Raw genomic sequence first — 52,639 nt, forward strand, 5'->3', positions numbered from 1 at the left:
CTCGTTCACCCAGCTCCTGTCCCGACCGCTGACCTGGCCGCGCGCCCTCTGGGACGCGATCGGCCAGCGCGCGTCGTCGAGCCTGACGCGCCGCATCGTCGTGCTCAACCTCGTCGGGTTGATCGCGCTGCTCGTCGGGTTCCTCTACCTCAACCAGTTCCGGCAGGGCCTGATCCAGGCCCGGATCCAGAGCCTGGTGATCCAGGGCGAGATCATCGCCGGCGCCATAGCGGCCTCCGCCTCGGTCGACACCGACACCATCCAGATCGACCCCGACAAGCTGCTCCAGCAACAGGCGGGGGAGCCAACCGAGGAGGAATCCCAGCCTCTCGCCTTCTCGCTCAACCCCGAGAAAGTGGCGCCATTGCTGTCGCGCCTGGTCACCCCCACGGGTAACCGCGCCCGGGTCTACGACCAGGAAGGCGGCCTGCTGTTCGACACCCGGACCCTGTTCAAGCGCGGTGACGCCGGCCGCAACGACACGATCGCGGCGAAGCCCCACAAGGCGGGCATGCTCGAATCCGCTTTTCAAGCGGTCCAGGCGAAGCTCAGCGGCCTGTTCGGCGGCCGGGGCGCTCGACCCGAGGAGACGGGGCCGGTCAACGGCCATTCGCTCCGCGAGGTCCAGGCGGCGCTCACCGGCAATCGCGGTAGCCTGGTCCGCCGCAACGCGCTGGGCGAGACCACCGTCTCGGTGGCCGTACCGATCCATCGCGCCGGCTCGGTACGCGGCGCGCTTCTGATCTCTACGCAGGGGGACGCCATCGATAGGGTGATTGCCTCGGAGCGCTTCGGTTTGCTGCAGGTGTTCCTGGTCGCCTCGGCCGTGATGGTGGTGCTCTCGGCGCTGCTGGCCGGTGCCATCGCGGGTCCGGTGCGGCGGCTGGCGGAAGCTGCGGAGAAGGTCCGCATGGGGATCAAGACCCGCGAGGAGATCCCCGACTTCACCCAGCGCACCGATGAGATCGGCCACCTTTCCGGGGCCCTGCGGGACATGACACAAGCGCTCTACCGGCGCATCGACGCCATCGAGAGCTTCGCCGCAGATGTCAGCCACGAGTTGAAGAACCCGCTGACCTCCCTGCGCAGCGCCGTCGAGACGCTGCCGCTGGCGAAATCCGATGATTCGCGCGGCCGCCTGATGGCGATCATCCAGCACGATGTGAAGCGCCTGGACCGGTTGATCAGCGACATCGCCGACGCTTCGCGGCTCGACGCCGAGCTTGCCCGGGCTGAGGCACGCCGGGTCGACCTCAAGAAGCTGCTGTCCACGGTCGTCTCGGTGGCGAACGAGCGGAGGCGCCCGAAGGATTGCCTGATCCAGCTCGACGTCGAGCCGATCGCCGATCAGGATGCGCCTTTCACGGTGATCGGCCACGACAGCCGACTGGGCCAAGTCGTCAACAACCTCCTCGACAATGCCCGCTCGTTCTCGCCCACCGAAGCGAAGGTACGGGTGGCGCTGCGACGAGTCCGCGGCGAGGTCGAGCTGGTTTGCGAGGACGAGGGCCCCGGCATTCCGGAGCACGCTCTGGAACGCATCTTCGAGCGCTTCTACACCGATCGGCCCGAGCAGGGGTTCGGGCAGAATTCGGGGCTCGGGCTGTCGATCTCGCGCCAGATCGTCCAGGCCCACCGCGGTACGATTCGTGCCGAGAACCGTCCCGGGGCACCGGACGAGGACGGCGAGCCCACGGTGCGCGGTGCCCGCTTCACCGTTCGCCTGCCGGCCGCACCGCGGCAACTCCACGCCTGATGACGACCCTGCACGCAGCCTGCGTGACCTTGGGCGAGGCCGGCATCCTGATCCGCGGCCCGTCCGGCTCGGGTAAGTCGAGCCTGGCGGTTCTCATCGCCGCGGAGGCGGATGGGGCCTTCGTGGCAGACGACCGGGTGGTCTGCGACCGACGGGCCAATACGCTCGTCGCCCGGCCCCATGAGGTGCTGGCGGGGCAGGTGGAGATCCGTGGACAGGGCATTCTATCGGCAACCGACCTGGGATTGCCGCTGCGCTGTGAGGCGCATCTGCGCCTCACGGTCGATCTCGTCGACGAACAGCCGAGGTTGCCCGATCCACCAAACGACACCCGCATTCTCGATGTGCGATTACCCCGCTTGGTTCTCGACGCCGCAGTGCGGCGGGCGGGATTATCGATGTTGCTGATTCGTGCCGCGCTGCGAAAGTCCAGTCCGTGACTTCGCAGCCGCACAGGTCATCGATTCGCGTCATGGTGGTGAGACCCCATGGCGCCGAAGGAGCGCGCATGGCATGATCGCTCTAATGTCCGAGCAAAAACGTCGCGATCGCCTTGTTGGGACCTGTGCATTGCACAACATGGCGGCAGACAGAGGACGTTGGAACACGTGTCGATGATTGGCATGGTGCTCGTCACTCACGGGCTGCTGGCGACCGAATTCAAGGCCGCTCTGGAGCACGTGGTCGGCCCGCAGGATCAGATCGAGACGATCACGATCGGGCCGGAAGACGATATGGAATTGCGACGCCGGGACATCATGTCGGCGGTCTGTCGCGTGAACACCGGCGACGGTGTGGTGGTGCTCACCGACATGTTCGGTGGCACGCCCTCGAACCTTGCGCTGTCGTGTATGAACGGCGGCTCGGTCGAGGTGGTGGCGGGAATCAACTTGCCGATGCTGATCAAGTTGGCGAGCGTTCGTGACGAGGAGAACCTCAGCGACGCCGTCCTTCACGCCCAGGAAGCCGGGCGCAAGTACATCAACGTCGCCTCCCGAGTCCTTGCCGGCAAATAAAGCTCGTTAGCCCTCTGGGGCCACGGCCATGGTGGCAGGCTGACGGCTCGTCGCGGTGATGCCCGCCGAGGCCAGAATCACTAACCCGATGGCCAGCCACTGGATGGTGCCGAGACGCTCGCCCAGCAGAGCGAAGCCGGCGCAGGCGGCCACGGCAGGTTCCAGGCTCATCAGGACGCCGAAGCGTTTGCGATCCAGGCGGCGCAGCGCGAACATTTCCAGCGAGTAGGGCAGGGCACTCGACAAGAGCGCCACCGTGAGGCCGGCCACCAGGATACCGGGGGCGAACAGGTCCAGACCGGCTTCCGCAAGGCCGAACGGCCCGGCGACCACCGCCGCGACCAGCATGCCCAGCGAGACTGCCTGACCGCCATCGATCCGTCCGGCACGTTGGCCGAACAGGATGTAGAGTGCCCAGGCAAGAGCCGCCCCGAGCGCCAGGACCACGCCGAGCGGGTCCAGTGAACTCGTCGATGCGACCGGCAGGAGCAGGCCGAGTCCCAGTACCGCGACCCCGATCCACAGGAAATCTGACATGCGACGGGAGGCGATCAACGCAATTGCGAGCGGCCCGGCGAACTCGATCGCCACCGCCGGTCCGAGCGGCAGGCGCGCGATGGCCAGGTAGAACAGGACGTTCATCAGCCCCAGGCTGATGCCGTAGAGCGCGATCCACCCGGCATCCCGCGCCGACAGGCTGCGCCGCCACGGGCGCCAGACCGCGATCAGCATCACGGCCGAGAAGCCGACCCGCAGAGACGCTGTCCCGGCGGCTCCGACGACGGGGAACAGGCTCTTGGCGACCGTGGCTCCGAATTGGAGCGAGATCATCCCGGTCACCAGTGCGATGACGGGGAGGAGAGCCGCATCCGGCCGCCACCCCGAGCGAGTGGTCACAGGATGAACCGACTCAGATCCGCGTTGGCGGCCAGATCCTCGACCCGGGCCCGGACGTAGGCGGCGTCGATCGGCACGGTCTCCCCGGACCGGTCGGTGGCGGTGAACGAGATCTCATCGATCACCCGCTCCAGCACGGTCTGCAGGCGGCGGGCACCGATGTTCTCGACGGAGGAGTTCACCTCGACGGCGACGCGGGCCAGCGCGTCCACGGCGTCGTCGGTAAAGGTGAGGGTCACGCCCTCCGTCTGCATCAGCGCCACCGTCTGCTTGAGCAGGCTGGCCTCCGTGGAGGTCAGGATCTGGCGGAAGTCGTCCACCGTCAGAGGCTGCAACTCGACCCGGATGGGCAGACGGCCCTGGAGTTCCGGCAGGAGGTCGGAGGGCTTCGAGACATGGAAGGCGCCCGAGGCGATGAACAGCACGTGGTCGGTCTTCACCGGGCCGTGCTTGGTCGCGACCGTCGTGCCCTCGATCAGCGGTAGCAGGTCACGCTGCACGCCCTCGCGGGAGACGTCCCCGGAGGAGCGGCCCTCACGGGTGCAGATCTTGTCGATCTCATCGAGGAAGACGATGCCGTTGTTCTCGACCTCGCGGATCGCGTCGCGGATCAGTGCGTCGTCGTCGACCAGCTTGTCGGATTCCTCGGCCAGCAGCGGCGCGTAGGCATCTCGAACCAGGATGCGGCGCGGCTTGCCGCGCTGCCCGCCCAGCGCCTTGCCGAGCACGTCCCCGATGTTGATCGCCCCCATGGAGGCCCCCGGCATGCCGGGGATCTCGAACATCGGCAGACCCGACGGGGCACCCGAGGCCAGTTCCAGCTCGACTTCCTTGTCGTCGAGTTCGCTGTCACGCAGCTTGCGCCGGAAGCTGTCGCGGGTCGCCTGGCTGGCGGTGGGCCCGACCAGGGCGTCGAGGATTCGATTCTCGGCCGCCGCCTCGGCCTTGGCTTTGACGGTCTCGCGCTTCGCCTGTCGGGTCAGGCCGATCGCCACCTCCACGAGATCGCGGATGATCTGCTCGACGTCACGGCCGACATAGCCGACCTCGGTGAACTTGGTGGCCTCGATCTTCAGAAACGGGGCATTGGCCAGCCTGGCGAGGCGGCGGGCGATCTCGGTCTTGCCGCAGCCGGTCGGCCCGATCATCAGGATGTTCTTGGGCGCAACCTCCTCGCGAAGCGGCCCCGTGAGCTGCTGGCGACGCCAGCGATTGCGGAGCGCGATCGCGACGGCGCGCTTGGCGTCGTGCTGCCCGACGATGAAGCGATCGAGTTCGGACACGATCTCGCGGGGAGAGAACGTCGTCAACGCTGTGCCATCCTTGTTGTCCCGGCCTGGCCGACGCAACCGCAGGCCTGGGCCGGGAATGGGGTCGCGGCGCGCGCGACGCAAGAGGCCGGGCGCGGCCTGGGGCGTGCGTCGCCCCGTCTCAGTGACCCGCCAGCGACGGTGCGGCGTCGGGCTTGTCGTGCTTGCCGAACCGTTCGACCAGCGTCGCACTGGCGGCGTTCAAGCCGATCACGTCGACGATCCGCCCGCGGGTGCGGGCTTTCAGGACGACGCGGTCGAGCGCGGCGACCGCCGAAATGTCCCAGAAATGCGCGTCTTGCAGGTCGATGACGAGGCGGTCCACCGGCTCCAGCACGTCGATCGCCTCCGAGAAGGTGCCGGCCGAGGCGAAGAAGACCTGCCCGGCCACCCGATAGGTCCGGGTCCGGCCGTCTTCCGAGAGCGTGGAGGAGACCTGGCTCAACCGCGAGACCTTGCCGGCGAAGAACACGCCGGACAGGAGCACCCCGGCCAGCACGCCCTGTGCCAGATCCTTGGTGGCGACCACCACCAGGACGGTCGCCAGCATCACAGCCGAGGAAGGAAGCGGGTTCGTACGCAGCCGCGCCAGCGACCGCCAGGAGAAGGTGTTCAGCGAGACCATGATCATCACCGCCGTCAGCGCCGCGACCGGCACGACGGCCAGCAGGTCCTGAAGGGCCACCAGGAGCAGCAGCAGGAAGGCGCCTGCCACCAGCGTGGACAGGCGGCCCCGAGCCCCCGAGGAGACGTTGATCACCGACTGCCCGATCATCGCGCAGCCGCCCATGCCGCCGAACACGGCCGACGCCATGTTGGCCACGCCCTGGCCCATGCATTCCCGGTTCTTGTCGCTGGCGGTGTCGGTCATGTCGTCGACGATCTGCGCCGTGAGCAGGCTTTCCAGGAGGCCGACGGCGGCGAGCGTCGCCGCGTAGGGCAGCAGGATGCGCAGGGTCTCGAAGGTCAGCGGCACGTCCGGCAGCGCGAAGCTCGGCAGCGTCGAGGGCAGGGCGCCCAGATGCGAGACGGTGCGCACGTCGAGGTGGAAGATCGCCGTCACCGCGGTCAGCACCGCGATCGCCACGAGGGGCGAGGGGACGGCCCGGGTGATCCGCGGGAAACCGTAGATGATCGCGAGGCCCAGGGCGATCAAGCCGTAGGTCGCCGGCGTGACGCCCGTAAGCTCGGGCATCTGCGCCAGGAAGATCAGGATCGCCAGCGCGTTGACGAAGCCGGTCATCACCGATTGCGAGACGAACCGCATCAGCCGGCCGAGTTTGAGCAGGCCGGCGAGGATCTGGATCACGCCCATCAGGACGGTGGCGGCGAACAGGTATTGAACCCCGTGCTCGCGCACGAGATCGACCATCACCACCGCGGTCGCGGCGGTGGCGGCCGAGATCATGGCCGGCCGCCCCCCCGCGAAGGCGATCGTGCAGGCGATGACCACCGAGGCGTAGAGGCCGACCTTGGGATCGACCCCGGCGATGACCGAGAAGCCGATCGCCTCCGGGATCAGCGCCAGGGCGACGACGATGCCCGACAGGGTATCGCCGCGGATATTGGACACCCACGACCCGAGAGGGCCGCCGGTTCCGGATGAACTGCGTTGCATGATGATGAGGATCCGCACGAGACGCGCGTCCGCTCGAACGGCGGATCAAGTGGCGTCTCGGATGCGTGGTCCGGCGGATCGGCGGCCGGAAGAGCCACCCGGGCTTTCACCGGGTCCTTGCGAATGGTGCGACCCTACGAGGCATCGCACTGCGATGCAACATCGAGGCGGGATCAGGCCGCCCGCACCTGCGCTACGAAACCCGCGACTTCGTTCCCCAGGCCATCCGAACGGCGGGCGATGTCGGCCGCCGCATCGAGCACCTGTCCGGCGCTGGCGCCGGTCTCGTGGGCGGCGCCCAGCACCAGCGACATGGTCTCGGTCACGGCGCGGGTGCCGCTGGCAGCCTCGGCGATGCTGCGGGCGATCTCCTGGGTGGCGACCTGCTGCTGCTCCACGGCCGCCGCCACGCCGAGCGCGATACCGTGGACCTGCTCGATCGTGCCGCCGATCTCCTCGATGGCCGCGACGGCCGCATGGGTGGCCGCACGCATCGCCTCGATTTGGCCGGCGATCTCGTCCGTGGCCCGGGCGGTCTGGGTCGCCAGGGCCTTCACCTCGGTGGCGACCACGGCGAAACCACGCCCCGACTCGCCAGCCCGGGCCGCCTCGATCGTGGCGTTGAGGGCGAGCAGATTGGTCTGTCCCGCGATGGTCGAGATGAGCGACACAACCTGCCCGATGCCGTCGGCGCTACGGGCGAGCGCCTGGACGCTGGCGCGGGTCCGCTTGGCCGCCTCGACGGCGCCAGCGGCAGCGTCGGACGTCTGTGATACCTGGACACCGATCTCGCTCGCGGTGGCGGCGAGTTCCTCCGTGGCGGCGGCGACCGCCTCGACATTGTGTGCGGTGGTCTCGGCGGCGCGGGTCACGACGCGCGACTGCTCATCGGTGCGCTCGGCATTGCCCGCCATGGCGGCGGCAGCGCGTTCCATGCCGGTGGCGGCGCCGGCGAGGTGATGAACCAAGCCGCCGATGCTGCCCTCGAACTGGTCTGCAAGCCCGACCATCTCGGCGCGCTTGCGGGTCACCGCCTCAGCCCCCAAGCGCTCGCGCTCCTGACGCAGCCCGTCGGCTTCCCGCATGGTACCGGCGAAGACCTGCATACTTGCCCAGATCGCCCCGATCTCGTCGCGACGGGGGTGCACATCCGGAAGCGTGTGGTCGCCCCGCGAAAGGCGCTGGATCGCCTCGGACACGGCGCGCAGCGGCCGGGCGATCTGGCGTTGGCCCACCAGGATGCCGAGCCCGCAGCATGCCACTGTGCCGAGCAGCGCCAGCGCGAATACCAGCAACGTGCGCGCCTGGAAGAGATCGCGGGTCTCGGCCTTGACCGCAGCCATCTCGGCCCGGCCGCCCGTGACCAGGGCATCGATGCTCGCCTGGAAGGCCCTGCGGTTGGACTGGTTGGCCTCGTTGAAGCCCAAATCGGCGGCGGCGCGCGGACCGGCCTCCACGCCGGCGGTGGCCAGCGCAGTCCGCAAGGTCCGGAAGGCGTCGGCGTTCCGCGCCATCGCGTCGAAGAGCGGGCGTTCCTGCTCGGTCACCCGGGGCGCCCAGTCCGCCCGCAGGACATCCATCGCGGCCAGGCCCTTACGGATGCCGGCCGCGTATTTCGTAGCCTCGCTCCGGTCGGCCGAGGCGTAGACGCCGCGGGAATCCATTGTCACCTCGGCGACGAGGCGGTTGAAGTTTGCGGCGTTCAGCGCGCGAACCGAGGCATCCTCGACCTGCGTCAGGGAGTGCTCGAAGCGCTGCAGGGTCGCGACGCTGATTCCTGCGACGACGAGCGTCGTCAGGCTGCAAGCCGCAACGAAGCCCAGGATCTTGCCACCGATCTTCATGCCGTTTCCACCCAGGGCTTTGCGGAACGATTGTGCCGGTGACGGATCAAAGCTCCGTTAAGGTGAAGTCTGTTGCCAAGCTGATGCGATTCGAATCGCCAGTCGGCGTGGTCATTCGACCGGCAGAGCGGCATCTCATCCTGTTCGATAAACGCCGAAAGTCGCCTCGCCCTTCGTCGCACCAGCCCACTTCACCGCGGCGAAGCGATCATACCGCGGCCGCATGAACCTTCTGCATCACGCCTGATCGAGGGCCTCGATCACCAGGTTGCCGTTGGTGTAGACGCAAATCTCAGCGGCGATCGTCATGGCTTTACGCACGATCGCTTCCGCGTCGAGTTCGCTATCCTCAAGGGCGCGGGCGGCTGCGAGGGCGTAGTTTCCGCCTGAACCGATTGCCATGACGCCGGTTTCCGGCTCCAGCACGTCTCCGGAACCGGAGAGCAACAGGCTGACGTCGCGGTCGGCCACCACCATCATGGCTTCGAGGCGGCGCAGGTAGCGGTCCGTGCGCCAATCCTTGGTGAGTTCGACGCAGGCGCGCGTCAACTGGCCGGGATACTGCTCCAGCTTGCCTTCGAGGCGCTCGAACAGCGTGAAGGCGTCGGCAGTCGCCCCGGCGAAGCCCCCGATCACCGCGCCCTTCGCGAGGCGCCGCACTTTGCGGGCGTTGCCCTTGACGATGGTCTGGCCAAGGCTGACCTGCCCGTCGCCGCCGACCACGACGCGTCCGCCCTTGCGGACCATCAGGATCGTGGTGGCGTGCATCTGGGGCACAGAGCCCCGGTCGTCGTACCTGAATGCGTCCTGGCTCAAAGTTCGGCTCCGATCTCGGTCCGCGCCGAGATGGGGAGCTTTGGCGGCCGCGTCCAGCCAACGGACGTCAGTCCCGACGACAGGACGCTCGCTTCCGTCGTGCCGGGCGTCGTTGCGGTGGCGCGGGGCTTTATTCGGCGACCGCCTCGGCCGCCTGCACCGGGCCGGCGTCGTGCAGGATCGATTCGGCCGCCGCCTGAGCCAGCAGGGCGTAGCCGCCGTCAGCCATGTGCAGGCCGTCCGAGGCGAAGAGCTGCTTGGCGGTGAGCTTCCCCTCGCGGACCCAGCCGTGCATCAGGTCGGCCCGACGGATGACCGGCACGTCGAGTTCAGTCCCGATCGCCCGCACCGCATCGCGGAACCGCGAAGAGCCGGGTGTCGAATCGAGTTTCGGACACCATTGCGGTTCCATCAGCACCACGTCGATGCCGGCTTCCTGGATCCGCCGGATCGCGACGGCGGTCGCCTCGTGAAAATGCTCGATGGAGACGCCGCGCAGCGGATCGTTGCTGCCGGTCTGCCAGATGACGAGCTGCGGTTCGGCCGCGATCACGTCGCGATCCAGGCGCTTCAGCATGTCGTCGACATGCTCGCCGCCGATGCCGCGGTTGATCACGGCGACATCCATGCCGCGGAGCTTCTTGCGCAGGTTGACCTGCAGGCGCGCAGGATAAGCATTGGCCGGGCTCGAAGCACCGATGCCCTCGGTCGAGGACGACCCGAACGCGACGATCTTGAGTGGCGCGCCGATGGCGATCTGCCGGGCGACGTGTGGGAGGTCCGGGCTGTCGCTCAGGTCGATGCCGAGCATGTCCAGCGAATCGGGGAGGAGGTCCGCGTAGGCGAGAACCGCGGTCGGGACCATCAGCAGGCCGCACAGAACCAATACGTCCCGCCAGCGCTTGCGGCGCGGCTTGGCGGGCGTGACGGATGTCAGGTTCTGGGACACGGGACCGATCGCTCCGCCGCTCGTTCACGACAGATACAATCTGACACAGGTCCTTGAAAAGACCGGTTCCGTTCGCGCCTTTAAGATGAAGTGAATTCGTAACGCAAAATTAAGTCCGAGACGCCGCCGAGCCCGATTGGGACGGCGTCTCGGCCCCGCCCAGGACGCGTCAGCCGGCCGGCGGCGACAGCACGAGCTTGCCCACGAAGGGTGCGTTGCGCTTGTTGTTTGCGGTGCAGGCGTAGCTGTGCTCTCCCGCATCGAGAGTGCGCAGCTTCAAGGTGCCGTGGCCGTTGGCTTTGACCGTGTAGCCCTTCTCGCTCATCACGTGGACGAGGTCGCCGTCAGCGTGCAGCAGGTGTCCCTGCTCGAACTGTCCGGGCGCCGTGAGCGTCACCGGGACATTCGCCTGGCTCACCACCTTCAGCACGACGTCGGTGTTGGCCGGCAGGCGTAGGTCGGCCGGCGCGCAGACCGGTTTGTCATCCTGAAGCGTGATGGTCAGCTCGACGGGCGGTATCACCGCGCTTGCGGGCTTGCCGAGCTGCGGGTTGTCTTCAGCGTAGGCCGCACCCGCGAGAACGGTGGCCAGGACGGCAGCGATCAGGGTCTTCTGCAAGGTCTCGGTTCTCCGGCACGACCCGCAGCCGGAGCATCGCCCCGAGAGCCGGCCGCCGGCTCTCGTAGGAAGACGACGCTCAGTTCCTCCCAGTGATCCTCGCGCTGTATTAAATATTCACCGCGAGGATCAAAGCGCGCGGGTCTCTCGCCGGCAATGAGGTGATGGAGCCAGGGTTCCGGTGCGCGACGCCGTGGCTCAAGTTGGGCCGATGGAATGCGCCGATGACGTCCTGTGCCCAGCAAAGATGGCAGGGTCTGACGTTTTATTATCGCGGGTGCAGATTTCGGCACGATCGATGCGACCGGACTTAACGGGTCTCCGGATGGGTGGCGGGATCCTGGTGCTGGGCTTCGAGGGTGGAGTCCGGACCGGCCGCGAGCCTCGTCTGCCGTCCCATGGTCGATCGCTTGCGCATCGCGATTCTCACGCATTCGACCCATCCCCGCGGTGGCGTGGTCCACGCTCTGGCGCTCGGTGAGGCACTGTGTGACCTCGGGCATGAGGCGGTGGTCCACGCCCCAGACCCGACCGGACGCGGCTTCTTCCGGGATGCACGCTGTCCCGTGGTCTCGGTCGCGGCCAAGCCCGTTGCTGAACCGACGTCAGCGCTGGTCCAGTCACGGATCGCTGATTACCTGTCCCACTTCTCGACGCCGGCTGCCTGTGACTTCGACATCTTCCATGCGCATTGCGGCATCAGCGGTAATGCCCTGGCGACCCTGACTCGCCGCCGTCTGATCCCCGGCTTCGTCCGCACGGTCCACCACATCGATACGCTGACAGACCCGCAGATGAGCCAGTTGCAGGAACGGGCGATCGTCGATGCAGGGCGGCTGCTCTGCCTGAGCGCGACCTGGGCTGCGGCTCTCGCGGCCGAATATGGCGCACGGGCCGACGTGGTCGGCAGCGGCGTGGATGGTGCCGTCTACACCCCCGAGCCTTCGGCCGGCGATCCGGCGTTGCGCGAGCGCCTCGGGTTCGGGGCAGGGCCGGTCTTCCTCAGCGTCGGCGGGTTCGAGGCGCGCAAGAACACGCTGGCGATCATCGCGGCCTTCGCGCGCCTGCGCCGTCGTATCCCGGCCGCACAACTCGTGATCGCGGGCGGTGTCTCGCTCCTCGACCATGCCGGCTACGAAGCCCGGTGCTGCGCAGCCCTGGAGCGCGAAGGGCTGGAGGTCGGTCCCGGAAAGCCGGTGATCAGGACCGGGCCGATCGCCCAGGCGGATATGCCGGGGCTCTACCGCATCGCGGATACGCTGGTGTTTCCGTCACCACAGGGAGGCTACGGCCTATGCGTTCTGGAGGCGATGGCCTGCGGCACGCCCGTCATCGTCTCGGCACCGTCGCCCTTCACGAAACAGCCGAACGCCGCAGCGGCACTTGCAGCTCAGCCCGACGATCCCGATGCGATCGCCGCCGCCATGCAGGCGAGCCTAGAGCCATCGCGACGCGTCCGCCTGCGCGCCACCGGTCTGGAGGTCGCCCGGGCCCAGACCTGGGACGCCTGCGCCACACGTCACCTGCCGACCTACGCGTCGTTCGCCCCCGGTCCGGCCCCGCTTTCGGCGATCGCCACGGGATCCGCCGCCTGGAACACCACCCGGATCCCCGGCGATGCCTGAGATGCGTTTCCATATCCGATGGCCGGACGGCAGCCGCGAGGCCTGCTATTCACCGTCGCTGATCATCAAGGACCATTTGTCGGTCGGCCAGGATTACACCCTCGACGAGTTCCTGGCGCTGATCCGCCTCGCTCTCGGCGGCGCGAGTGACAAGGTCCGTGAGCGGTACGGCTTCCCCTGCGGGCGGGCGGAGTCGCAGCTTGCCCGGATCGAGGACGCCGCACGTCGTCAGGTGCCGGGCACGGTGCATATCGAGGCGTTCGAGGAATGATCGTTTCGAGATCGCCCATGGCGCACGCGGGGCGACCCGATCGAAGCTGGCTGCTCATATGATTGCTTGACACCCCGCCAGCCCGTGTCGAACCGACACAGCGCAGATCTCGGTTGAGGCGGCGTTCTCCGATAACCCGATCTGCCTGGACGAGGCGCAACCGATGATCATCCGGATCGCCACGGCTCTCTTCGTGCTGGCCATCCCCACGGTGGCCCAGGCGCGTCCGTCCAGCACGACCATGACCTGCCAGCAGACCGTCCGGCTGGTCCAGACCCGTGGTGCCCTGGTCCTCGGGACCGGCGGCCAGACCTACGACCGGTTCGTCCGGGACCGGTCGTTCTGCGAGCCGACCGAGGTCGCGCGGCGCGCCTTCCGGCCGACCCGCGACAACCCGACCTGCCTGATCGGCTACACCTGCTACGAACCCGGCGCGGACGATTGGCCCGGCGAGGGTTTCTAGAGCGTCATCCCGAAATCTGGCCGCCCGCTTTCAGAAAGACGGTGATGCGCTGGCTCGCGCGGTTACGGCCTGCCGACCTCAGCGACCGCCGGCCGCTTCCTCCAGGGTCACGATCACGCGCCTATCCCCCGCCCTGCGGCTGAAGCCCGCGGCATCGAGGTGCTCGAGGAGCGGGATCGAGTACTTTCGCGAGATCCCGAGGGCCGCCCCGGCCTCCCGGGCCAAAAACCCGGTTTCCGGCGTCGTCGCGTTCGGGAATGCCTCGGCCAGCCGCGTGCGGGCGACCGAGACCGCGTCGCGGTGGAACAGCACCGCCCGGCGCTGCACCCGGTCGATGGCGCGGATCACCGTGCCGGCGCCGACCAGATAGGTCAGCGCCTCCCGGCGCCGGACATCGCGGCCGACCGCCTCGGTCTCATCGGGCGGATTGAGGCCGGCGCGGCGGAACAACTGCTCGAGTTTGCGCGCGGTCTCGCTCTCGTTGCGGGCCGGATCGAAATCGGACCTGCGCCAGAGTGCGCCGGCCTGAACCGTGCCTCCCGTGCCGGCGAGGTCACGCAGGACCAGGCTAGCCAGGACCTCGGGAATCGACAGCTGTCGGGCGAGGCGCTCCAGCGCGATGCCGTGCTCCATCGGGTTGTCCCGGTGATGCTCGCTGAGCGCTGCCAACGCCGCGGCTCGCAGCGTTGCGAAGGCGGGAGCCCCGATGAAGCGGTCGCCGAGCTCCCGGGCGCCGGAAGCCGTAAGGATCCGTCGAACCCGCTCGGTTCCGATGCCGGCCGCGCGGGCGAGTTCCGGCAAAGTCGCCCCCGCTGGACCGGCCTGCGACAGACGGACCGTCACCGCGTCCGCCGGTTTCCCGGTCGCCACCGCGCTGAAGTCGGCCAACACCCGGGCATCGTGCCGCCGTCGCCGACGGCTCACCGGATCGAGCACGCGGCCGCCGGCCACGGTCGCAGGCGGGGAATCGAGACGGAGCACGAACGGCTCGCGCGCCGGCACGGTGATCGGCTCGGCGAGGTGCAACTGCGCCGGCGCGGTCGCGCCCGGCTCCAGCGTGTCGCGGTCCAGCAAGCGCAGGCGGGCCTCGACCTCCGTGGTCCCGAACAGGAGCCGGCATGCGCTGCCGCCCGGCAAGGCGGCATCCGCGCTGGCCGCGGCGGTCAGCGCCACGTCGAGCCAGTGCGACGGCGCCAGCAATCCGGGCACCGTGAGGGCCTGACCGCGTGCGATCTCGTCGAGGCCGATACCGCGCAGGGCCACGGCGGTCCGTCGTCCGGGCTCGGCGCGCTCGACCGGGCGTCCGTGGATCTGGAGGCTGCGCACCACCGCGCTACGGCCGCCGGGCACGATCTCCAGGGTGTCGCCCACCGCGAGCGGTCCGCGCCGCAGGGTCCCGGTCACCACCGTGCCGAAGCCCGGACGGGTGAAGACCCGGTCCACCGGCAGATACGGGAATCCGTCGTCGACGCCGGTTTCCGCTTCGGCCAGCAAATCGGCCAAGGCGCGGGCCAGATCCTCGACTCCGGTGCCGGCGTGCGTGGAGGTGGCGATTACCGGCCCTGCCACGATCCCGGCGCGGGAGGCGGCGGCGGCGATCTCCGCTGATCGCGCGGCGATCGTCTCGGGCGTGGCCAGATCCGCCTTCGTCAGCGCCAGCACGCCGCGGCGGACACCGATCAGCCGGGCGATCTCCAGGTGCTCGACCGTCTGCGGCTTGATGCCTTCGTTGGCATCCACCGCAAGCAGGACGGCACGCATGCCGGTGGCACCAGAGACCATGGCGCGGACGAAGCGTTCGTGACCGGGCAGGTCGACGAGGTCGATCTCGCCCTGCGCGCTCGTCAGCAGCGCGAAGCCCGGTACGATGGAGACCCCGCGGTCTCGCTCTTCCTTCAGCCTGTCCGTCTCGATTCCCGTGAGTGCCCGGACCAGGGCCGTCTTGCCGTGGTCCACATGCCCGATCACACCGACCAGAAGTGTCTTTAAGGAAGTCACCGACCCGATTGTCTCCGCGGTTCTGCCGTCCACGCAGGGCGCACCGCATTCACGGCAAGGGATTCCGTCTTGCCGACCCAGCGTTGCGCCGTTCGCCGCCCATCGGTCGAGGTCGTGACCGTGGAGGCAGATGGATTGTGGACAATCGGGTTTGCCACGGCGTCCCAGATTGGGAAAGCGTAAAAGTGAAGCGACTCAATACGCATGCCACGGCCGAATCCGCCCGACACCCTTCATATCTGGGTGCAACCTCATATGCGTTCCAGCCGCTGGATCGGCACAATCGTGCATACACGATCAAGGACTTAAGGGCGGTCCCGATTGCCAGAAAGTCCGGATCGGTCCTAGATCGGAATTTACGACGCCCGGATGCAACCCGGCGAGCGCTGCGCCGAGTTAAGAACCGGACGTTTCGAAGAGGAGAGCATGAGCGAGACCGATAGCCACGCCGTGGCCGCCCCCCGTGAGATCGAGCTGAAGCTCGATTGCGCGGGTCCCGACCTGACCGCGCTGGCGGCCCATCCCCGGCTCCAGGGGGCCGAAGGCTCCGAGCCCGAACTCCTCGTCAGCACCTATTACGATACGCCGGAGCAGGATCTGCGCGCCGCCGGATTGACCCTCCGGGTCCGCAACCAAGGCGGCCGCCACATCCAGACCGTGAAGGCCGGACAGGGCGGTGTCGGACTGTTCGACCGTTCCGAGTGGGAGTCTGAGATCGCGGGCGAGACGCCCGATCCGGCAGCCTGGGCCGAAACCGCGGCGGACAAGGTCCTGCGCAAGGCGGACGCGCCCCTGGTGAAGCTGTTCTCGACGGTGGTCACGCGTCGGGTCATCCCGGTTCGGCAGGGCGACTCGCGCATCCTCGTCACCCTGGATGAGGGTCGGGTCGAAAGCCCGGCCGGCGATTCCCCCATCTGCGAGGTCGAGCTTGAGATCGCCGACGGCGAGCCCGCCGACCTGTTCGCCCTGGCACAGAATTTGGCCGAGACCGTTCCGCTGCGGCTGAGCGCCACCGCCAAGAGCAGCCGCGGCTTCGCCCTGGTCGATGCAACCAGCCCGTCCTCCGTCAAGGCCGAGCCGGTGGTACTGCCCGAGGGGGCAAGCGCCGGCGACGTCTTCCGTCGGGTGGCCCGCGCCTGTCTGCGCCACCTGCGCCTCAACGAGACTGCGTTCCTGGCGGGTCATGCGCCGGAAGCCCTTCACCAGATGCGCGTCTCGCTGCGGCGGCTGCGCTCGGCCCTGTCGCTGTTCGCCCCCATGCTGGAGGCCGATCCGCGCGCGGCCACCTTCGGCGACGAGATCAAGCGCGTCACCGAACCGTTCGGGCATGCCCGCAACCTCGACGTGTTCCTCGGCCAAACCCTGCCGAACCTCACCAAGGAGCGCCCGGACGACACCGACCTCACCGCCGTGCGCGAGCTGGCCGAGGCCGAGCGCGCCAAAGCCTACGATGCGGTGCTAGCGATCCTGGAGAGCCCGCAATGGCGCGGCCTGATCATCGACTTCGCCGGCTGGGTCGAGGCCGGTTCCTGGGCGGCCCAGGATGCCGCCGCCGAGGACGGAAGCGCCTTCGCGGCTCGCGTCCTGGATCGGGCCCGCGAGCGCCTGAAGAAGCGCGGCCGGGGCCTTAAGAAGCTCGATCCGCATACCCGCCACCGGGCACGGATCGCCGCGAAGAAACTGCGCTACGGCGCTGAGTTCTTCGCGGCGCTCTATACGAAGAAGAAGGCGCGACGTCGCCAGGACAAGTTCGGTGCCGCACTCTCGGATTTGCAGGATCACCTCGGCGCGCTGAACGACCTGGAGACGGCGCGAACGATGATGGAGAGCCTGGGCGGGCCCCCGATGCCCGGTCCGGACGACGCGAGCACCCGGGATCTCCTCATCGAGGCCGCGGAGGCGCGTGCCGAGCTGCTGGACGTCAAGCCGTTCTGGCGCTGACAGACGTTTTCGGACCGGATCTTCCGGGCCGAGACTCCGGATCCGTGCCCGATTGCGACTGGATCCGGCACGGATCTCGCGACGCCCCGTTGATCGGTATGTCGGCCTGCGCCGACGGACCGGGCGAGGAGCGCGGATGGCCCATGCCTATCGATTCGGGATGGAGGAAGAGTTCTTCCTCGCCGACGCCCGCACTCGCGGCTCGCCGCGAGCCCGGCTGAAGGCGTTCCACGCCGCCGTCAAGGCGCGACTGGACACGGTCGAGCGTGAGCAACTGCAATGTCAGATCGAGATCGCCTCACCCCCGACCGATGACATTGAAGCGGCACGGGGCCATCTGGTAGAGCTACGCCGAAGCCTCTCCGAAATCGGTTCTGAGCGCGACATCCTGACTTTCGCGGCCGGGACGCATCCGACGGCCCGCTGGCGGGACCAGTCTGCCACCGACAAGGCCCGCTACCACGGCATCATGGCCGACCTCCGGATGGTCGGGCAACGCAACCTCGTCTGCGGACTGCACGTCCATGTCGAGGTGCCGGATCCGGACACCCGCATCGACCTCATGGGGCGGCTGCTGCCGTTCCTGCCGGTTCTGCTCGCGCTCTCGACCTCCTCGCCGTTCTGGCAGGGCGAACGAACCGGCAAGGCCGGCTATCGCACCCGCGCCTACGCCGAGTTGCCCCGCACCGGCCTGCCGGAACTCTTCGCCGACCCGGCCGACTACGCCCGCTACGTCGACGTGATGACCCGCAGCGGAGCCATCGCGGATGCGACCTTCCTGTGGTGGCAGCTGCGCCCGTCGCTGAAATACCCGACGCTCGAATTGCGCGTGGCCGACAGCTGCCCCCGTCTCGACGACGGCCTCTGCATCGCCAGCCTGTACCGATGCCTGGTGCGCCGGGTGGTCCGGGACCGAACACGCAATGCCGGGATGACGGCCGCCTCCCGGGGGTTCATCCGTGAGAACCTGTGGCGGGCCGAACGCGACGGGGTGAAGGCCGAGCTGATCGACGAGGCGCGGGCGCAGGCAGTGCCGATGACCGAGACGATAGAAATGTTGCTCGACGACACGGCGGAGGATGCCGACGCGCTCGGCTGCTCCGAGGCCTGCGCGCACGCCCGGACCATCGTGGCCGACGGTTCGAGCGCCGACCGACAGCTCGCTATCTTCTCCGCGGCGCGCAAGCGCGGTGCCCGGGAACGCGACGCCCTGTCGGCGGTGGTGGATCTTCTCGCCCAGGAAACCGCCGCCGGAACGGCGACCGCGGTTGGGGCCACTCGCGCACCGTCCCGACGGCGTTGAACAGGAACCGGGCCCGCCCGAGGGGGGGATGGCAGGCCCGGGATCTGTCGGACCGCGCTGGGGACGCGGTTGAATGCATGATTCACATCTGGATGTTGCTGGCGAATTTCTGGCGCTCGCGGGTTGCGAAATTCCCACCGCCGATCCGAACCGCGTCGCGTTGACCAAGCGCTTCCCGGCCCCTTCCTTCCCGACCGCGGTCTGCTATCCCTCCCGCTCCGGCGGACATCCTCGAATACTCGGCATGAGCCTTCTGCGCGACATTTTCGGCCATGTCGGCCGTACCGTGACAGCCTATGCGGGCGACAAGGCGCTGATGCTCGCTGCCGTCTCGGCCGCCGCCAACGTCATCGTCGCCGACGGCGAGGTGGCGAGCGAAGAGTTCGATACGGCCCTGCACGGCCTGCGCGCCGATCCGGTCCTGGTGAAGGGCTACGACGCGCTGATGCTAGAGACGGAGTTGTACGAAGGCATTGCGCGGGCCCGCACACGTCTCGGCCGAGCCGAGAACCTGCGCCACGTCGCCGCCGTCGCGGAGCGGCCGACGAGCCAGCGGGAGAATGTCTTCCTGATCGCCGCCGACGTCGCAGACCAGGACGGGATCAGCGGCATCGAGGCGAATGCCCTGGGCGAGATCGCCAGCGCGTTGCAGGTCGACGGCGCGGCACTGTTGCGCGCCAATCCGGTGCGGCGGCCTCCGGTCTGATCCCGCCGGCTGGCATCACCGTTGCTCCGGGCCGGCCCATCGCCCGATAACGGTGACCGAGAATCGATTCGCACGGCGCAGCGCCGTGAGAGGACCCATCATGGCCGAAACCACCCCGAGCAAGACCGACAACCTGCGCGCGAACGGATCGCGCCTGTGGGCCACGATCCTGGAGACGGCGACGTTCGGCAGCACGCCGGCCGGCGGCATCAATCGCCTGACCCTGTCGCCCGAGGATGGCTGCGTGCGCGACTGGTTCCGGGAAGCCTGCGAGACGGCTGGCCTCACGGTCTCGGTCGATGCGCTCGGGACCCAGTACGCCGTGCGGCCGGGGCGGGACATGAGCCGCGCGCCGATCGCGTTCGGCTCCCATCTCGACACCCAGCCGACCGGCGGCAAGTTCGACGGCGTGCTCGGCGTCCTGGCCGGGCTGGAGGTGATGCGCAGCCTGAACGATGCCGGGATCGAGACCGATGCACCCTTGATGGTGGTCAACTGGACCAACGAGGAGGGCTCACGCTTCGCCCCCGCCATGATGGCCTCGGCCGCCTATGCGGGCGATTTCACGACGGACGAGATCCTGGCCAAGCGCGACGCGGCCGGCGTCACCGTCGCCGAAGCCCTCGAATCGATCGGCTATCGAGGCGGAGAAGCCGTCGGCGCCCGCGAGATCGGCGCCTTCGTGGAATTGCATATCGAGCAGGGGCCGATCCTGGAGGCCGAGGGCAAGACCATCGGGGTGGTCGAGGGTGGCCAGGGCATCATGTGGTTCGACGGGCGGATCACCGGCTTCGAGAGCCACGCCGGAACCACGCCGATGCCACGTCGCCGGGACGCGCTGCTGGCGCTGTCCGAGTTCGCGCTGGCGGCGGAGCGGATCGCCCTGGCCCATGCGCCCACCGCGGTGGCCACGATCGGTGAGGCCGTGATCCTGGCCCCTTCGCGCAACGTCGTGCCGGGGCGGGTCGCCTTCACGGTCGACGTGCGCGATCCCCGATCCCCGACCCTCGACGCCATGGAGGCGAGCCTGCGCGAGGCCGCCACCGAGATCGCCGAGCGACGCCGGCTGGAGATCGCCCTGACCCGGATCTGGCGCAAGGAACCGGTGCCGTTCGATCCGGCGATCGTGGCCGCGGTCGATGCCGCCGCCGAGAGCCTTGGGCATCCCCGGCGTCGCATCATCTCGGGGGCCGGGCACGACGCCTGCAACCTCGCCGCCAAGGTGCCCACCGCGATGATCTTCGTGCCGTGCAAGGACGGCGTGAGCCACAACGAATCGGAATCCGCCACGCCGGGCGATTGCGCTGCCGGCGCCGACGTCCTGTTGCAGACGGTGCTGCGCCTCGCCAACGCGCCCCGGACGAACCAGACCGCGCGATGATCTTCGCCCCGCGCATCCAGGACCGCCTCGACGCGCTGGCAGCGATCACCGCCGAGCCCGGCGCCATCACCCGCCTCTACCTGACGCCCGAGCAGGCGCAGGCCGAGGCGCTGGTGGCGGGATGGATGCGCGAGGCCGGCCTGACCGTGCGGTACGATGCCGTCGGCAACCTGATCGGCCGCCTCGAAGGCCCAGAGCCGGGCGGGCCGGCTGTCGTCATCGGGTCGCATCTGGATACGGTCCGCAATGCCGGTCGCTACGACGGGCCGCTCGGTGTGATCACCGGGATCGCCTGCGTCGAAGCGCTGGCCCGCGACGGCACCCGCCTGCCGCACGCCCTGGAGGTGGTGGCCTTCGCCGACGAGGAGGGCGTCCGCTTCGCCGCAACCCTGATCGGCAGCCGCGCCTTCGCGGGCCATCTCGACCCGGCCGTGCTCAATGCCGCGGATGCGGATGGGATCACCCTCGCTGCGGCGTTGCGGACGTCCGGGCTCGACCCGGCGGCGATCGCCACGGCGGCGCGTCGTCCGGACGCGATTCTCGGCTACCTCGAATTGCATATCGAGCAGGGTCCGATGCTCGAGAAGGCCGGCCTGCCGGTGGGCGTCGTGACCGCGATCTCCGGCGCCAGCCGCCTGGAGTTCACCTTGATCGGCGAGGCCGGCCATGCCGGCACGGTCGCCATGGGCGAGCGGCGCGATGCCTTGGCGGGCGCCGCGGAATGCGTGCTCGCCGTGGAAGCACGATGCCGCGCCGAGCAGCATCTGGTCGGCACCGTCGGCCGGATGTCGGCCGAACCGGGCGTGGGGAACACGATATCCGGGCGGGTGCGGTTCACGCTCGACCTTCGCGCGCCCGACGACGCCCAGCGCCTCGCCGCGCTCGCCGACATCCAGGCGGCTTTCAACAGCATTGCGGCGCGCCGCAACCTCGATCTCGGCGTCAGCCTCCTGCATGAGGCAGGGGCGGTGCCATGCGATCCCGGTCTGACCGCGCTGATCCGGGACGCCATCGCGGCCGAGAGCCTGCCCGTCGTCGCCATGCCGAGCGGCGCCGGACATGACGGCATGGCGGTGGCGGCGATCGCGCCGATCGCCATGGTGTTCGTGCGTTGCCGCGGCGGAATCAGCCACAACCCCGCGGAATTCGCGAGCCTACCCGACATCGAGGCCGGGGCGCGGGTGCTGTTCCGAGCGCTCAAGGCATTTTGGGCGTCACGGCGCGGAGCCTGAACGGCCCGCACGGACCGGGTGTACGCCGCCAGAAAATCCCGTACAGACGCGCCATGAGCGCGCGATCCCATCGCGACGCGAGGGGCCGGCCGCTGATCGCGGTGACGGGCATCGGCGTCGTCTCCTCCCTCGGTCAGGGTCAAGCCGACACCTGGACGGCCCTCTGTGCCGGCCGGTCTGGCATCCATGCCATCGCCCGGTTCTCCACCGAGGGTCTGCGCACCCGCATCGCCGGCACCGTCGATTTCCTCGATACCGATCCGCTGATCGCCCCGCTCCTGTCCGAACGCTTTGCCGCCGAGGCCGCCCAGGAGGCGGTCGCGCAGGCCGGCATCGGCACGAAGGGTGATTTCCCGGGGGCTCTGTTCATCGCGGTCCCGCCCGTCGAGATGGAATGGCCGCAGCGCCAGGCGCTCGCTGAGGCCGCCGGCGGCGAAGGCGCGGTCGATTACGCCGGGTTGCTTCGGGCCGCTGCGACCCGGCGCTTCGACGATTGGCACGACCTGTTCATCTTCGGCACCGTGGCCGACCGCATCGCCGACCGGTTCGGCACCAAGGGCTCGCCGATCTCGCTCTCCACCGCCTGCTCGTCCGGGGCCACCGCGATCCAGCTCGGCGTCGAGGCGATACGCCGGGGCGAGACCGCCGCGGCGCTCTGCATCGGCACCGACGGCTCCGTGAACCCGGAATCGCTGATCCGGTTCTCGCTGCTCTCGGCGCTCTCCACGCGCAACGACGTGCCCGAGGAGGCCTCGAAGCCGTTCTCGAAGGATCGCGATGGCTTCGTGATGGGGGAGGGCGCGGCCGCCCTGGTCCTCGAGGATGCCGAGGCCGCCATCGCCCGGGGCGCCAGGATCCTCGGCTACGTGCTCGGTTGCGGCGAGAAGGGCGACGGCTTTCATCGCACCCGCTCCAGTCCAGATGGCGCGCCGGTCATCGCGGCGATCCGGGCCAGCCTCGACGATGCCGGGCTGGCTCCGGACGCGGTCGACACGGTCAACGCGCACGGCACCTCGACACCCGAGAACGACAAGATGGAGGCTTTCGGGCTCGCGGCTGTATTCGGCTCCCGCGCCCCGTCCCTGCCCGTGACCTCCAACAAGTCGATGATCGGCCACACGCTGACCGCAGCCGGTGCCATCGAGGCGGCGGTCTCGCTGCTGACGATCCAGCACGGCCGCATCCCGCCGACCATCAACCACCGGGTGGCGGATCCGGCGATCGGCCTCGATGTGGTGGAGACCGCCCGGGACCTGCCGGTGCGGACGGTGCTGTCGAACTCATTCGGATTTGGCGGCCAGAACACCTGTCTGGTCCTCGGGGCTGAACCGGCGTGAGCGGCGGTGCCGAAGGGCGGCGCGTGCTCGTCACCGGCGGCGCGTCGGGGGTCGGCCTGGCGATCGTGCGGGCGCTGGCACGCGCCGGGCACGCCGTCGATTTCACTTATCGGTCCTCGACCGAGGCAGCCGAGGCGTTGCTCACCGAGCTGCGCGAAGCGCATCCGGACCGCACGTTCACCGGCCATGCCTTGGACCTTGCCGACAAGGCCGCCCTCGAGAGCTTCTGCGAGGCCGCCGAGGCCACGGCCTATCATGGCCTCGTCCACAATGCCGGTCAGGCCAGCGACGCCCTGGCGGCGATGTTCGACCAGGAGCGGGCCGAGGCGGCCATGCAGGTCAACTTCTTTTCCCTGACGCGGATCGCCAAGGCGCTGATGCGCGAGATGATCCGTGCCCGGGCGGGCCGCGTCATCGCCATCGGTTCTGTGGCCGCCCTGCGGGGCAATGCCGGCAACGCGGCCTACGCGGCCAGCAAGGGCGCGCTGATCGCCTATTGCCGCACGCTTGCGATCGAGACCGCCAAGCGCGGGGTCACGGTCAACGTCATCGCGCCGGGCTTCGTCGACACTGCCATGATGGCGCGCTACGCCGCGCACCGCGCCGGGATGGAGCGCCAGATCCCCGCCGGCCGGTTCGCCCGCCCCGACGATGTCGCCGCCCTGGCTGCGTTCCTCGTGGGCGACGGGGCCGCTTACATCACCGGAACGGTCTTGCCGGTGGACGGCGGTCTCACCGCGATGATGGGCGTCCACCGCGCCTGATTTCGTTTCCGATTGCGTGTCTCCAATGGCGGCTCGCGGCTTTCGCCGCCGCCGTGGTAAGTCCGACGCTTGGAATTCCCCTTACACGCGCGATGCTTTAGCGACCTCCCGATGCGCGCCCGCCTCGCCTTCCTCGCCGGACTTTGCCTCGCGGCTCCCCTTGTCCCGGGCCGTGCCGGCGCCGAACCGGAATCGTACCGGATCTCGGGGCTTTCCCCCGGCGAATCGCTCTCGATCCGCGCCGAGCCGGATGCCGCGGCCGAGCAGGTCGGCGAGATCCGCACCCGTGCCCTGGTCTTCGGCTGCACCGCCGATACGCCGAGCCGGGCCACGTGGTGCCGGGTCAAGGCCGGGCGAATCGTGGGCTGGGCACGGCGGCGTTATCTCGCGCCGGAACGATGAAAGACGATATGCGAGCCCTCCAGCTATTCGGCGACCGCGACCTACGCCTGACCGAGGTCGAGGCCCCCGCCGCGCCGGGGCCCGGCGACGTGCAGATCCGTATCCGCGCGGTGGGCCTCAACTTCATCGACGTCTGGGGCTTTCGCGGCATGGCGTTCGCCAAGCGCAAGATGCCGCTCATCGTCGGCGCCGAGGCGGCCGGCGTGGTGGAAGCGGTTGGCGCTGGCGTCACCTCTGTCGCGTCCGGTGATCGGGTCGTGCCCTACGGGGCGATGACCTGCGGGGACTGCCGGGCCTGCCGGGAGGGCCGCGATAACCTCTGCGAGGATGTCTCCGGCGTGATGGGCTTCCACGTCGACGGCTTCGCGCGCGAATTGGTGACTCTGCCGGCCCGCCTGGTCGTGAAGGTGCCGGATGGCGTCAGCGACACCGACGCAGCCTGTGCGGGCATCGCCTTCGGCACCGTCCAGCACATGCTGTTCGACAATGCCCGCCTGGAGCCGGGCGAGAGCGTACTGGTCCATGCCGGCGGCTCCGGCATCGGAACCGCGGCGATCCGCATGGCCAAGGCGATCGGCTGCACCGTCTACACCACGGTCGGCGACGACGAGAAGGGTCGGAAGGCGGCGGAGCTTGGGGCCGACCACGTCATCAACTATCGCACCGAGCGGTTCGAGGGCGAGGTCCGGCGGCTGACCAAGCGCAAGGGCGTCGATGTGGTGTTCGAGCATGTCGGCGCCGACACCTGGAACGGCTCGCTGCTCTGCCTGAAGCGCGGCGGCCGGCTGGTGACCTGCGGCTCGACCTCCGGCGTCTCGGCCACCATGAATCTGATGCAGCTGTTCCAGCAGCAATACCGCATCACCGGTTCGTTCGGCTGCTCGCTGGCGAATATCGCGCAGGCCCTCGACAAGATGGCGCAGGGTATCCGCCCGGTGGTCGATACGGTCTACCCGCTCGGCGACTTCGCCCAGGGGCTGGAGCGGCTCGAATCCCGCAAGGTGTTCGGAAAGATCCTCGTTAGCCTCTAAGGGTCGGCCCAGTCTCCCAGGATCTCATCTCGGACGCCTTGGCAAATCCAGGCCTGCCATCGTCTCGAGAGGCGGCGGCCATCTTGCGGGGCGATGCGCTATCGCACCCCGTCGGACATGGTTTAAGCGTCGCCTTACACGCGAACTGCCGGGCCTGCCCGCATCGTGCCCGGGAAACCAACGTGCTGCGCCTCGCCCTCATCCTCAGACGATCGTTCCCGCGGCTTGCCGGATTCGCCATGGTCCCGCTGATCCGCGCCCTGGTCTGGCTGGCCCGCGCCCTCGGCCCGGATCGCTCGACCGCGCTCGGCGCAGCGCTCCTGCGCACGGTCGGACCGTGGCTGCCGGCGCATCGCACCGCCCTGGCGAACCTACGTGCGGCGTTTCCCGACATGCCGGAGGCGGAGCGGAAGCGCATCGCGCTGGAAGCCTGGGACAATCTCGGGCGGACCGGCGCCGAATACGCCCACCTCGATTCACTGTTCGACTACGATCCCGACGCCGCCGGCACGATGCGCACGGAGGTCGCGGGGATCGAGCACTTCGCGGCCCTGCGCGACGATGGCCGGCCCGGGCTGATCTTTTCCGCCCACCTCGGAAACTGGGAACTCCCGGCGATCTGCGCGGCCCGGTTCGGCCTGGACGCGACCGCCGTCTTCCGGCCGCCCAACAACCCGGCCGCGGCGCGCCTCGTGCAAGAGGTCCGCCGGCGTTCGATGGGGGGCCTGGCGGCTTCGACCCCTGGCGCCGTCTTCGCCATGCGGGACGTCGTCGAGAACGGCGGCCATCTCGGACAGCTGATCGACCAGCACTTCACCCGCGGCGTCGTGGTCGACTTTCTCGGGCGGCCCTGTCTGGCCAACCCGCTGCTCGCCAAGCTCGTCCGGCACTACGACTGCCCGGTTCACGGCGTCCGGGTGATCCGCCTGCCGAAGGGCCGCTTCCGGCTCGAGCTGACGCCGCCGCTCGACCTGCCGCGCAACGCCGACGGGGTGATCGATGTGGCCGGCGCCATGCAGGCGATGACCGCGGTCGTGGATGGCTGGGTGCGCGAGCATCCCGGCCAGTGGCTCTGGATGCACCGTCGGTGGCGGCCGGACATGTTGCCTAAGGCGAGAAATCTCCCACATTCAGCTCAACCGATGGTAGAGGCCTCTCAAGCCAACGTGATTTCCCACACGGCGTCCCAACCGCTCTGATGGATCGATGACGCATCGGCACCGCGCCCGGACCAGGACCCGCGAAAGCCGCGCGCTGTGCGCTGCGGCGCTCCTGTGCGCGGTCTCGGCTTCGGCGCAGGCGCGGGCGGAGCCGGTCCGCGCCGTCGTAGAGCTGTTCACCAGCCAGGGCTGTGGCGCCTGCCGGAGCGCCGACCCCGTCATCCGTGACCTGGCGCGCCAGCCCGGCGTGGTCGCGCTCACCCTGCCGGTGACCTACTGGGATTATCTCGGCTGGAAAGACACCCTGGCGATGCGGCCTCTGACCGAACGTCAGCGCGCCTACGCCCGCGCCAGGGGCGCCCGTCAGGTATTCACGCCGCAGATCGTGGTCGACGGCAGCGGCTTCGCGGTCGGATCCGATCGAGTGGCCCTCGAACGCTTGATGCGCGAGGCGACGCAGCACGGCGGACTGCCGATACAGGTCCGCGGCGAGATGCACGGAGACCGGATCACCGTCGAGGTCGGCGCCGCGCCGGACACCAGGACCGACACCCGCGGCGACGTCTGGCTCGTGCCTGTGCTGCGCAGCCGGGCCATCGCGATCCAGGGCGGGGAGAACGGAGGCCGGACGGCCACCTATGTCAACGTCGTGCGCGGCATGCAGCGTCTCGGCACCTGGGCCGGCCAGCCGACCCGGTTCGACGTCCCCTGCACCATGGCGGAGATCGCCGAGGCCGACAGCTGGGTCGTTCTCGTCCAGAGCGCCGCCGAAGGTCGCCCGGGCCGTATCCTCGGCGCCGCCAAGGGCCCGGGCCTGTAGCGCGCCCGTTCTACTTCTGCAGAGTGATTGGATCGATCGGGCGGCGGCCCAGCTGGCGGCGGCGCTCTTCCGAGGCCTGCGCCAGGGCGCCGAGCTTCGCATCCAGGCGCTCGGAGGATCGGCCGACCAGCCCGATGGTCCCGTCGAGGAGCCGGCTGGTCAAAGCCACGGTGCCGGTTACGCCGCCGACCACGACGGTCTTCGCGACGCGGCCGATCCAATTGAAGATGCGCATTGTCGGTTTCGAGCTTTCCCGGATCTGGCGCCTGATGCACCTTTCCGGCTTGAGATAGAGCGGACAGTTCGGTGCCCGATGCGACCGAAGGCGGCGTCACCCGCGCCTGATCGAACGGAACCTTCCCGCCGTTCGGTCGCCGCCCGCATTGCCGACGATCCCACCGTTTCGATCACCGAACGGCGAGGCGCTCCCGTCGCTTGGAAGCCGGGCGCGATTGTCGCATACCCGGCGCTCGCGGTATCGAACCACCCCGGCGGCCGGCTCGTTGCATGGGCGAGGGCGTCTGCCGGATCGTGCGGACATCCGCCACCGAGTTTTCGGCCATGCGGCGACGCCATCTGCTCTCCGGGATGCTCGCCACCCTGTCCCTTGCGGGCCGGCGGGCCGCCGCCGCGGAGACCGGCGTCGATGTTCTCCTGGTGCTCGCGGTCGATGTCTCGCTCAGCATCAGCACGTCCCGCTTCGAGCTGGAGCGACGGGGCTACGCCGAAGCCTTCGGCGACCGGCGTGTCCTGCAGGCGATCGCCGAGGGAAAGCGCGGGCGCATCGCGGTAGCCCTGTTCGATTGGGCGGGCCCCGGTGAGCAGCAGATCGCGGTCGATTGGATGATCATCGCCTCGGCCGACGATGCCGCCACCTTCGCGACGCGGCTGGCCGGAGCATCGCGCCCGTTCTACGGCCGGACCGCCATCGGGTCGGCGATCGGCTTCGGGTCCATGCTGCTCGACCGCTCGCCCTACCGCGCCGAGCGGACGGTGATCGATATCTCCGGAGACGGCACGAGCAATTCCGGCCGCGCGATCGCCGAAGCCCGGGATGCCGCCGTGGCGCTGGGCACCACGGTCAACGGCATCGTCATCCTCACCGATCCCACCGGGATGCCGGGGTATTTGAGAGAGCACACCAATCCCCCCGACGGGCTGGCCGCCTACTACCGGGAGACCGTGATCGGCGGGGAAGGAGCGTTCGTCATGACGGCGCAGAGCTTCGAGGCATTCGGCCGGGCGCTCATCGCAAAGCTGGTGCGCGAGATCTCCTGACGCCACCCGACGACATCCGGGCTCCCGCGTCACCCGCGGTTCTCGCGCCCTGCGTGCAAGGGCGCTAGGTTTCCCGTGAACGCGCCCGGCGAGGCGCGACTCAGGGAGGAAGTCCGATGCTGGTCACGGCCGACAGGCTGTCCGCCTATCCCGTCATCACCCTGCGGCCGGACGACGGCGTCGCGGTCGCCAGGACTGCGATCGAGCCGGGCACGCCGGTCGCCCCGGGCGTCATGGCCGTCGAGCGGATCCTGCCCGGCCACAAGGTCGCGGTCCGTCCCCATCGCTCGGGCGAGGCTGTGACCAAGTACGGACAGATCATCGGCTTCGCCAAGGACGACATCGCGGCCGGCCGGCACGTCCACGTGCACAATCTCGGCATGGGCGAGTTCGCTCGCGACTACGCGTTCGGGGTCGATGCGCGCCCGACCCGGCTGGTCGCGCCGCCCGCGACCTTCCAGGGCATCCGCCGCCCGGACGGGCGGGTGGCGACGCGAAACTATGTCGGCATCCTGACCTCGGTGAATTGCAGCGCGCACGTCGCCGACCTGATCGCGGACGCGTTCCGGCGCCACCCGATCCTCGGCCTCGATCCGTTGTCCGCCTACCCGAATGTCGACGGCGTCGTCGCGCTGACCCACAAGACCGGTTGCGGCATGGCCATGGGCGAGCCGCTGCGGCTGCTGCGCCGGACGCTCGCGGGCTATGCCCGGCACGTCAACTTCTCGCACATCGTGATGATCGGGCTCGGCTGCGAGGTGAACCAGATCGGCGCCTTCCTGGAGGAGCAGGGCCTGGGCGACCGGATCCGCAGCATGAACATCCAGACGCTCGGCGGCACGCGTAAGACCGTCGAGGCCGGCATCGCCTTCGTCACGGGCATCCTGGCCGAGGCGAACGTGGTGCAGCGGGAAACAGTGCCGGCGAGCGAGCTGATCATCGCCCTGCAATGCGGCGGCTCGGACGGCTATTCCGGCGTCTCCGCGAACCCGGCGCTCGGGATCGCCAGCGACCGCGTGGTCGAGAACGGCGGCACCGTGATCCTGTCGGAGACCACCGAGACCTATGGAGCCGAGCATCTGTTCACCCGAAGGGCTGTGGCCCCCGAGGTTGGCCAGAAGCTCGTCGACCTGATGCGCTGGTGGGAAGACTACACCCGCCGGGAAGGCTCGGAGATCGACGCCAACCCGTCCCCGGGCAACAAGGCCGGCGGCCTCACGACGATCCTGGAGAAGTCACTGGGCGCCATGGCCAAGGCCGGCAGCACCAACCTGGTCGACGTCGTCCGCTACGCCGACCCGGTGACCGCCAAGGGTTTCGTGTTCATGGACACCCCCGGCTACGATCCGGTCTCCGCGACCGGGCAGGTAGCCGGCGGGGCGAACCTCGTCTGCTTCACCACCGGGCGCGGCAGCGTGTTCGGCTGCAAGCCATCCCCGTCGATCAAGATCGCCACGAACTCGGCCATGTACCGGCGCCTCGAGGAGGACATGGACGTCAATTGCGGTACGATCCTCGACGGCGAGGAAAGCGTCGAGCAGGCAGGCCGACGGATCTTCGAGCTGATCCTTCGGGTCGCCAGCGGCGAGCGGACGAAGAGCGAACAGTTCGACTTCGGATCGTCGGAATTCGCGCCCTGGCAACTCGGCGCAACCGTCTGATTTGACGGCGATCGCTCCCTCGATCGCCTTTGCGCGCGTAGCGAAGCAACCTCGGAGAAAGAGCCTTCGGGTGATCGCGCCGCGGCATCAGCGCGCTTGCGATGCCGGGGCGGCGTTGTCGGCGCGAACGACAGAACGCAGGATTCCGGATCAGAGATCCGTCCGTACGACGTTCGGAAAACCCAGGATGAAATCCGGCCCGAAGGCGGTGACCGGGGTATGGAACCCCGCCGGGACCGCGCCCGAAGCCACGCGCCGGGCGACGTCCAGCGCTGTCAGGACGGTCAGCGTATAACCCTCGGGGGTCACCATGCGGCTTGCCGCGCGCCTGCCGCTCTCATCCCAGGCCTCGGCCAGGAAGGTGCTGCGCGCCGTCGCCCGCGCGGCCGCCGAGGGGCCCTCCGGCAGGCGGTCGATGCCGCGATTGATCAGCCGCTGCATCGTGCTGCCGGCGATGATCCGCCGGAAGCCAGCAGGCAGGCCCGCTGCCGCAGCCATGGCGGGGAACGCCTCGAAATACACTTCGATGTTGGTGACTCGCGTCGAGTACCACGCGCTCGACACGTCGCCCCAGCCAATCCCCACGGTGCGACGGGGTCCGTGGCCGAAATCGGCGTTGCCGCGGGGCGGGCTCGGCAGCTCGACGATGCGGCCAGCGCGCCGCACCCGCGTTCCCCAGGCGATGCCCTCGACCATGGTGCGGGCCGTCCCCCGGCTGAAGCCACCGAAACCGCCGATGGAGATTCGCAGGTTCGTGGCGCCGGGCAGCCGGCCGGCCACGTGGGCGGCCAGGCAATCGCTCGGCACCACGTCGAAACCCGCGGCGGGCAACAGCACAATGCCGGCCGCCTTCGCGTCGGCATCCCGGGTGGCGAGTGCCTCCAGCACGTCGATCTCGCCGGTAATGTCGACGTAGTGCGTCCCCGCGGCCAGGCACGCCTCGGCCATGGGGCGGGCCGTCCTGGAGAAGGGTCCGGCGGCGTGGATCACCGCGGCGACGCCGGCGAGTGCCTCCCGCAGCCGTCCCGGGTCATCGAGTGGGGCCGCCCTCCAGTCGAGCCCGAGCCGGTCGGCCAGCGGACGCAGCTTGTCCGGGTCTCGGCCGGCCAGGATCGGGCGAAGGCCCTGCGTGCGGGCATGTTCGGCCAGGAGCGTCCCGGTATAGCCGGTGGCGCCGTAGATCAGGATCGCTGTCATAGCCGCCCCTCTATCATGGCCCGACCGGGAGGGGACTGCGCATGGCGGTCCGTCACATGGCGCTCCGTCCCATGGCCGTCGTGGCAGGTGCGCGAGACCCGTGCGCTGAGCGGCTCGCGATCGCCGTCGGCAGAGGCCTCGTTCTGGCGAACGTCGGCAGCCACCTTTCGGGACGATGCCCTGGCGACGTAGCTTGATGCCCGCACGTGTTGAGTCTTTGCGGCCCGAGGAAGCGACCATGCCAGGATCAGGCGCTCTGGACCGTCCCGCCGCCCCGGCGGACGACCCGTTCACGGCCTTCGCGGACGACGTGGTCGCCCTGTCGCCACTCCGGGCCGCGATGGCCGCGGCGTGTCGGCGCCCCGAGCCGGATTGCGTGGCGCCGCTTCTCGATCTCGCCCGCTTGCCGCCAGACGCGGCCGGGCGCGTCGCCGACACGGCCCGGCGGCTCGTAGAGGGCCTGCGCCGCAACACCCGCCACGGCGGCGTCGAGGGGCTGATCCACGAATACGCCCTCTCCAGTCAGGAGGGCGTGGCGCTGATGTGCCTCGCCGAAGCGCTGCTGCGCATTCCCGATGCCGGCACCCGCGACGCGCTGATCCGGGACAAGATCGCCGGCGGCGACTGGGCCGCGCATCTCGGCCACAGCCCGTCGCCTTTCGTGAACGCCGCGACCTGGGGCCTGCTGGTGACCGGCCGGCTCGCGGCGACACGCAGTGAATCCGGGCTTTCGGCGACGCTGACCCGCCTGATCGCGCGCGGTGGCGAACCGTTGATCCGCAAGGCGGTCGATCTCGCCATGCGGCTGATGGGCGAGCAGTTCGTCACCGGGCGCGACATCGCGGAGGCCCTGCGTAACGCCGCTCGTATGGAGGCGAAGGGGTTCACCTACTCCTACGATATGCTCGGCGAGGCTGCCGTCACCGCCGAGGACGCGGACCGTTATCTGCGTTCCTACCAGGAGGCGATCCGCGCGATCGGGGAAGCGTCTGCCGGGCGCGGCGTGCTCCTCGGGCCGGGCATCTCGATCAAGCTGTCGGCGCTTCATCCCCGATACACGAGATCCCAGCGCGGGCGCGTGATGGCGGAACTGGCGCCCCGCGTCCGGGACCTCGCCCGCCTCGCCAAGCGCTACGAGATCGGTCTCAACATCGACGCCGAGGAGGCCGACCGCCTCGACCTGTCCCTCGACATCCTTGAGACGCTGGCCTTCGACCCGGGTCTGGCCGGATGGGATGGGCTGGGCTTCGTCGTGCAGGCCTACGGCAAGCGCTGCCCGTTCGCGATCGATGTGCTGATCGACCTCGCCCGGCGCAGCCGGCGCCGGCTGATGGTCCGCCTGGTGAAGGGCGCGTACTGGGACAGTGAGATCAAGCGTGCGCAGGTGGACGGGCTCGCGGGCTTCCCGGTCTTCACCCGCAAGCTGCACACCGACGTGTCCTATCTCGCTTGCGCGCAGAAGCTCCTCGCCGCGCCCGACGCGATCTTTCCGCAATTCGCCACCCACAACGCACAGACTCTGGCCAGCATCGTCGAGATGGCGGGACCCGATTTCCGCCTCGGCCGGTACGAATTCCAGTGCCTGCACGGCATGGGTGAGCCGCTCTACGAAACGGTGGTCGGCGGGGTCGAACTCGACCGGCCTTGCCGCATCTACGCGCCGGTGGGCACCCACGAGACCCTGCTCGCCTATCTGGTGCGCCGGCTTCTCGAGAACGGCGCCAACAGCTCCTTCGTGAACCGGGTCGGCGACGCGTCCGTGCCGGTTGACGCGCTGATCGCCGATCCCGTCGCCATCGTCGAGGCGATGCCGGTCCCGGGTTCACCGCACGAGCGGATCGCGCTGCCACGCGAACTCTACGGACCCAGCCGTGCCAATGCCGTTGGCCTCGACCTGGCCGACGAGGCCGCCCTGGCCCAGCTCGCTGCGGCGCTGGCGGAGAGCGGGCGGACGCCCTGGTCCACCGTGCCGTCTGGGGCCGATCCGGACTCCGCCGATATGGCCGTGCACAACCCCGCCGATCATCGGGACGTGGTCGGGACAGTCCGGGCCGCGTCGTTCCCCGAGATCCAGGCGGCGCTCGCCCGGGCGGAGGCGGCAGCCGACACCTGGGCGGCGGTGGAGACCGAGGCCCGCGCCGCCCGTCTGCGCGCCGCCGCCGACGCCTTCGAGGCACGGATGCCGGCGCTGATCGGGCTGATCGTGCGCGAGGCCGGCAAGTCCTTCGCCAACGCCGTCGCCGAGATCCGCGAGGCCGTGGACTTCCTGCGCTACTACGCGGCCGAGGCCGAGCGGGCTCTGAACGGCCCGCACGCGCCGCTCGGGCCGGTCGTCTGCATCGCCCCCTGGAACTTCCCGCTGGCGATCTTCGTCGGGCAGGTCGCCGCCGCCCTGGCGGCCGGCAACCCGGTTCTGGCCAAGCCCGCCGCGGAGACGCCGCTCGCGGCCGGGGAGGCGATCCGTCTGCTGCACGCCGCCGACATCCCGGAGGATGTCCTACAGATCCTTCCGGGTCCCGGCGATGTCGGGGCGGCCTTGGTCGGGGACGCCCGGGTGCAGGGCGTGATGTTCACCGGCTCGACCGGGATCGCGAAGTCGATCCAGGGACGCCTGGCCGAACGCCTGAGCCGCGACGGCGAGCCGGTCCCGCTCGTCGCCGAGACCGGCGGCCAGAACGCCATGGTGGTCGATTCCTCTGCCTTGGCCGAGCAGGTGGTCGCCGACGTGATCGCTTCGGCGTTCGATTCCGCCGGCCAGCGCTGCTCGGCCCTGCGCATCCTGTGCCTTCAGGAGGAGATCGCGGATCGTACCCTGGAAATGCTCCGCAGCGCCATGCGCGAACTGGTCGTCGGCGATCCCCGCCGGCTTGCGGTCGATGTCGGTCCGGTCATCACCCGGGCTGCGGCCGAGCGCCTGAACCAGCATGTCGAGACGATGCGGGGACGCGGCTTCGCCATTCACCAGGTCCCGCTGCCGGCCGAGACGGCGAACGGCACCTTCGTCCCGCCGACGCTCATCGCGATCAATCGCGTCGCGGATGTCGAGCACGAGGTGTTCGGGCCGGTGTTGCATGTCCTGCGCTACGCGCGCCACGATCTCGACCGCCTGCTGGAAGAGATCGACGCCACCGGATACGGCCTGACCTTCGGCCTCCACACTCGCATCGACGAGACTGCCGACCGGATTCTCGGCCGCGCCGGCGCCGGCAACCGCTACGTCAACCGCAACGTCATCGGCGCCGTGGTCGGCGTCCAGCCCTTCGGCGGGTCCGGCTTGTCCGGTACCGGGCCGAAGGCCGGCGGTCCGCTCTACCTCGGCCGTTTGCTGAAGAGGCCGCCGCAGGCCGCGCTCGCCGGCCTTGAAGGCCCAAGCGATCTCGGCCGACGCTACGCGGAGTGGCTTCGATCCCGCGGGCACGACCCGCTCGCCGACATCGTCGCCGCGTTGCCGTCGATCCAGGGCGCGGAGATCGCTCTGGCCGGGCCGGTCGGGGAGCGTAATCTCTACGCCCTGCGCCCGCGCGGCCGCGTGTTAGCGATCGCCGAGACCAAACGCGGCCTGATCCTTCAACTCGGTGCGATCATCGCCACCGGCAACCGCGCCGTGGTGCTGAGCCCGGACCGGATCTTCGCGGCCCTGGCCGAGCTGCCGGCCGAACTCGCGGCCCGGGTCGAGCGCACGGCGGATCTCGCGCAGGCCGGCGAGGTCCGGGCGGTGCTGTACGAGGGCGATCCCGTCGGCCTGCGGACGCTGAACCGCGCCCTGGCCGAGCGACTTGGTCCGATCCTTCAGAGTCAGGCCCGCACGGTCGACGCGCTTGCGGCGGGCGACCTCTACACGCTCACCGGCCTGGTCGAGGAGCGCTCGACCGCGATCAACACCGCGGCCGCCGGGGGCAATGCCAGCCTGATGGCGATCGGCTGATCAATCACGCCGACCGGCGCAGATTCCAGAACAGCGGCAAGCCGGTGAGCATGCCGTCCAGGTCGCGCCGGTAGGCGGTGGGCTGGAAATACTGGCCGCACGGAATGTAGGCGCCGACCTCCAGGGCCCGGGACTGGATGTTCGCCGCCAACGCCTTCTGCGCGCCGACATCCGGGGCCGCGAACCACGCGGCGCGCATCTCCTCCAGAGGCGCATCCGTCAGCCAGCTCGGGACGCCGGCCCGGCCGTTGCCGCGGGCCGCCAGATGGTAGGCCGGCGAGATCATGTCGAGCCCGCCGGAGAAGATGCCGAACATCGACCAACCGCCCTGATCGAGCGGCTTCGCATTGAGGATCCGCTGGTTCACCGTGCCCCAATCGGTGGAGACGAGGTCGAGGTTCATCCCGAGCTTGCGGCAAAGGTCGGCCATGACCTCACAGACCGCGTTGATCCGCGGCACGTCGGTGCCCGCCAGCAGCACGACCCGCTCGCCGTTGTAGCCGGCCGCCGCCAGCGCCCGCTTGGCGGCTGCGATGTCGCGCGGACCGGTGAACACCGACATCCCGGCCTCCGAAGCCATCGGGCCGCCGGGGGTGAAGATGCCGGCCGGACCGCGACGGATCGACGGATCGCTGCCTGCGACCGCGTCCATCATCTCGTTCTGATCGACCGCCGCCAGGAGCGCCCGGCTGATCGCGGGATTGTCGAAGGGCGGCAGGGTATGGTTGAGGCGGATCTGCCCGATCAGGCCGGTCGTCTCCACCAGCTCGACGCGTACGTCGCGCTGGCGCAGCAGATCGGGCACGAGATCGACCAGCGGCTGCTCCCACCAATCGATCTCGCCCGAACGCAGGGCGCCGGCCGCGGTGGCGCCATCGGGGATCGTGCGCCACTCGATCCGGTCGAAATGTGCGATCCGGGGTCCGGCGGTGAAGCTCGGCGTGCCATCCTGACGGGGGCGGTAATCCTCGAACTTTCGGTAGACGTTGAGCGATCCTGGCACGCGCTCGGTCGCGACGTAGCGATAGGGCCCGCTGCCGACGATCTCCGCCACGGCTTGCGTGGCCGGCATCGCGCTCAGCCGTTCCGGCATGATTACCGGCAGGTAGGAGGTCGGCTTTGCCAGGGCGTCCGGGAGAAGCGGGAACGGCCGCTTGAGCCGGAACTGCACCACGGTGTCGGACGGGGCGGAGAGTTCGTCGACGGTTGCGAACAGCGCTCCCCCGAAGGCATCGCGCCCGGACCAGCGCTTGAGGCTCGCGACCACGTCGCGGGCGAGGACCGGGGTGCCGTCGTGGAAGCGCAGGCCGTCGCGCAGGGTCAGTCGCCAGGTCAGCCCGTCCGGCAATACGTCCTGGCTACCAACCATTTGCGGCTGCGCGCGGTAGGACGCATCGAGGCTGTAGAGCGTGTCGAACACCATCAGCGCATGCGTGCGCGTGACGTAATTCGTGGTGATGATCGGATCGAGTAGAGCGAGGTCGGCGTAGGGCACGAAGCGGAGTGTCGTGGCCGAGGCCGCCCGGACGAGGGCGGGCCGCGCCATGGCTCCGGCCATCAGGGCGCCGGCGCCTCGCAGCAGGGTGCGTCGCTTCATACTGTCGTCCCGCTCCGATCCACGGTTGCCGACGCGGTTTCGCGCAGCGCTTATCGGTTGCAAAGCCTACGCCAGCAGCCGGATCCGGGATGGTCAGGATTGAGACAGCCGTCCCGGTCTGAAGCCGGGCGGCCCATAGCGGAACGCCACCGCTCGCGCGTCCTAGGGATCCGCGCTCCGGCAACCCCGGCGATCGATCAGGCGGCGCGAGACCAGCGGATATCGCCCAGGCTCTCGCGGAATGCGAAGCGGGCCAGGTGGTCGGCGACCACGTTCTCGAGTCGAGTGAGGTTGACCGGGTCGGCGCTGTCGATGCGCATCACCAGGGCGTCCGGCTCGGCGTCGAAGGTGCAGATGCGGTCTTCGCCGAACGGCACGGTGCCGTGCTCGGGGGTCGCCTCGACCTTGAACTTGTGGCTCCAGTGCCGGCACAGCTGCTGCAGGTAGCGGCTTGCCTCGGCGGTCTGCACGCGGGCCTGAGAGGTCGGCATTCCGTGGGTCTCCAGAAAGATGAACGCTGTCTTCGGTGGACGGCGTGTCGCGATATCTCGCACGTGCGAGATGAACGCATCCTGAGCAAGGACTATGCCCGGGCTCACGAGGCTGTCCCCGATCGCTGCATAAAGGGTCTGCTCGAAGCGTTAGCAAGCGTTTAACGACCAACACGACGGCCGCCGAACGCGGCGCCGCGCGACTGTCCTGCACCCCTCGACGTGCCGAATTATGGCGCGCCGCACAAATTCCATCGCCCTGATGGGACGGGTGAGGCGAAGTCCACCGGCGAGCGATAGCGCCATGGGGACGGCCTGCGTGACTATGGCCGAACGCGGACGGTATCACAGCGTCGGGCGAGGTCGGGCCCACGATCGAGGCTCGCAACGACGGTGTGGCAGAGGATGTCCTATGCCAGCCCTGCGGTATCTGCCCCCCACAAACTCCTCATGGCGGTGTCCTGAGGCGCCGGTTACCCAGGCCGGGCGACTGCCTCACGTCCGGATCAAACTCTGCAGGACACGCCCCGGCTTAAGCTGCACCCGGCAGCCGCCGCCTTCTTCCGATTACGGAGACACAGATCATCGCAATCCAAATTTCCTACGGAACAGCACCAGGCACGTGAGGCTGATTCCGGCTGCGAACATCAGGAAGAAACTGGGCGCGAGCGGCGTGTGCGTGATTGCGATCAGGCTCTCGATCCAGAACGGTGCGAAGCCGCCGAAGAGCGTCACGCCGACGTTGTAGCTGATGTTCATGCCCGTGCTTCGGGTGCGGGTCGGGAAGATCTCGGCCATGAGCGCCGGCAGGGCCGCGCTGTAGCTCGCCTTCAGGCCGCCGATCAGGGCGAGCACCGGCACGATGACGAGCAGGACCGGGTAGCTGATCAGAAGCGCGAAGGCCGGAATCATCAGCACGAACACCGCGATCACCACGATCCGCATGATCGGCGTCCGGCCGACCCGATCGGACCAGTGCCCCACCAGCGGTGCGACCGTCATCAGCATGACGGCGCCGACGAACGATGCCAGGAAACCGATCCAGGACGGCAGACCGAGTTGCTTGGCGGCGTAGGTCGGCGTGTAGTTGATCATGTAGTTCAGCGCCGTGGAGGTCGCCACGAGCCCCGTCGCCAGCAGCATGTTGAGCCATTGTTGCCCGAACAGATCGCGTACGGGTGAGCGCGCCTCACCCGTCTCGGCCGAGGCCTCGAATTCGGGCGTCTCCGTGATGTTGCGACGGATGTAGAGGCCCACGGGACCGATCAACAGCCCGAACGCGAACGGCAAGCGCCAGCCCCACGCGGCGATCTGGTCAGCGCTCAGCGTGGCGCTCAGGATGACCCCGGACAAGGCCGCCAGGACGCTCGCCAGGCCCTGGCTGGCGAACTGGAAGCTCGCGAAGAAGCCTTTGCGCGTCGGCCCGTGCTCGACCATGAAGGCGGTCGATGCGCCGAACTCGCCGCCGACCGAGAAACCCTGGATCAGCCGTGCCACCAGCACGCCGACCGAGGCCAGGATGCCGATCGACTCGTAGGACGGCATCACGACCATCATGAGGGTCCCGACCATCATCAGCATGATCGACAGCATCAGTGCGGGCTTGCGGCCGGCCCTGTCCGCATAGAGGCCGAGCACGATCGCCCCGAGCGGGCGCATTAAGTACGAGATGCCGAAGCTGCCGAGGGCGATCAGTAGCGACGTGGTCGGATTGTCGGTCGGGAAGAACAGCTTCGAGATCGTGACGGCGAAGTAGAGGTACAGCGTGAGATCGTAGAATTCGAGGGCGTTCCCGATCGAGGACGCGATCACCGCCTTATACATTTGCGACGCTTCGCGGACGGGTGTCGCGCTCACGGCCGCGTCCGGTGACGACATATGCTGCTCGATCTCGGTTGGATGAGGCGCGCGTCGCGACGGGGTTTTCAGACGTCGTCGGGCGAGGATCTAAAATCCGCCGGCATGGCCGTCCTTGCGGGGATCGGAGCCGCCGACGTAGCCACCCTCAATTCTGCGCACGAGCTGCGCCCCCCCGAACCCGAAGGCAGAATCCGGCGGCTCGCGGACGAGTTCGTGGCCGCGCGCCTCCAGGTCGCCCAGCGTCGAGGCCGGGAACGCGGTCTCGACCGCCACCTGCAGGCCGGCGACGTGGCGCCAGCGGGGCGCGTCCACCGCCGTCTGCGGATCCTGCCCCCACACCTGGGTTCGGACCACCACCTGCACGTGGCCCTGCGCCTGGATCGGCCCGCCCATGAAGCCGAACGCCATCAGCGGTGCGCCGTTCTGCATCACGAAGCCCGGAATGATCGTGTTGAACGGGCGCTTGCTCGGCCCGACCTGGTTGGGATGGCCCTCGGCCAGGGTGAAGCCGTACCCGCGGTTCTGCAGGCTGATGCCCGTCTCCGGGACCACCACGCCGGACCCGAAGCCCGAATAGTTCGACTGAATGTAGGAGACCATCATGCCGTCGGCGTCGCCGGTGGCGAGGCACACGGTCCCGCCCTCGTTCGGCGCTCCATGCCCGAACACCTGCGCGCGCCGATGGTCTATCAGGGCCGCTCGCGACGCCAGGTAACCCGGGTCCAGCAGATGGTCGTGGGTAACCTTGGTCATGTGGCGAAGGTCCGCCGCGTAGGCGTAGACATCCGCGAAAGCGAGCTTCATGACCTCAATCTGGAGATGGAGCGCGTCCGCGCCGTCGACCGGGAGATCCTCGAGGCCGGTCGCCCGGAGAATACCGAGCGCCATCAGCGCCGCGATGCCCTGACCGTTCGGGGGGATCTCGTGCAGGCTCACGCCGCCGAAATCCTGCTGGATCGTGCCGCACCAATCCGCGCTGTGGTCGGCCAGGTCGCCCTCGTCGAGCGCCGCCCCGTGCGCGCGGGCGAAATCCGCGATCCGGTGAGCCAACGCCCCCCGGTAGAAGCTGTCGCCACGCGTCTCGGCGATCGACCGGAGCGTGCGCGCATGGCCGGGCGACCGGAACAGCTCGCCGGCGGCCGGCGTGCGCCCGTCCGGCATGAAGGTGGCCGCAAAGCCGGGCTGGTTCTTCAGTTCCGCCGCGCCGCGCCGCCAGAGCTCGGCGATGACCGGCGAGACGAGGAAGCCCGCCTCGGCGTAATCGATGGCCGGCTCGAACAGGCGCTCGAACGGCAGCTGGCCGAAGCGCCGCGATAGCTCGACCCAAGCCGAGACTGCGCCCGGGACCGTGACGGTGTCCCAGCCGCGATGCGGAAACGCCGTGTGCCCGGCGTAGCGTTCAGGCGTCCAACCAGCCGGCGAGCGGCCGGACGCGTTGAGCCCGTGGAGCTTGCCGTCGTGCCAGAGGATGCAGAAGGCGTCCGACCCGATGCCGTTGCCGGTGGGCTCGACCACCGTGAGCGCAATGGCCGCCGCCAGCGCCGCGTCGAGGGCGTTGCCGCCCTGTTGCAGCATCCGCAACGCGGCCTGCGTGGCGAGCGGCTGCGACGTGGCGACGAGATTGCGCGCGAAGACGGGCGAGCGCCGGGAGGCGTAGAGCGCATCGTGTCGGTACTGCATATCGGCCTCGTGGACGTCCCCGGCTGGCAGAACCAGTCTCAGCAAGCCTCATGCCCTCAAAGAGGGCCACATCGAGCCGCGGATCCCGATAAACCGATGATCGGGGGCGATCTTTCCCGCTCAGAGCTTGATCCCTTCGAGGTAGCCGCGATTCCACGTCGGGCTGATCAGGATCTCGTTGACGCAGACGGTCGCCGGGAGGCGCGCCACGAACAGGATCGTCTCGGCGAGATCGTCCGATTGCAGCATGCGCGCCTTGTCGTCCGCCGTGACCGGAACGGGACGCTTGTCCAGGATGGGTGTCGCGACCTCACCGGGGCAGATGCAGCAGGAGCGGATGCCGTGTCCGCATTCCTCCTGGTTCAGGCTCTCGGAGAGCGCGACCAGCCCGTGCTTGGCCGCCGAGTAGGCCGGCCCCGTCAGCTTGGACACGTACCGGCCGGCCCACGACGAGACCTGAATGATCAGGCCGCCCCGCTGGGCGCGCATCGTCGGAAGCACGGCCCGGGATGCGTAGAAGGGGCCGTTGAGGTCTACGCCGATCACCGCGTCGATGTCGGCATTCGAGATCTCGCTCCAGGACCGGTTCGGCACGTTGAGCCCGGCGGAGTTCACCAGGATGTCGCAGCCTTGGTAGGCCGCGTGGACCGCCGCCCAGGCACGCTCGACGTCGGCGGCGCGGCCCATGTCGGCGGGCGCCACCAGGGCCTCGCCGCCCGCGGCGCGGACTAGGTCCGCGGTTTGCTCCAGGGCGTCCGCCCGCCGCCCGGTGAGGGCCAGCCGCATCCCGGCCTTGGCGAGCGAAATCGCGGCGGCCTGTCCGATGCCGGACCCGGCTCCCGTCACCCAGGCGACCTGTCCTCTGATATCACGCAGCATGGCGAGTGATCTCCCGAACGTCCTTCGTCGAGGGCCGCACCCGTGCCTGCGCCGGACGCCGTCCTCCGGGTCTAGTTCTTCGCGACCAGGGGGCATCCGCCGTCGGCGAGGGGGCGGAACGCCTGCTCGGCCGGGATGGTGTCGAGGAGCTTGTACAGGTCCCACTCGCCCTTGGATTCGGCCGGCGCCTTCACCTCGAACAGGTACATCGGGTGCAGCTTGCGGCCATCGACCCGGATCGAGCCCTTGCCGAACAGCGGGTCGTCGGTGGGGTTGGCCTTCATCCAGGCCATGGTCGTCTGCGGATCCTTCGACTTCGTCGCCGCGACGGCCTTCAGGTAGTGCAGGAGGCCGGCATAGACGCCCGCCTGGTTCATCGTCGGCATGGTGCCGTTGTGGCGCGGCGCGAAACGCTCGGAGAAGGCACGCGTGCCGGGGTTGAGATCCCAGTAGAACGACTCGGTGAGCACCAGCCCGCGGGCCGTCTGCAGGCCGAGCGAATGCACGTCCACCGCGTAGACGAGCAATGCCGCCAGGGTCTGACCGCTCTCCGTCAGACCGAACTCGTGGGCTTGCTTGACGGCGTTGATCGTGTCGCCGCCGGCGTTGGCGAGCCCGACGACCTTCGCCCCCGACGCCTGCGCCTGGAGCAGGAACGACGAGAAGTCCGTGGCTGGGAACGGCACCTTGGCGGCACCGAGCACGCGGCCCCCGCCCTTCTGGACGACCGCGGAGGCCTCGTTCTGGAGCGAGATCCCGAACGCGTAGTCGGCGGTGAGGAAGTACCAGGACTCGCCCCCGCGCTTGAGCATCGCGCCGGCTGTGCCGTGCGCGAGGGCATAGGTGTCGTAGGTCCACTGGATCGTATTGGGCGAGCAGGCCTTGCCGGTCAGGTCCGTGGTCCCGGCGCCGGAATCGATGAAGATCCGGTTCTTCTCGCGCGTGACCTGGCTCACCGCCAGGGCCACCGAGGACGTCGGCACGTCGAAGATCGCGTCGACCCCGTCGCGATCGTACCATTGCCGTGCGATGGCGGCGCCGACATCCGGCTTGTTCTGATGGTCGGCGGAGACGAGATCGACCCGCACGTTGGCGTCGGTCTTGGCGAAATCCTCGATCGCGAGCCGCGCGGCGACCACTGACCCCTGGCCTCCCGTATCGGAGTAGACCCCCGACATATCGTTCAGGACACCCACCTTCACGGTGATCGGCTCCGCCGCGGCTGCCCCGGCCATCGCGCCGCAGGCGATCGCTGCCGAGAGGACGCAGCTGCGGATCAGCGCCATGGTGGACCTCCCGTCGGATGCTTCTTTTTGTGCGTGTTACGAGGGCACGGGCTACAACTCAGCGTCAAGACCGGTCGCCATGGTCTGCGAAACACCTAGCGGAAGTCTCCCTCCGCCGGGCCGCTGCGCTGACTTGTGCGCGAGCGTTGCAGCCAGTCACGGATCCGGTGTTCGATCCGCCCCCAAGGCGTTGACCCACAGGACGACGGCACGCGTCCGGCCGTCCGGATTGCCGAAACGGTGCGGCCGATGGCTGGCGAAGCGGAAGCTGTCGCCGGCGGCAAGGTCCAGCGTCCGGGCTTCGACCACGAGGGTCAGGCGCCCCTCGAGCACCAGGCCGGCCTCCTCGCCGTCGTGGCTGAACAGCTCGTCGCCCGTGCTGGCCTTCGGCTCGAGCACCATGTGGAACAGGCTGAGGCTCGGCGTCCTGCCCGCGGGCGTCAGAAGCTGCTTGGTGATCCCGGCGCGCCAGAGCTTGAGTTCCGCCCGGTCCCGCTCGAACACCACGATCGGGTCGGGGTCCTTCTCCGGGGCGGTCGTCTCGAACAGACCGCCGATCCCGGTCTGGAGCGTGTCGGCGAGTAGGGCCAGGACGCGCAGGGACGGCGAGGACAGGCCGCGCTCCACCTGGCTGATGAAGCCGATCGAGAGGCCGGTGCTGGCCGCGACCTTTTCCAGGGACAGCCGCCGCTCCTGGCGCAGGGCGCGCAGCCGCTGGCCCACGGCCCAGTCCACGGGATCGGCCGCCATCGGTTCGACTTTGGGCCTGCTCACCGCCGCGTCATCCTGGAAAATCCGTGGCATCTTCATGCACGTGAAATCATCTTGCGTCGAGCCGCGAACCGTGCGGTAATCTTCACAGATATGAAAACAGACGAGCGATAGCGCAGAGTCGCGCTATGCCAGTGTCGAGGATCCGCGCCATGAGACGCCTGCTTCCGAGCCTGGGCCTGAGCCTCGCCCTCTTGATCGCCGGCCCGGCCAGGGCCGAGCCGCCCCTGCGGGTCGGCGCCACGCCCACCGGCCTGCCGTTCACCTTCCTCGACACCAAGACCAACTCGATCCAAGGGGTCATGGTCGATCTCGTGAACGCGGTCGGCAAGGAGGCCGGGTTCGCCGTCGCGGTTGAGCCACTGCAATTTTCGACGCTGATCCCGGCACTCACCGCCTCGAAGATCGACATCATCTCGGCGGCGATGTTCATCACACCCCAGCGCAAGGAGGTCGTGGCCTTCTCGGCTCCGGTCTACAGCTACGGCGAGGGGCTGATCGTCCCGAAAGCCGACACGAAGGACTACACGTCCTTCGCCGACCTGAAGGGTGAGACCGTCGGCGCCCAGGTCGGTACCGCCTTCGTCGATCCGTTGAAGAAATCGGGTCTTTTCGCCGAGGTGAAGATTTACGACGCGATCCCGGACATCATTCGCGACGTCAATTCCGGGCGGCTGAAGGCCGGCTTCGCCGACGCGCCGATCCTGGCCTACTACGTCAAGCAGGGGATGTTTCCCGGCGTCCGGCTGGTCGAGACCCTCAAGCCGACCGTCGTCGCCTCGGTGGGCATCAGCGTGCGCAAGGCCGACACCGCCCTGCTCGCCAAGATCGACGCCGCGCTCGCCAAGCTGAAGGCCGACGGGACGCTCGAGAAGATCCTGACGAAGTGGGGTCTGCCGCCCTCGGCCGACCGGTCCTGAGCTTCATGCGCGAGTTCCTGGCCGACGCGCAGGATTATCTGCCGATCCTGTTCCAGGGCGTGCAGCTCACGGTTCTGATCACCCTGGCCTCCCTGGTGGTCTCGACCGTCCTGGGCCTGTTCTGGGCGGTGCTGCGGGTCTCGGGCATCGCCGTGCTGGCCGGCTTCAGCGCGGTGATGATCAACATCCTGCGCGGTATCCCGATCATCGTGCAGCTGTTCTACATCTACTTCGTGCTGCCGGATTTCGGCCTGTCGCTCACGGCGGTGCAGGCTGCGATCATCGGGCTCGGGATCGCCTATTCGGCCTACCAGGCCGAAAATTTCCGGGCCGGCATCGAGGCGGTGGACCGCGGGCAGGTCGAGGCCGCCCTGTCGATCGGCATGGGCTGGTGGATGACCATGCGTCGGGTGATCCTGCCCCAGGCGGTCAAGATCGCGCTGCCGCCTTACGGCAACATCATGATCATGATGCTCAAGGATTCGTCGCAGGCCTCGACCATCACGGTCGCGGAACTGGCCCTCCAGGGCAAGCTCATCGCCTCCTCGACGTTCAAGAACACCAGCGTCTACACGATGGTGGCGCTGATGTACCTGGCGCTGAGCCTTCCGCTGATCCTGCTGGTGCGCCACCTCGAAGCGAAGGGGCGCCACCGGTGATCGTCCTTCAGGATGTGCACAAGCATTACGGCTCACTGGAGGTGATCAAGGGCGTCTCGGCCGAAGTCACGAAGGGCGAGGTGGTCTGCATCATCGGGCCTTCAGGCTCCGGCAAGTCGACGCTGCTGCGCTGCATCAATGGACTCGAAGCCTATGACGGCGGCGAGATCCGGGTCGACGGCCAGCGCGTCGACCGGGACAAGCGCAGCATCCAGGCGGTGCGGACCCGTGTGTCCATGGTGTTCCAGCGCTTCAACCTGTTCGCCAATCGCACCGCGCTGGAGAACGTCGTCGAGGGGCCCATCCACGTGAAGCGAGAGCCCCGCGCCGAGGTCGAGGACCGCGCCAGGGCGCTGCTCGCCAGGGTCGGCCTCGCCGGCAAGGAGCATGCCCGGCCCGATGCGCTCTCCGGCGGGCAGCAGCAGCGCGTCGCCATCGCGCGGGCCCTGGCCATGCGCCCGGAGGCGATCCTCTTCGACGAGCCGACCTCGGCCCTCGATCCCGAGCTGGTTGGCGATGTCCTGCGGGTGATGCGCGGGCTGGCGGACGAGGGCATGACCATGATCGTCGTGACCCACGAGATCGGGTTCGCCCGGGAGGTCGCCGACCGCGTGCTGTTCCTCGATGGCGGTCGCCTGGTCGAGCAGGGGCCGGCCGCCGAGATCCTCAATCGCCCGCAACACCCGCGCACCCAGGACTTCCTGCAGCGGGTGCTGCATCCGCTCTAGGGATTACCGTGGCCGAACCGTTTCCCCTCGCGCCGTCGCTCTGGGCCACCACCGCACCACCGGGACCCGAGACGCCGCCCCTGTCCGAATCCGGGCACGCCGATGTGGTGATCGTCGGCGGCGGCTTCTGCGGCCTCTCGACCGCCCTGCACCTCGCCGAGCGCGGGATCCGACCGGTCGTGCTGGAGGCTCGCGAGGTCGGCTTCGGCGGGTCTGGGCGCAACGGCGGCCAGGTGATCCCGGGCCTGAAATACGATCCCACCGACCTCGTCGCCAAGTTCGGGCGCGAGCGCGGCGAGCGGCTCGCGCGCTTTGCCGGAAGCACCGCCGATACGGTCTTCGACCTGATTGCCCGGCACGAGATGGACGTGCCGCACCAACGCGCCGGCTGGATCCAGGGCGCGCATACCGAGGCCGGGCTCGTCGAGGTCGCGCGCCGGGCGGAGCAATGGGCGGGGCTCGGGGCGCCGACCCGGGTCCTCGACAAGTCCGAGACCGCGCGGCTTCTCGGAACGGAGCGATACCTGGGCGGCTGGCTCGACGGCCGCGGCGGTGCGGTCCAGCCGCTGAGCTACGCCCGTGGTCTCGCCCGCGCGGCGCTGAAGGCTGGCGCCGCCATCCACGGCGGCAGCCCCGTCACCGGCCTGTCCCGCAGCGGATCGACCTGGACCGTCACGACCGCTCAGGGCGCGCGGCTCTCGACCGAGCGGGTCGTCCTGTGCACCAACGGCTATACTGGCGACCTGTGGCCCGGGCTGGCGCAGACCGTGATCGCGGCCAATTCCTTCCAGGTCGCCACAAAGCCGCTCTCGGACAACCTGCGGCGCTCGATCCTGCCCGAGGGGCAGGTCTCGTCGGACACACGCAAGCTATTGCTGTATTTCCGCCTCGACCATACCGGCCGCCTGCTCATGGGCGGCCGCGGTCCGTTCCGCGAGCCGCGCGGTGCCCGCGACTGGGCCCATCTCGAGCGCATCGTCGGCAAGCTGTTCCCGCAGCTCGACGGGGTCGCGTTCGACCATCGCTGGTGCGGCCGTGTGGCGATCACGCAGGATTACCTGCCGCACCTCCACGAGCCCGCACCCGGTCTCATCATCGACATCGGCTGCCAGGGCCGCGGCGTCGGCCTGCAATCCACCATGGGACGGTTGATCGCTGACTACGTCGCGACTGGGGATCCGGACCGCCTGCCGCTGCCGCTGACACCGGTCGAACCGCTGCCGCTGCACGCGTTCCACCGCCTGTACGTGTCGGCCATCATCGCCTGGTACCGGCTCAGCGACGGCGGCATTCGCTGACGCGGACCGCTGTATTCTCCATCCGGGCCGGAAAAGCTGTCAGGCCGAGCCCGTCCATCCGATGACCGCTGTCAGCGGGTCGCCCGAGCCACCCGCGCGCTTCAGGACGCGGGTCTCGACGCGCGGGAAGCCGGCGCGCTGCAGGTACAGGCTAACCAACTGCGCGTGCCCCTCACCGTCGAGGGCGCTCCAGATCGCGACCGCCTTGGTCGGGAAGCAGCGGTTCGAGAAACTGATGATCACCGGTGCGCCGGGGCGCAGGATGCGGGCGACCTCGGACAGGACGTCCACGGGTCGCTGCAGGTACTGCACCGAGACGCAGAGCAGTGCCGCGTCGACGCTCGCCGTGTCGAGCGGCAGGCGCGGCTCGGTGTTGAGATCCTGGACGAAGTGCCGGGCCAGACGCGGGTTGGCGGCCAGTTCCGCCGCGTTCATCCCGTGGCCGATGACGCTTCCGTAGGCGACCTCGTCCGGCAGGTGGCTGATCCAGCTGGACATCAGGTCGAGGACGATGCCGCCGGCAGGCACGACCGCACGGTAGAGGTCGGTCACGGCGGCGATCGCGGCCGCGTCGATATGCGCGACCAACCGCGGCTGCGCGTAGAACAGCGGATCGGGATGGCGGTCGGGCTTGGCGAACGCTTCCGGCGGTAGCTCGGGCAGATTCTGGGTCATGATCGGTACACCTTGGTCGGCCGTCGCACCGGGATCGCACAGCGCGTGCTCGGCTCTGACCGTCCCAACGTTCGATCGCGTCTGCCGACGGCACCGGGTTCGTCAGGAGTCAGCGACGATGATGAAGGCGCCCGCGTCCGCGAGGTGCCGCCGCTCGTCCGCTGGAACTGTCGCGTCGGTGACCAAAGTCCAGCGCCGTGGGAGCGGAGCCCACGCCATCTGCTCCGCGCGCCCGAGCTTGCCTGCGTTCGCCAGCACGATCGTCTCACGCGCCTGCGCGATCATCACGGATTTGAGCGCGACCTGATCGAGGCTCGCCTCGCACAGGCCGCGTCCCGCGACCACGCCGTCCGCGCTCATCACCGTCCGATCCGCGGTCATCCTCTGCAGTGCTTCGACGGCGAGGGGGCCGACGGTGCTCATGCTCGTGGCTCTCAGGCCGCCGCCGAGGACGACGAGATCGATTCCAGGTGCCTGCGCAAGGCAGGGAAGCAGCGCCAGATTGTTCGTGATGATGCGCAGCCGTCGATCGATCAGCAGGCGCCCGAAGGCCGTGACCGTCGAGCCGGCATCGAGGATCAGGGTCTCGCCATCCGCAATGAGTGCGAGCGCCGCCCGGGCGATCGCTTGCTTCTCAGGGCCGTTGATCGCCAGCCTCTGGTCGAGCGTGGTCTCGGGCATGGCCGCGGCCAGGATGGCGCCGCCGTAGGTCCGCCGCACCGCCTTGGTGTCGGAGAGGTGCTGCAGATCGCGCCGGACGGTCGAGGCGGAGACGCCGAACCGTCGTGCGAGATCGTCCACATCGATCTCACCCAGCCCCAGCGCCTCCAACAGCCGCGCCCGGCGTTCCGTACCGCGCATAGCCGTGCTCTTCCTACCTGCCCGCGACAGGAGGCGCTTCCATCCGTCCCGGCAATCCTGTCAAGCCGCGAGCGGTTTCGGCGCCAGCTCGACCGCCTGCCGCAAGGCCTCAATCAAGCTGCGCTCGTCCGCGACGCCCGTGCCGGCGATGTCGAAGGCCGTCCCGTGATCTACGGAGGTCCGGATCACCGGGAGGCCGACCGTGATGTTCACCCCGGCCTCGAGACCCAGCACCTTGATCGGGCCGTGACCCTGATCGTGATACATGGCGACCACCATGTCGTAATCGCCCCGGCCGGCCAAGAAGAACAAGGTGTCGGCCGGCAGGGGGCCACGAACGTCCCAGCCCTTTGCGCGGCAGGCCTCGACCGCCGGCGTGATCTTCTCCGCCTCCTCGCCATGACCGAACAGGCCGTTCTCGCCCGCATGCGGATTGATGGCGCAGACGCCGATCTTCGGCTCGGCGATGCCGGCCTTCACCAGCACCGCATGTCCCCGGGCGATGACGCGCTCGACGAGGCCGGGCTCGATCCGCGCGATGGCGTCGATCAGGCCGATATGGGTCGTGACGTGGATCACCCGAAGCTTGGGCGAGACCAGCATCATCGAGACTTCCGGCGTCCCGGTGAGATGGGCCAGCATCTCGGTGTGGCCGGGAAACTTGTGGCCGGCCGCGTGCAGCGCCTCCTTCGACAAGGGCGCGGTGCAGATGCCTTGCGCCTGCCCCGCCTGGACGATCTCCACCGCCGCCGCGATGCAACGATAGGCGGTCTCGCCGGCGATCGGGGACAACTTCCCGAACGGCAGGTCGTCGGGGACGCATTTCAGGTCGATGCACTGAACCGCGTCGGTGTCGAACGCTGCGTCGCCCGCATCGGCCAGCGAAGCGACCCCGATCGTGGCCCCGACGATGCGGCCCGCCTGCCGCAGGCGCCCGGCATCGCCGACCACCAGCGGTTGGCAGATCGCGTGGACCTCCGGATGCGCCAGCGCCTTCATGATGATCTCCGGCCCGATGCCGGCGGGATCGCCCATGGTGATGGCGATGGTCGGACGGGTCATGTCAGGCTTCCTTCAATTCGCGCTCTGCGCAGGCGGTCACGAATGCGCGCGAGGCTGTCGGCGTCGCCGAACGCCCCGGCCTTCGTGGCGATGGGGATCGAAAGCCGACCCAGTGTGAGGCCGAGCGAGACGCCCGGCTCGATCTCGTCGGCCAGCTGGATCCCGTGGATATCGAAGCGCGTCAACAGCGCCGCCGCGGTCTCGCCGCCCGTGGCGGCGAGCGCCCCGATTTGCCCGGCGGTCGGCGCCAGCGCTTCGGCCAGCGCACGCGCGAGCCGCGGCCCGATACTCATGTCGGGTTCGCCGCCGAGCATGATCTCGACCAAGACATCCTGGCCGGCTGTCAGCCACTCCGCGAGCTGCGTCGCCAGAGACCCCTGGCCTTCCCGGGCCAGCAACGTCTCTGGGGAGACCGGCAGGTGCGCGACGCAGCCGTCGGCGACGAGACGCCTGGCACCGGCGCGCGAGATTTCGGCGAGCGAACCGACCACGAGGAGCGTGCCGCGCCCGTCCGGTGTGATCCGGACCGGCTCGCGTGCAGCCTTCGGCCCGGTAGCCGCGAGTGCGTGCGCCAGCCCGGCACTGCCGATGAAGCAGGCAGACGGCGTCGCAGCCAGTCCTGCCTCGGCGATACGGTGCAGGTCGTCGTCGGTTTCGGCATCGCAGACGACGATTTCGTCAGGACCGGCGGCAGCCTCCGCCAGCATGTCGGCGAGACGGCCACCTCGCACTACCGGCAGTGTGATCGTTCCGGCCCGGATCCCGGCAGTCGCCAGCATCGCGCCGAGGTCGGCGCTGGCATAGGTATGATCGCGCCGCCAGACCTCCGCCTCCTCTAACGGACGGCCGCCGACCCGCATCCGGCCATTCACCGTAGTCCGGCCTGTCGCGGGGAAAGCCGGTGCCAGCACACCGAAGGCTTGTTGACCGTATCGGGTACGCAGATGCGCCAACGTTGCGGCGCTTTCGGCAGCGGGCTGCCCCCGCATCGTCGAGTCGATCTTCTTGAACAGGCGTCGATCCACGCTGTGCAGTCGCTCCAGCAGAGCAGCATGGCGCCCGGCTGCGGCCTTTGCGGAGAGACCACGGCTGTCGGCATCATACGACAGGATCGGAAGCTGATCGTCCGGCGCCGCATCACCCCACATCACGGCCGCGGCGCTTCCGCGCCGCCGGAACGCGATCGCGCAGTCGGCGGCGCCCGTCAGATCGTCGGCGAGGATGAGCCAGCGCGCGCCCATTTCAGGCGCGGCTGACCGGCGCGGGACCAACGGGCTCTCCATCGAGCGCTTCCAGCTCGTCTCCGCCGCGGCCGACGACTCGCGCCGTCCAGGCGGTGACGATCGGGACCAGGATCGCCGTGACGACGACGCAGGCCGCGACCAGGATCGTCGCAGGACCGGCGGCATCCGCGTAGGCCGGATTGGCCGCGGCAACGATCGCGGGCACGGCCGCGGCATTGCCGGCCGTCGACGCGGCAGCGACGCCCGCAACACCTGTCCCGCCTGTCAGGCGATCGGCGAGGAACAGCGGGATGCCGGTGAGGACCACGACCGCGACCCCCATCGCCAAGCCCAGCAGGCCGGCCTGCCACACTTTGCTCAGATCGAGGCCCGCCCCGAGGGCGAAGGCGAAGAACGGGATCATCACCGGGATCGCGCGGCTCAGGAATGCGCGCATCTCGCGGTCCAGGTTTCCGATGATCATGCCGACGAGGAGCGGGAGAACCGCGCCGACCAGCGTCTGCCAGGGAAACGCCGAGAGGCCGGCGACGCCCAGCGTTACCATCGTCAGAAAGGGTCCGCTCTCGAGCGACATGACCGTGTAGGCCCCGACATCGCGCGGGCGCCCATATTGGCCCATCAGCGCCATGTAGAGACCGCCATTCGTGTCGTTCATGCTCGCGACGATGGCCAGGGTGGACAGCCCCGCGAACATTCCCGCGGCAACCGGCGCCTCACCGAGAACCCGTCCGAAGATCAGCCCCAGGATCAAGGCGATCCCGATCTTCACGAGGAGAAGGGTGCCGCCTTTCTTGACGATGTAAGGGGTGGCGCGAAAATCTATGCTTGCACCCATGCAAACATAGAACACGGCCAGGATCGTCAGCGCACCCGAGAATAGCGCTCCCGTGAAAGAACCAAAATACTTCGGGGTTCCCGGAAAGAACGTGGCGATCAACGCGCCGATGAGCAGGGGCACGACCATCATGCCGCCCGGGACACGCTCGATCGCCCGCTTGATCGGGATCTGCATGCTCGTTTCCTCCCTGCGTGATGCACGCGAATTTTTATAGTCCGGTCGGCAATGCCGACCTCGCCTGGCGAGTAGATTGCGCATTCCGCGCATATGGTCAATTCTGATGCGTGGTTCGCGCACAGGACGGACCCGCCTTCCTCGTACGCGACATATTCTTTGGGTTTTTCGGTGTGGTGCCATCAACGCGGTAAACGCAGATTTGCTGGCACCGTAAAATTGGCTACTTGCCTGAGGAAGATCGATTAAAACGCATAAAATATAAATACTTTGAATTAAAAAGCTCAGTTATTATT

General features: G+C 68.9%; 46 protein-coding genes and 1 other annotated feature. Of the genes, 24 read left to right on the forward strand and 22 right to left on the reverse strand.

Annotation, left to right across the window (positions count from 1 at the left end):
- Positions 1 to 16 precede the first annotated feature (16 nt).
- The 3 genes from FV233_RS09545 (at position 17) to FV233_RS09555 (ending at position 2,772) form a co-directional block, all read left to right on the forward strand.
- On the forward strand, positions 17 to 1,756 hold the full coding sequence (locus FV233_RS09545; RefSeq protein ID WP_147897356.1) for a sensor histidine kinase: 1,740 nt from the start codon (positions 17 to 19) through the stop codon (positions 1,754 to 1,756).
- Entirely contained in the window at positions 1,756 to 2,196 is a 441-nt protein-coding gene (locus FV233_RS09550; protein ID WP_147853551.1) for an HPr kinase/phosphatase C-terminal domain-containing protein, read from the forward strand. The genes FV233_RS09545 and FV233_RS09550 overlap by 1 nt, the downstream gene beginning before the upstream one ends.
- 174 nt (positions 2,197 to 2,370) lie before the next feature.
- Positions 2,371 to 2,772 (forward strand): PTS sugar transporter subunit IIA, encoded by a 402-nt coding sequence (locus tag FV233_RS09555; protein ID WP_147853550.1) that lies wholly within the window; start codon positions 2,371 to 2,373, stop codon positions 2,770 to 2,772.
- A gap of 6 nt (positions 2,773 to 2,778) precedes the next feature.
- Here the strand turns inward: FV233_RS09555 and FV233_RS09560 are convergent, their stop codons facing one another.
- The 7 genes from FV233_RS09560 to FV233_RS09590 all read right to left on the reverse strand — a co-directional run bounded on the left by FV233_RS09560 (position 2,779) and on the right by FV233_RS09590 (position 10,825).
- Positions 2,779 to 3,603 carry a DMT family transporter gene (locus tag FV233_RS09560; protein WP_147853549.1) on the reverse strand — a complete coding sequence of 275 codons (825 nt, stop codon included), beginning with the start codon at positions 3,601 to 3,603 and terminating at the stop codon, positions 2,779 to 2,781.
- 62 nt (positions 3,604 to 3,665) lie between these two features.
- Positions 3,666 to 4,979, reverse strand: a complete 1,314-nt coding sequence (hslU, locus tag FV233_RS09565) for an ATP-dependent protease ATPase subunit HslU (protein WP_147853548.1) — start codon at positions 4,977 to 4,979, stop codon at positions 3,666 to 3,668.
- Between the two features lie 121 nt (positions 4,980 to 5,100).
- Complete coding sequence (locus tag FV233_RS09570) at positions 5,101 to 6,597, reverse strand: SulP family inorganic anion transporter (protein ID WP_147897333.1); 1,497 nt, start codon at positions 6,595 to 6,597, stop codon at positions 5,101 to 5,103.
- A gap of 64 nt (positions 6,598 to 6,661) precedes the next feature.
- Positions 6,662 to 6,717 (reverse strand) — a sequence feature (sul1 is cis-regulatory element that is thought to sense ions involved in sulfur or methionine metabolism; They are found in Alphaproteobacteria).
- Positions 6,718 to 6,770: 53 nt separating this feature from the next.
- A complete protein-coding gene (locus FV233_RS09575) occupies positions 6,771 to 8,441 on the reverse strand; it encodes a methyl-accepting chemotaxis protein (protein ID WP_147897334.1) in 1,671 nt (556 codons plus the stop codon).
- Between the two features lie 237 nt (positions 8,442 to 8,678).
- Positions 8,679 to 9,209: an ATP-dependent protease subunit HslV gene (gene hslV, locus FV233_RS09580; RefSeq protein WP_147897357.1), complete on the reverse strand. Its 531-nt coding sequence runs from the start codon at positions 9,207 to 9,209 to the stop codon at positions 8,679 to 8,681.
- 178 nt (positions 9,210 to 9,387) lie between these two features.
- Positions 9,388 to 10,206, reverse strand: a complete 819-nt coding sequence (locus tag FV233_RS09585) for an SGNH/GDSL hydrolase family protein (RefSeq protein WP_147897335.1) — start codon at positions 10,204 to 10,206, stop codon at positions 9,388 to 9,390.
- 169 nt (positions 10,207 to 10,375) lie between these two features.
- Positions 10,376 to 10,825: an anaerobic typically selenocysteine-containing protein gene (locus FV233_RS09590; protein ID WP_147853544.1), complete on the reverse strand. Its 450-nt coding sequence runs from the start codon at positions 10,823 to 10,825 to the stop codon at positions 10,376 to 10,378.
- Positions 10,826 to 11,223: 398 nt separating this feature from the next.
- Here FV233_RS09590 and FV233_RS09595 point away from each other — a divergent pair, with 398 nt between their 5' ends.
- From FV233_RS09595 to FV233_RS09605, 3 genes are all read left to right on the forward strand, one after another.
- Positions 11,224 to 12,450: an MSMEG_0565 family glycosyltransferase gene (locus tag FV233_RS09595; RefSeq protein ID WP_147853543.1), complete on the forward strand. Its 1,227-nt coding sequence runs from the start codon at positions 11,224 to 11,226 to the stop codon at positions 12,448 to 12,450.
- On the forward strand, positions 12,443 to 12,721 hold the full coding sequence (locus FV233_RS09600; protein ID WP_147853542.1) for an MSMEG_0570 family nitrogen starvation response protein: 279 nt from the start codon (positions 12,443 to 12,445) through the stop codon (positions 12,719 to 12,721). Before FV233_RS09595 ends, FV233_RS09600 begins: the two co-directional genes overlap by 8 nt.
- A 163-nt stretch (positions 12,722 to 12,884) precedes the next feature.
- Positions 12,885 to 13,184, forward strand: coding sequence for a hypothetical protein (locus tag FV233_RS09605; protein WP_147853541.1), 300 nt, complete (start codon positions 12,885 to 12,887; stop codon positions 13,182 to 13,184).
- Positions 13,185 to 13,262: 78 nt separating this feature from the next.
- Here FV233_RS09605 and selB read toward each other — a convergent pair whose 3' ends face one another.
- Positions 13,263 to 15,215, reverse strand: coding sequence for a selenocysteine-specific translation elongation factor (selB, locus tag FV233_RS09610; protein ID WP_147897336.1), 1,953 nt, complete (start codon positions 15,213 to 15,215; stop codon positions 13,263 to 13,265).
- A gap of 393 nt (positions 15,216 to 15,608) precedes the next feature.
- Between selB and FV233_RS09615 the strand changes: the two genes are divergently transcribed.
- The 11 genes from FV233_RS09615 (at position 15,609) to FV233_RS09665 (ending at position 27,259) form a co-directional block, all read left to right on the forward strand.
- Entirely contained in the window at positions 15,609 to 17,123 is a 1,515-nt protein-coding gene (locus FV233_RS09615; protein WP_147853740.1) for a CYTH and CHAD domain-containing protein, read from the forward strand.
- 136 nt (positions 17,124 to 17,259) lie between these two features.
- The gene (locus FV233_RS09620) at positions 17,260 to 18,426 is read left to right on the forward strand and encodes a carboxylate-amine ligase (protein WP_147897337.1); all 1,167 of its coding nucleotides are present in this window, start codon (positions 17,260 to 17,262) and stop codon (positions 18,424 to 18,426) included.
- Positions 18,427 to 18,670: 244 nt separating this feature from the next.
- Complete coding sequence (locus FV233_RS09625) at positions 18,671 to 19,132, forward strand: tellurite resistance TerB family protein (RefSeq protein ID WP_147853738.1); 462 nt, start codon at positions 18,671 to 18,673, stop codon at positions 19,130 to 19,132.
- Between the two features lie 100 nt (positions 19,133 to 19,232).
- A complete protein-coding gene (locus FV233_RS09630) occupies positions 19,233 to 20,513 on the forward strand; it encodes a Zn-dependent hydrolase (protein WP_147853737.1) in 1,281 nt (426 codons plus the stop codon).
- Entirely contained in the window at positions 20,510 to 21,745 is a 1,236-nt protein-coding gene (locus FV233_RS09635; RefSeq protein ID WP_147897338.1) for an allantoate amidohydrolase, read from the forward strand. The genes FV233_RS09630 and FV233_RS09635 overlap by 4 nt, the downstream gene beginning before the upstream one ends.
- A gap of 53 nt (positions 21,746 to 21,798) precedes the next feature.
- Positions 21,799 to 23,082, forward strand: a complete 1,284-nt coding sequence (locus tag FV233_RS09640; RefSeq protein WP_147897339.1) for a beta-ketoacyl-ACP synthase — start codon at positions 21,799 to 21,801, stop codon at positions 23,080 to 23,082.
- Positions 23,079 to 23,846, forward strand: a complete 768-nt coding sequence (locus FV233_RS09645) for an SDR family oxidoreductase (protein WP_147897340.1) — start codon at positions 23,079 to 23,081, stop codon at positions 23,844 to 23,846. Before FV233_RS09640 ends, FV233_RS09645 begins: the two co-directional genes overlap by 4 nt.
- A 111-nt stretch (positions 23,847 to 23,957) precedes the next feature.
- Positions 23,958 to 24,248 (forward strand): SH3 domain-containing protein, encoded by a 291-nt coding sequence (locus FV233_RS09650; protein ID WP_147853733.1) that lies wholly within the window; start codon positions 23,958 to 23,960, stop codon positions 24,246 to 24,248.
- Between the two features lie 8 nt (positions 24,249 to 24,256).
- The gene (locus FV233_RS09655) at positions 24,257 to 25,279 is read left to right on the forward strand and encodes a zinc-binding dehydrogenase (protein WP_147897341.1); all 1,023 of its coding nucleotides are present in this window, start codon (positions 24,257 to 24,259) and stop codon (positions 25,277 to 25,279) included.
- 182 nt (positions 25,280 to 25,461) lie between these two features.
- Positions 25,462 to 26,478, forward strand: a complete 1,017-nt coding sequence (locus FV233_RS09660) for a lipid A biosynthesis lauroyl acyltransferase (protein WP_147853731.1) — start codon at positions 25,462 to 25,464, stop codon at positions 26,476 to 26,478.
- Positions 26,479 to 26,485: 7 nt separating this feature from the next.
- Positions 26,486 to 27,259: a DUF1223 domain-containing protein gene (locus FV233_RS09665; protein ID WP_147897342.1), complete on the forward strand. Its 774-nt coding sequence runs from the start codon at positions 26,486 to 26,488 to the stop codon at positions 27,257 to 27,259.
- 10 nt (positions 27,260 to 27,269) lie between these two features.
- On the opposite strand, the gene FV233_RS09670 is transcribed toward FV233_RS09665, so the two are convergent.
- Positions 27,270 to 27,494 (reverse strand): hypothetical protein, encoded by a 225-nt coding sequence (locus tag FV233_RS09670; RefSeq protein ID WP_147897343.1) that lies wholly within the window; start codon positions 27,492 to 27,494, stop codon positions 27,270 to 27,272.
- Positions 27,495 to 27,820: 326 nt separating this feature from the next.
- On the opposite strand from FV233_RS09670, the gene FV233_RS09675 reads away from it, so the two are divergent.
- Together FV233_RS09675 and FV233_RS09680 are read left to right on the forward strand one after the other, a co-directional pair.
- Positions 27,821 to 28,537: a DUF1194 domain-containing protein gene (locus FV233_RS09675; protein ID WP_147897344.1), complete on the forward strand. Its 717-nt coding sequence runs from the start codon at positions 27,821 to 27,823 to the stop codon at positions 28,535 to 28,537.
- 137 nt (positions 28,538 to 28,674) lie between these two features.
- The gene (locus FV233_RS09680) at positions 28,675 to 30,198 is read left to right on the forward strand and encodes an altronate dehydratase family protein (RefSeq protein WP_147897358.1); all 1,524 of its coding nucleotides are present in this window, start codon (positions 28,675 to 28,677) and stop codon (positions 30,196 to 30,198) included.
- 150 nt (positions 30,199 to 30,348) lie between these two features.
- Here FV233_RS09680 and FV233_RS09685 read toward each other — a convergent pair whose 3' ends face one another.
- Positions 30,349 to 31,395: a saccharopine dehydrogenase NADP-binding domain-containing protein gene (locus FV233_RS09685; RefSeq protein WP_147897345.1), complete on the reverse strand. Its 1,047-nt coding sequence runs from the start codon at positions 31,393 to 31,395 to the stop codon at positions 30,349 to 30,351.
- A gap of 238 nt (positions 31,396 to 31,633) precedes the next feature.
- Between FV233_RS09685 and putA the strand changes: the two genes are divergently transcribed.
- Complete coding sequence (gene putA, locus FV233_RS09690; protein WP_147897346.1) at positions 31,634 to 35,320, forward strand: trifunctional transcriptional regulator/proline dehydrogenase/L-glutamate gamma-semialdehyde dehydrogenase; 3,687 nt, start codon at positions 31,634 to 31,636, stop codon at positions 35,318 to 35,320.
- Between the two features lie 4 nt (positions 35,321 to 35,324).
- On the opposite strand, the gene FV233_RS09695 is transcribed toward putA, so the two are convergent.
- The 7 genes from FV233_RS09695 to FV233_RS09725 all read right to left on the reverse strand — a co-directional run bounded on the left by FV233_RS09695 (position 35,325) and on the right by FV233_RS09725 (position 43,863).
- Positions 35,325 to 36,917 carry an ABC transporter substrate-binding protein gene (locus tag FV233_RS09695; protein ID WP_147855310.1) on the reverse strand — a complete coding sequence of 531 codons (1,593 nt, stop codon included), beginning with the start codon at positions 36,915 to 36,917 and terminating at the stop codon, positions 35,325 to 35,327.
- Positions 36,918 to 37,114: 197 nt separating this feature from the next.
- Positions 37,115 to 37,408 (reverse strand): DUF2218 domain-containing protein, encoded by a 294-nt coding sequence (locus FV233_RS09700; RefSeq protein ID WP_147855309.1) that lies wholly within the window; start codon positions 37,406 to 37,408, stop codon positions 37,115 to 37,117.
- 582 nt (positions 37,409 to 37,990) lie between these two features.
- Positions 37,991 to 39,265 carry an MFS transporter gene (locus FV233_RS09705; RefSeq protein ID WP_246689945.1) on the reverse strand — a complete coding sequence of 425 codons (1,275 nt, stop codon included), beginning with the start codon at positions 39,263 to 39,265 and terminating at the stop codon, positions 37,991 to 37,993.
- Between the two features lie 90 nt (positions 39,266 to 39,355).
- A complete protein-coding gene (locus FV233_RS09710; protein WP_147897348.1) occupies positions 39,356 to 40,948 on the reverse strand; it encodes a gamma-glutamyltransferase family protein in 1,593 nt (530 codons plus the stop codon).
- Positions 40,949 to 41,068: 120 nt separating this feature from the next.
- Positions 41,069 to 41,827: an SDR family oxidoreductase gene (locus FV233_RS09715; protein WP_147897349.1), complete on the reverse strand. Its 759-nt coding sequence runs from the start codon at positions 41,825 to 41,827 to the stop codon at positions 41,069 to 41,071.
- A gap of 71 nt (positions 41,828 to 41,898) precedes the next feature.
- Complete coding sequence (locus FV233_RS09720; protein WP_147897350.1) at positions 41,899 to 43,113, reverse strand: ABC transporter substrate-binding protein; 1,215 nt, start codon at positions 43,111 to 43,113, stop codon at positions 41,899 to 41,901.
- 156 nt (positions 43,114 to 43,269) lie between these two features.
- Positions 43,270 to 43,863, reverse strand: coding sequence for a cupin domain-containing protein (locus FV233_RS09725; RefSeq protein WP_147897359.1), 594 nt, complete (start codon positions 43,861 to 43,863; stop codon positions 43,270 to 43,272).
- A 173-nt stretch (positions 43,864 to 44,036) separates the two neighbouring features.
- Between FV233_RS09725 and FV233_RS09730 the strand changes: the two genes are divergently transcribed.
- From FV233_RS09730 to FV233_RS09745, 4 genes are read left to right on the forward strand one after another with little or no spacing between them, the layout of a single operon-like run.
- Positions 44,037 to 44,804 carry an ABC transporter substrate-binding protein gene (locus tag FV233_RS09730; RefSeq protein ID WP_147897351.1) on the forward strand — a complete coding sequence of 256 codons (768 nt, stop codon included), beginning with the start codon at positions 44,037 to 44,039 and terminating at the stop codon, positions 44,802 to 44,804.
- 5 nt (positions 44,805 to 44,809) lie between these two features.
- Positions 44,810 to 45,463 carry an amino acid ABC transporter permease gene (locus FV233_RS09735; protein WP_147855084.1) on the forward strand — a complete coding sequence of 218 codons (654 nt, stop codon included), beginning with the start codon at positions 44,810 to 44,812 and terminating at the stop codon, positions 45,461 to 45,463.
- The gene (locus FV233_RS09740; protein ID WP_147855083.1) at positions 45,460 to 46,191 is read left to right on the forward strand and encodes an amino acid ABC transporter ATP-binding protein; all 732 of its coding nucleotides are present in this window, start codon (positions 45,460 to 45,462) and stop codon (positions 46,189 to 46,191) included. Before FV233_RS09735 ends, FV233_RS09740 begins: the two co-directional genes overlap by 4 nt.
- Before the next feature lie 8 nt (positions 46,192 to 46,199).
- Complete coding sequence (locus FV233_RS09745; RefSeq protein WP_147897352.1) at positions 46,200 to 47,489, forward strand: FAD-binding oxidoreductase; 1,290 nt, start codon at positions 46,200 to 46,202, stop codon at positions 47,487 to 47,489.
- A 39-nt stretch (positions 47,490 to 47,528) separates the two neighbouring features.
- Here FV233_RS09745 and FV233_RS09750 read toward each other — a convergent pair whose 3' ends face one another.
- The 5 genes from FV233_RS09750 to FV233_RS09770 all read right to left on the reverse strand — a co-directional run bounded on the left by FV233_RS09750 (position 47,529) and on the right by FV233_RS09770 (position 52,343).
- Entirely contained in the window at positions 47,529 to 48,164 is a 636-nt protein-coding gene (locus FV233_RS09750) for a methyltransferase domain-containing protein (RefSeq protein ID WP_147897353.1), read from the reverse strand.
- Between the two features lie 102 nt (positions 48,165 to 48,266).
- Complete coding sequence (locus FV233_RS09755) at positions 48,267 to 49,025, reverse strand: DeoR/GlpR family DNA-binding transcription regulator (protein WP_147897354.1); 759 nt, start codon at positions 49,023 to 49,025, stop codon at positions 48,267 to 48,269.
- Positions 49,026 to 49,085: 60 nt separating this feature from the next.
- A complete protein-coding gene (gene pdxA / locus FV233_RS09760; RefSeq protein WP_147855079.1) occupies positions 49,086 to 50,087 on the reverse strand; it encodes a 4-hydroxythreonine-4-phosphate dehydrogenase PdxA in 1,002 nt (333 codons plus the stop codon).
- Entirely contained in the window at positions 50,084 to 51,328 is a 1,245-nt protein-coding gene (locus tag FV233_RS09765; protein ID WP_147897355.1) for a four-carbon acid sugar kinase family protein, read from the reverse strand. Before FV233_RS09765 ends, pdxA begins: the two co-directional genes overlap by 4 nt.
- 1 nt (position 51,329) lies before the next feature.
- Positions 51,330 to 52,343 (reverse strand): 2-keto-3-deoxygluconate permease, encoded by a 1,014-nt coding sequence (locus FV233_RS09770; RefSeq protein WP_147854599.1) that lies wholly within the window; start codon positions 52,341 to 52,343, stop codon positions 51,330 to 51,332.
- Positions 52,344 to 52,639 lie beyond the last annotated feature (296 nt).

The sequence above is a fragment of the Methylobacterium sp. WL7 genome (genome assembly GCF_008040085.1).
Taxonomy (GTDB): domain Bacteria; phylum Pseudomonadota; class Alphaproteobacteria; order Rhizobiales; family Beijerinckiaceae; genus Methylobacterium; species Methylobacterium mesophilicum.

Coding starts and splice junctions, on each gene's coding strand:
- FV233_RS09550 (WP_147853551.1), top strand. CDS start 1,756: ATGACGACCCTGCACGCAGCCTGCGTGACCTTGGGCGAGGCCGGCATC.
- FV233_RS09555 (WP_147853550.1), top strand. CDS start 2,371: ATGATTGGCATGGTGCTCGTCACTCACGGGCTGCTGGCGACCGAATTC.
- FV233_RS09560 (WP_147853549.1), bottom strand. CDS start 3,603: ATGATCTCGCTCCAATTCGGAGCCACGGTCGCCAAGAGCCTGTTCCCC.
- FV233_RS09570 (WP_147897333.1), bottom strand. CDS start 6,597: ATGCAACGCAGTTCATCCGGAACCGGCGGCCCTCTCGGGTCGTGGGTG.
- FV233_RS09575 (WP_147897334.1), bottom strand. CDS start 8,441: ATGAAGATCGGTGGCAAGATCCTGGGCTTCGTTGCGGCTTGCAGCCTG.
- hslV (WP_147897357.1), bottom strand. CDS start 9,209: ATGCACGCCACCACGATCCTGATGGTCCGCAAGGGCGGACGCGTCGTG.
- FV233_RS09595 (WP_147853543.1), top strand. CDS start 11,224: ATGGTCGATCGCTTGCGCATCGCGATTCTCACGCATTCGACCCATCCC.
- FV233_RS09600 (WP_147853542.1), top strand. CDS start 12,443: ATGCCTGAGATGCGTTTCCATATCCGATGGCCGGACGGCAGCCGCGAG.
- FV233_RS09605 (WP_147853541.1), top strand. CDS start 12,885: ATGATCATCCGGATCGCCACGGCTCTCTTCGTGCTGGCCATCCCCACG.
- FV233_RS09615 (WP_147853740.1), top strand. CDS start 15,609: ATGAGCGAGACCGATAGCCACGCCGTGGCCGCCCCCCGTGAGATCGAG.
- FV233_RS09620 (WP_147897337.1), top strand. CDS start 17,260: ATGGCCCATGCCTATCGATTCGGGATGGAGGAAGAGTTCTTCCTCGCC.
- FV233_RS09625 (WP_147853738.1), top strand. CDS start 18,671: ATGAGCCTTCTGCGCGACATTTTCGGCCATGTCGGCCGTACCGTGACA.
- FV233_RS09630 (WP_147853737.1), top strand. CDS start 19,233: ATGGCCGAAACCACCCCGAGCAAGACCGACAACCTGCGCGCGAACGGA.
- FV233_RS09635 (WP_147897338.1), top strand. CDS start 20,510: ATGATCTTCGCCCCGCGCATCCAGGACCGCCTCGACGCGCTGGCAGCG.
- FV233_RS09640 (WP_147897339.1), top strand. CDS start 21,799: ATGAGCGCGCGATCCCATCGCGACGCGAGGGGCCGGCCGCTGATCGCG.
- FV233_RS09650 (WP_147853733.1), top strand. CDS start 23,958: ATGCGCGCCCGCCTCGCCTTCCTCGCCGGACTTTGCCTCGCGGCTCCC.
- FV233_RS09655 (WP_147897341.1), top strand. CDS start 24,257: ATGCGAGCCCTCCAGCTATTCGGCGACCGCGACCTACGCCTGACCGAG.
- FV233_RS09665 (WP_147897342.1), top strand. CDS start 26,486: ATGACGCATCGGCACCGCGCCCGGACCAGGACCCGCGAAAGCCGCGCG.
- FV233_RS09670 (WP_147897343.1), bottom strand. CDS start 27,494: ATGCGCATCTTCAATTGGATCGGCCGCGTCGCGAAGACCGTCGTGGTC.
- FV233_RS09675 (WP_147897344.1), top strand. CDS start 27,821: ATGCGGCGACGCCATCTGCTCTCCGGGATGCTCGCCACCCTGTCCCTT.
- FV233_RS09685 (WP_147897345.1), bottom strand. CDS start 31,395: ATGACAGCGATCCTGATCTACGGCGCCACCGGCTATACCGGGACGCTC.
- putA (WP_147897346.1), top strand. CDS start 31,634: ATGCCAGGATCAGGCGCTCTGGACCGTCCCGCCGCCCCGGCGGACGAC.
- FV233_RS09695 (WP_147855310.1), bottom strand. CDS start 36,917: ATGAAGCGACGCACCCTGCTGCGAGGCGCCGGCGCCCTGATGGCCGGA.
- FV233_RS09700 (WP_147855309.1), bottom strand. CDS start 37,408: ATGCCGACCTCTCAGGCCCGCGTGCAGACCGCCGAGGCAAGCCGCTAC.
- FV233_RS09710 (WP_147897348.1), bottom strand. CDS start 40,948: ATGCAGTACCGACACGATGCGCTCTACGCCTCCCGGCGCTCGCCCGTC.
- FV233_RS09715 (WP_147897349.1), bottom strand. CDS start 41,827: ATGCTGCGTGATATCAGAGGACAGGTCGCCTGGGTGACGGGAGCCGGG.
- FV233_RS09720 (WP_147897350.1), bottom strand. CDS start 43,113: ATGGCGCTGATCCGCAGCTGCGTCCTCTCGGCAGCGATCGCCTGCGGC.
- FV233_RS09725 (WP_147897359.1), bottom strand. CDS start 43,863: ATGGCGGCCGATCCCGTGGACTGGGCCGTGGGCCAGCGGCTGCGCGCC.
- FV233_RS09730 (WP_147897351.1), top strand. CDS start 44,037: ATGAGACGCCTGCTTCCGAGCCTGGGCCTGAGCCTCGCCCTCTTGATC.
- FV233_RS09735 (WP_147855084.1), top strand. CDS start 44,810: ATGCGCGAGTTCCTGGCCGACGCGCAGGATTATCTGCCGATCCTGTTC.
- FV233_RS09750 (WP_147897353.1), bottom strand. CDS start 48,164: ATGACCCAGAATCTGCCCGAGCTACCGCCGGAAGCGTTCGCCAAGCCC.
- FV233_RS09755 (WP_147897354.1), bottom strand. CDS start 49,025: ATGCGCGGTACGGAACGCCGGGCGCGGCTGTTGGAGGCGCTGGGGCTG.
- pdxA (WP_147855079.1), bottom strand. CDS start 50,087: ATGACCCGTCCGACCATCGCCATCACCATGGGCGATCCCGCCGGCATC.
- FV233_RS09765 (WP_147897355.1), bottom strand. CDS start 51,328: ATGGGCGCGCGCTGGCTCATCCTCGCCGACGATCTGACGGGCGCCGCC.
- FV233_RS09770 (WP_147854599.1), bottom strand. CDS start 52,343: ATGCAGATCCCGATCAAGCGGGCGATCGAGCGTGTCCCGGGCGGCATG.